This is a genomic window from Streptomyces sp. NPDC052301 (genome assembly GCF_044593395.1).
Classification (GTDB): Bacteria; Actinomycetota; Actinomycetes; order Streptomycetales; family Streptomycetaceae; genus Streptomyces.
In genome coordinates this window covers 164,348-220,241 of sequence record NZ_JBIUBE010000009.1, presented here as the reverse complement: position 1 = coordinate 220,241, position 55,894 = coordinate 164,348, and the positions used below count along the sequence as shown (strand labels likewise).

48 protein-coding genes and 2 pseudogenes (1 of these 50 only partly in view) are annotated in these 55,894 nt (G+C 72.6%); 18 read left to right on the top strand and 32 right to left on the bottom strand.

Annotated elements, in window-relative coordinates:
* The 4 genes from ACIHEJ_RS26065 to ACIHEJ_RS26050 all read left to right on the top strand — a co-directional run.
* A protein-coding gene (locus ACIHEJ_RS26065; protein ID WP_400139045.1) for a VOC family protein crosses the window boundary here: on the top strand, positions 1–224 show its 3' portion. It extends 187 nt beyond the left edge of the window; 224 of the gene's 411 nt are visible here — the last part of the coding sequence; its start codon lies off the left edge, out of view; its stop codon occupies positions 222–224.
* Positions 225–307: 83 nt separating this feature from the next.
* Positions 308–715 (top strand): hypothetical protein, encoded by a 408-nt coding sequence (locus tag ACIHEJ_RS26060; protein ID WP_400139044.1) that lies wholly within the window; start codon positions 308–310, stop codon positions 713–715.
* 41 nt (positions 716–756) lie between these two features.
* Positions 757–1,278: a thiol-disulfide oxidoreductase DCC family protein gene (locus ACIHEJ_RS26055; RefSeq protein WP_400139161.1), complete on the top strand. Its 522-nt coding sequence runs from the start codon at positions 757–759 to the stop codon at positions 1,276–1,278.
* An 11-nt stretch (positions 1,279–1,289) separates the two neighbouring features.
* Positions 1,290–2,042: a TetR/AcrR family transcriptional regulator gene (locus ACIHEJ_RS26050; protein ID WP_400139043.1), complete on the top strand. Its 753-nt coding sequence runs from the start codon at positions 1,290–1,292 to the stop codon at positions 2,040–2,042.
* Here the strand turns inward: ACIHEJ_RS26050 and ACIHEJ_RS26045 are convergent, their stop codons facing one another.
* Together ACIHEJ_RS26045 and ACIHEJ_RS26040 are read right to left on the bottom strand one after the other, a co-directional pair.
* Positions 2,043–3,587, bottom strand: a complete 1,545-nt coding sequence (locus tag ACIHEJ_RS26045; protein ID WP_400139042.1) for an ABC transporter substrate-binding protein — start codon at positions 3,585–3,587, stop codon at positions 2,043–2,045.
* A 306-nt stretch (positions 3,588–3,893) separates the two neighbouring features.
* Positions 3,894–4,133 carry an SCO4848 family membrane protein gene (locus ACIHEJ_RS26040; protein ID WP_366014912.1) on the bottom strand — a complete coding sequence of 80 codons (240 nt, stop codon included), beginning with the start codon at positions 4,131–4,133 and terminating at the stop codon, positions 3,894–3,896.
* A gap of 91 nt (positions 4,134–4,224) precedes the next feature.
* Here ACIHEJ_RS26040 and ACIHEJ_RS26035 point away from each other — a divergent pair, with 91 nt between their 5' ends.
* Positions 4,225–5,478, top strand: a complete 1,254-nt coding sequence (locus ACIHEJ_RS26035; RefSeq protein WP_400139041.1) for a D-alanyl-D-alanine carboxypeptidase family protein — start codon at positions 4,225–4,227, stop codon at positions 5,476–5,478.
* Here the strand turns inward: ACIHEJ_RS26035 and ACIHEJ_RS26030 are convergent.
* The gene (locus ACIHEJ_RS26030) at positions 5,426–6,346 is read right to left on the bottom strand and encodes a YihY/virulence factor BrkB family protein (protein WP_400139040.1); all 921 of its coding nucleotides are present in this window, start codon (positions 6,344–6,346) and stop codon (positions 5,426–5,428) included. The two genes, ACIHEJ_RS26035 and ACIHEJ_RS26030, sit on opposite strands and share 53 nt — an antisense overlap.
* Before the next feature lie 85 nt (positions 6,347–6,431).
* Here ACIHEJ_RS26030 and ACIHEJ_RS26025 point away from each other — a divergent pair, with 85 nt between their 5' ends.
* Positions 6,432–7,187 carry an SDR family NAD(P)-dependent oxidoreductase gene (locus ACIHEJ_RS26025; RefSeq protein WP_400139039.1) on the top strand — a complete coding sequence of 252 codons (756 nt, stop codon included), beginning with the start codon at positions 6,432–6,434 and terminating at the stop codon, positions 7,185–7,187.
* A 100-nt stretch (positions 7,188–7,287) separates the two neighbouring features.
* Here ACIHEJ_RS26025 and ACIHEJ_RS26020 read toward each other — a convergent pair whose 3' ends face one another.
* The 3 genes from ACIHEJ_RS26020 to ACIHEJ_RS26010 form a co-directional block, all read right to left on the bottom strand.
* Positions 7,288–7,872 carry a 2'-5' RNA ligase family protein gene (locus ACIHEJ_RS26020; protein ID WP_400139038.1) on the bottom strand — a complete coding sequence of 195 codons (585 nt, stop codon included), beginning with the start codon at positions 7,870–7,872 and terminating at the stop codon, positions 7,288–7,290.
* 136 nt (positions 7,873–8,008) lie between these two features.
* Complete coding sequence (gene trpS, locus ACIHEJ_RS26015; RefSeq protein ID WP_400139037.1) at positions 8,009–9,022, bottom strand: tryptophan--tRNA ligase; 1,014 nt, start codon at positions 9,020–9,022, stop codon at positions 8,009–8,011.
* Between the two features lie 315 nt (positions 9,023–9,337).
* Positions 9,338–10,792, bottom strand: a complete 1,455-nt coding sequence (locus ACIHEJ_RS26010; protein WP_400139036.1) for a glycine hydroxymethyltransferase — start codon at positions 10,790–10,792, stop codon at positions 9,338–9,340.
* Between the two features lie 225 nt (positions 10,793–11,017).
* Between ACIHEJ_RS26010 and rocD the strand changes: the two genes are divergently transcribed.
* On the top strand, positions 11,018–12,226 hold the full coding sequence (gene rocD, locus ACIHEJ_RS26005; RefSeq protein WP_400139035.1) for an ornithine--oxo-acid transaminase: 1,209 nt from the start codon (positions 11,018–11,020) through the stop codon (positions 12,224–12,226).
* A gap of 291 nt (positions 12,227–12,517) precedes the next feature.
* On the opposite strand, the gene ACIHEJ_RS26000 is transcribed toward rocD, so the two are convergent.
* Entirely contained in the window at positions 12,518–13,015 is a 498-nt protein-coding gene (locus ACIHEJ_RS26000; RefSeq protein WP_400139034.1) for a nuclear transport factor 2 family protein, read from the bottom strand.
* Between the two features lie 50 nt (positions 13,016–13,065).
* Between ACIHEJ_RS26000 and ACIHEJ_RS25995 the strand changes: the two genes are divergently transcribed.
* The gene (locus ACIHEJ_RS25995; RefSeq protein WP_400139033.1) at positions 13,066–13,707 is read left to right on the top strand and encodes a TetR/AcrR family transcriptional regulator; all 642 of its coding nucleotides are present in this window, start codon (positions 13,066–13,068) and stop codon (positions 13,705–13,707) included.
* Here the strand turns inward: ACIHEJ_RS25995 and ACIHEJ_RS25990 are convergent.
* Both ACIHEJ_RS25990 and ACIHEJ_RS25985 read right to left on the bottom strand, forming a co-directional pair.
* Positions 13,664–14,848, bottom strand: coding sequence for a glutathionylspermidine synthase family protein (locus ACIHEJ_RS25990; protein ID WP_400139032.1), 1,185 nt, complete (start codon positions 14,846–14,848; stop codon positions 13,664–13,666). The two genes, ACIHEJ_RS25995 and ACIHEJ_RS25990, sit on opposite strands and share 44 nt — an antisense overlap.
* 22 nt (positions 14,849–14,870) lie before the next feature.
* Positions 14,871–15,215 (bottom strand): hypothetical protein, encoded by a 345-nt coding sequence (locus ACIHEJ_RS25985; protein ID WP_400139031.1) that lies wholly within the window; start codon positions 15,213–15,215, stop codon positions 14,871–14,873.
* A gap of 119 nt (positions 15,216–15,334) precedes the next feature.
* Between ACIHEJ_RS25985 and ACIHEJ_RS25980 the strand changes: the two genes are divergently transcribed.
* A complete protein-coding gene (locus ACIHEJ_RS25980; RefSeq protein WP_400139160.1) occupies positions 15,335–16,159 on the top strand; it encodes a DMT family transporter in 825 nt (274 codons plus the stop codon).
* A 566-nt stretch (positions 16,160–16,725) separates the two neighbouring features.
* On the opposite strand, the pseudogene ACIHEJ_RS25975 reads toward ACIHEJ_RS25980, so the two are convergent.
* Positions 16,726–18,121 (bottom strand): annotated as a pseudogene (locus ACIHEJ_RS25975) (PLP-dependent aminotransferase family protein).
* A 47-nt stretch (positions 18,122–18,168) separates the two neighbouring features.
* On the opposite strand from ACIHEJ_RS25975, the gene ACIHEJ_RS25970 reads away from it, so the two are divergent.
* Genes ACIHEJ_RS25970 through ACIHEJ_RS25960 form a run of 3 tightly spaced genes read left to right on the top strand, consistent with a single transcriptional unit; the run spans position 18,169 to position 19,852 of the window.
* The gene (locus tag ACIHEJ_RS25970) at positions 18,169–18,669 is read left to right on the top strand and encodes a carboxymuconolactone decarboxylase family protein (protein WP_400139030.1); all 501 of its coding nucleotides are present in this window, start codon (positions 18,169–18,171) and stop codon (positions 18,667–18,669) included.
* Positions 18,666–19,109: a carboxymuconolactone decarboxylase family protein gene (locus tag ACIHEJ_RS25965; protein WP_400139029.1), complete on the top strand. Its 444-nt coding sequence runs from the start codon at positions 18,666–18,668 to the stop codon at positions 19,107–19,109. The genes ACIHEJ_RS25970 and ACIHEJ_RS25965 overlap by 4 nt, the downstream gene beginning before the upstream one ends.
* Complete coding sequence (locus ACIHEJ_RS25960; protein ID WP_400139028.1) at positions 19,106–19,852, top strand: isocitrate lyase/phosphoenolpyruvate mutase family protein; 747 nt, start codon at positions 19,106–19,108, stop codon at positions 19,850–19,852. The genes ACIHEJ_RS25965 and ACIHEJ_RS25960 overlap by 4 nt, the downstream gene beginning before the upstream one ends.
* An 83-nt stretch (positions 19,853–19,935) precedes the next feature.
* On the opposite strand, the gene ACIHEJ_RS25955 is transcribed toward ACIHEJ_RS25960, so the two are convergent.
* The 7 genes from ACIHEJ_RS25955 to ACIHEJ_RS25925 all read right to left on the bottom strand — a co-directional run bounded on the left by ACIHEJ_RS25955 (position 19,936) and on the right by ACIHEJ_RS25925 (position 29,486).
* Positions 19,936–21,012, bottom strand: a complete 1,077-nt coding sequence (locus ACIHEJ_RS25955; RefSeq protein ID WP_400139027.1) for a hypothetical protein — start codon at positions 21,010–21,012, stop codon at positions 19,936–19,938.
* 272 nt (positions 21,013–21,284) lie between these two features.
* Positions 21,285–22,232, bottom strand: a complete 948-nt coding sequence (locus tag ACIHEJ_RS25950) for an ABC transporter substrate-binding protein (protein ID WP_400139159.1) — start codon at positions 22,230–22,232, stop codon at positions 21,285–21,287.
* Between the two features lie 22 nt (positions 22,233–22,254).
* Positions 22,255–24,201, bottom strand: coding sequence for an ABC transporter permease (locus ACIHEJ_RS25945; RefSeq protein ID WP_400139026.1), 1,947 nt, complete (start codon positions 24,199–24,201; stop codon positions 22,255–22,257).
* Positions 24,201–25,322 carry a glycine betaine/L-proline ABC transporter ATP-binding protein gene (locus ACIHEJ_RS25940; RefSeq protein WP_400139025.1) on the bottom strand — a complete coding sequence of 374 codons (1,122 nt, stop codon included), beginning with the start codon at positions 25,320–25,322 and terminating at the stop codon, positions 24,201–24,203. Before ACIHEJ_RS25940 ends, ACIHEJ_RS25945 begins: the two co-directional genes overlap by 1 nt.
* Positions 25,319–26,851 (bottom strand): GMC family oxidoreductase, encoded by a 1,533-nt coding sequence (locus ACIHEJ_RS25935; protein WP_400139024.1) that lies wholly within the window; start codon positions 26,849–26,851, stop codon positions 25,319–25,321. Before ACIHEJ_RS25935 ends, ACIHEJ_RS25940 begins: the two co-directional genes overlap by 4 nt.
* 46 nt (positions 26,852–26,897) lie before the next feature.
* Positions 26,898–28,418, bottom strand: a complete 1,521-nt coding sequence (locus tag ACIHEJ_RS25930) for an aldehyde dehydrogenase family protein (protein WP_400139023.1) — start codon at positions 28,416–28,418, stop codon at positions 26,898–26,900.
* Positions 28,419–28,580: 162 nt separating this feature from the next.
* Complete coding sequence (locus ACIHEJ_RS25925; protein WP_400139022.1) at positions 28,581–29,486, bottom strand: LysR family transcriptional regulator; 906 nt, start codon at positions 29,484–29,486, stop codon at positions 28,581–28,583.
* 112 nt (positions 29,487–29,598) lie between these two features.
* Here ACIHEJ_RS25925 and ACIHEJ_RS25920 point away from each other — a divergent pair, with 112 nt between their 5' ends.
* Positions 29,599–31,047 carry an MFS transporter gene (locus ACIHEJ_RS25920; RefSeq protein WP_400139021.1) on the top strand — a complete coding sequence of 483 codons (1,449 nt, stop codon included), beginning with the start codon at positions 29,599–29,601 and terminating at the stop codon, positions 31,045–31,047.
* Positions 31,048–31,119: 72 nt separating this feature from the next.
* Here the strand turns inward: ACIHEJ_RS25920 and ACIHEJ_RS25915 are convergent, their stop codons facing one another.
* From ACIHEJ_RS25915 to ACIHEJ_RS25895, 5 genes are all read right to left on the bottom strand, one after another.
* Positions 31,120–32,109, bottom strand: a complete 990-nt coding sequence (locus tag ACIHEJ_RS25915; RefSeq protein ID WP_400139020.1) for a malate dehydrogenase — start codon at positions 32,107–32,109, stop codon at positions 31,120–31,122.
* Between the two features lie 317 nt (positions 32,110–32,426).
* Entirely contained in the window at positions 32,427–33,749 is a 1,323-nt protein-coding gene (locus ACIHEJ_RS25910) for a DUF2690 domain-containing protein (protein WP_400139019.1), read from the bottom strand.
* A gap of 390 nt (positions 33,750–34,139) precedes the next feature.
* Positions 34,140–34,754, bottom strand: coding sequence for a LuxR C-terminal-related transcriptional regulator (locus ACIHEJ_RS25905; protein ID WP_400139158.1), 615 nt, complete (start codon positions 34,752–34,754; stop codon positions 34,140–34,142).
* Positions 34,755–35,068: 314 nt separating this feature from the next.
* On the bottom strand, positions 35,069–35,542 hold the full coding sequence (locus ACIHEJ_RS25900; protein WP_400139018.1) for a DUF3017 domain-containing protein: 474 nt from the start codon (positions 35,540–35,542) through the stop codon (positions 35,069–35,071).
* Positions 35,532–36,386: a bifunctional methylenetetrahydrofolate dehydrogenase/methenyltetrahydrofolate cyclohydrolase gene (locus tag ACIHEJ_RS25895; protein ID WP_400139017.1), complete on the bottom strand. Its 855-nt coding sequence runs from the start codon at positions 36,384–36,386 to the stop codon at positions 35,532–35,534. Before ACIHEJ_RS25895 ends, ACIHEJ_RS25900 begins: the two co-directional genes overlap by 11 nt.
* A 263-nt stretch (positions 36,387–36,649) precedes the next feature.
* Here ACIHEJ_RS25895 and ACIHEJ_RS25890 point away from each other — a divergent pair, with 263 nt between their 5' ends.
* Together ACIHEJ_RS25890 and ACIHEJ_RS25885 are read left to right on the top strand one after the other, a co-directional pair.
* A complete protein-coding gene (locus ACIHEJ_RS25890) occupies positions 36,650–37,186 on the top strand; it encodes a hypothetical protein (RefSeq protein WP_400139016.1) in 537 nt (178 codons plus the stop codon).
* A gap of 166 nt (positions 37,187–37,352) precedes the next feature.
* A pseudogene (locus ACIHEJ_RS25885) lies at positions 37,353–37,454 on the top strand (FHA domain-containing protein); the annotation flags it as partial.
* A gap of 201 nt (positions 37,455–37,655) precedes the next feature.
* Here ACIHEJ_RS25885 and purH read toward each other — a convergent pair.
* Positions 37,656–39,224 carry a bifunctional phosphoribosylaminoimidazolecarboxamide formyltransferase/IMP cyclohydrolase gene (gene purH / locus ACIHEJ_RS25880; protein WP_400139015.1) on the bottom strand — a complete coding sequence of 523 codons (1,569 nt, stop codon included), beginning with the start codon at positions 39,222–39,224 and terminating at the stop codon, positions 37,656–37,658.
* Positions 39,221–39,850, bottom strand: coding sequence for a phosphoribosylglycinamide formyltransferase (gene purN, locus ACIHEJ_RS25875; protein ID WP_400139014.1), 630 nt, complete (start codon positions 39,848–39,850; stop codon positions 39,221–39,223). Before purN ends, purH begins: the two co-directional genes overlap by 4 nt.
* A gap of 267 nt (positions 39,851–40,117) precedes the next feature.
* Between purN and ACIHEJ_RS25870 the strand changes: the two genes are divergently transcribed.
* Positions 40,118–41,020 (top strand): hypothetical protein, encoded by a 903-nt coding sequence (locus tag ACIHEJ_RS25870; protein ID WP_400139013.1) that lies wholly within the window; start codon positions 40,118–40,120, stop codon positions 41,018–41,020.
* A 40-nt stretch (positions 41,021–41,060) separates the two neighbouring features.
* On the opposite strand, the gene ACIHEJ_RS25865 is transcribed toward ACIHEJ_RS25870, so the two are convergent.
* Positions 41,061–43,082 (bottom strand): DUF6350 family protein, encoded by a 2,022-nt coding sequence (locus tag ACIHEJ_RS25865; protein WP_400139157.1) that lies wholly within the window; start codon positions 43,080–43,082, stop codon positions 41,061–41,063.
* 113 nt (positions 43,083–43,195) lie between these two features.
* Here ACIHEJ_RS25865 and ACIHEJ_RS25860 point away from each other — a divergent pair, with 113 nt between their 5' ends.
* Complete coding sequence (locus tag ACIHEJ_RS25860; protein WP_400139012.1) at positions 43,196–44,275, top strand: sigma factor-like helix-turn-helix DNA-binding protein; 1,080 nt, start codon at positions 43,196–43,198, stop codon at positions 44,273–44,275.
* 78 nt (positions 44,276–44,353) lie between these two features.
* Here ACIHEJ_RS25860 and sucD read toward each other — a convergent pair whose 3' ends face one another.
* From sucD to ACIHEJ_RS25825, 7 genes are all read right to left on the bottom strand, one after another.
* Complete coding sequence (gene sucD, locus ACIHEJ_RS25855) at positions 44,354–45,238, bottom strand: succinate--CoA ligase subunit alpha (protein ID WP_366014874.1); 885 nt, start codon at positions 45,236–45,238, stop codon at positions 44,354–44,356.
* Between the two features lie 27 nt (positions 45,239–45,265).
* Positions 45,266–46,447, bottom strand: coding sequence for an ADP-forming succinate--CoA ligase subunit beta (gene sucC / locus ACIHEJ_RS25850; RefSeq protein WP_400139011.1), 1,182 nt, complete (start codon positions 46,445–46,447; stop codon positions 45,266–45,268).
* A gap of 432 nt (positions 46,448–46,879) precedes the next feature.
* Entirely contained in the window at positions 46,880–48,226 is a 1,347-nt protein-coding gene (locus tag ACIHEJ_RS25845; protein WP_400139010.1) for a hypothetical protein, read from the bottom strand.
* Positions 48,227–48,365: 139 nt separating this feature from the next.
* Positions 48,366–49,235 (bottom strand): hypothetical protein, encoded by an 870-nt coding sequence (locus tag ACIHEJ_RS25840; RefSeq protein WP_400139009.1) that lies wholly within the window; start codon positions 49,233–49,235, stop codon positions 48,366–48,368.
* Positions 49,236–49,369: 134 nt separating this feature from the next.
* Entirely contained in the window at positions 49,370–50,572 is a 1,203-nt protein-coding gene (locus ACIHEJ_RS25835; protein ID WP_400139008.1) for a VWA domain-containing protein, read from the bottom strand.
* Positions 50,569–53,109 carry a DUF5682 family protein gene (locus ACIHEJ_RS25830; RefSeq protein ID WP_400139007.1) on the bottom strand — a complete coding sequence of 847 codons (2,541 nt, stop codon included), beginning with the start codon at positions 53,107–53,109 and terminating at the stop codon, positions 50,569–50,571. Before ACIHEJ_RS25830 ends, ACIHEJ_RS25835 begins: the two co-directional genes overlap by 4 nt.
* Positions 53,106–54,251, bottom strand: a complete 1,146-nt coding sequence (locus tag ACIHEJ_RS25825) for an AAA family ATPase (RefSeq protein WP_400139006.1) — start codon at positions 54,249–54,251, stop codon at positions 53,106–53,108. Before ACIHEJ_RS25825 ends, ACIHEJ_RS25830 begins: the two co-directional genes overlap by 4 nt.
* 132 nt (positions 54,252–54,383) lie before the next feature.
* On the opposite strand from ACIHEJ_RS25825, the gene ACIHEJ_RS25820 reads away from it, so the two are divergent.
* Positions 54,384–55,742 (top strand): SWIM zinc finger family protein, encoded by a 1,359-nt coding sequence (locus ACIHEJ_RS25820; protein ID WP_400139005.1) that lies wholly within the window; start codon positions 54,384–54,386, stop codon positions 55,740–55,742.
* Positions 55,743–55,894 lie beyond the last annotated feature (152 nt).

The window sequence follows — 55,894 nt, the reverse complement described above, 5'->3', positions numbered from 1 at the left end:
AGGAGCTGCGGCACCGGACCCCTCCGTGGCCCTCGCCGCGCGTCTGGCTGGAGGTGCCGGACGCACGGGTGGCGGCGCGGGAGCTGGCCGCGGCAGGCATCCCGCCCCTGGACGAGGTGTTCCAGGTGGCCACGGGGTGGGCCGTGGAGATCGCCGACCCGTGGGGGAACGTCCTGGGGTTCACGGACTACAGCAAGCGCCCGGAGCTCGGCCGCAGGAGCTGAACCCCCTTGACTTGAACACGTTCAAAAATGGGTCTACAGTCATCCGTGTCAGCGTTTTGAACGCGTTCAAGAAGGGGTGGGGCATGGACCGCACCGTCATCGCCTACGTCGTCTACCTGGTCGTCAGCATCGGGCTGACCGTCTGGGTGGCCCGCACGCTCAGCCGCAACGGCCGGATCTTCCTGGCCGACGTGCTGCACGGCAACGAGAAGCTCGCGGACGCCGTCAACCACCTCCTGGTCGTGGGCTTCTACCTGGTCAACCTCGGCTTCGTGGCGCTGTACCTGAGCGGCGACGAGACGATCGAGGACACCCGCGGCATCTTCGAGGCCCTGTCGACCAAGCTGGGCGTGGTCCTGCTGGTGCTCGGCGCGATGCACCTGGGCAACGTCTATGTGCTCAACCGGATCCGCCGACGGGGGATCATGGAGCGGGAGCAGGTGCCCCCGGTCGCCCCGCAGGGGTGGATCGCGCCGACGGTGGGGGCGTGACCACCGTGACCGGCGAGGCCACCGCGCCCGGTGAGGCGATCGTGGCCGGCAGGACCACCGCGAAGGACCGGGGCGTCACGGGGGTCGTCCCGGTCCGCGGGCTGACCGTCCTCTACGACGCCGAGTGCGGCCTCTGCACCCACCTGCGCACCTGGCTGGCGCGCCAGCCGAAGCTGGTGCCCCTGGAGCTGGTCCCGGCGGCCTCGGCCCAGGCACACGCCCGCTTCCCCGGGCTCGATCACGACGCCACCCTCGACGAGGTCACCGTCGTCGGCGACTCCGGGCAGGTCTACCAGGGTTCGCGCGCCTGGATCGTCGTCCTGTGGGCCCTGCGCGAGCACCGCCCCCTCGCCCACCGGCTGAGCACCCCGGCCGGCGCCAAGCTGGCCCGCGGCGCGGTGCTGGCGGCGGCGAAGTGGCGCGGCGCGCAGCAGACGTGGGGCGGACAGCACACCTACCGACGGCAGGACATCAACAGGGGCGGCGGGTGGGCGTACCACCCGCAGACGGGCTGGACCTACGCACCGCCCTCCTGCGCCGACGGCGGCTGCGCCACTCGTTAGGCTCTTCTACCGTGCCCGCGAACAACGACGGCCCCGAGCCGGCCGCCCCCCAGAGCAGCAAGTCCGAGCAGACCCGCGCGCTGATCCTGGAGACCGCCATGCGGTTGTTCCAGGAGCGCGGGTACGACAAGACGACCATGCGGGCCATCGCCAAGGAGGCCGGGGTCTCCGTCGGCAACGCCTACTACTACTTCGAGGGCAAGGAACACCTGATCCAGGGCTTCTACGACCGGATCGCCGCCGAGCACCAGGCGGCGGTCCGGGAGATCCTGGACCGGGAGACCGACCTGGAGGCCCGGCTCGCGGGCGTGCTCACCACATGGCTGGACATCGCCCGGCCGTACCACGAGTTCGCCGTCCAGTTCTTCAAGAACGCCGCCGACCCCGACAGCCCGCTCAGCCCCTTCTCCCCGGAGAGCGAGCACGCGCGCGAGCAGGCGATCAGCGTGCACCGCGAGGTCCTGGCCGGTTCCAAGTCCAAGGTCGCCCCCGAACTGCGCGACATCCTGCCGGAGTTGATGTGGCTCTCGCAGATGGGCCTGGTCCTGTACTGGGTGTTCGACCGCACGGAGGGCCGTGAGCGCAGCTATCGCCTCGCCAAGCGCGGGGCACGTCTCACCGCGCGAGGCGTGGCCCTGGCCCGCTTCCGTGTCCTGCGCCCCCTGGTCCTGGAGATCCACGAACTGTTCACGGACTTCCTGCCGGGCATGACCAAGGCGCTGCCGAACCCGGCGACCAAGGGCCGGGGCGAGAACAGCGGCTGATCAGATCCACTGCAGGCGCCACAGGCGGAAGACGCCCGTGCCGTCCGTCAGGTACTGGCCGCCGCCCACGTCCTCGATGCTGACCACGTACTCCTTGCGCTGCCACAGCGGGATCAGCGGGACGTCCTGGGCGACGTCCGCCTGGATGCCCTTGAAGTCGTTCGCGGCCCGGCTGCGGTCGGGGAACTGCTGGCTGTCCAGGATGAGATGGTCGACCAGCTTGTTGCTGTACCCGGTGCTCATGGTGGAGTCGCTGCCGACGAGCGCGGCCCCGAAGGTGTCCGGGTCCGGATAGTCGGCCACCCAGCCGACCGCCCACGCGTCCATCTTCCCGGCGGCCCAGCGCTTCTGGAAGTCGGTCCACTCGTATCCCTTGACGTCCACCTGGAACAGGCCGCCCGCCTCCAGCTGCTTCTTCAGCGCCGCGGCCTCCTCCGCGCCCGCACCCCGGCCGATGCCGTAGCCGAAGGTGAACCGCACCGGCAGGGTCACCCCCGCCTGGGTCAGCAGCGCGCGCGCCTTCGCGACGCTCTGCTCCGGGTAGGTGTCGAAGAACGACGTGGTGTGGCCGGTGATACCGGTCGGGATCAGCGAGTACAGCGGGTCGACCGTGCCCTCGTAGACCCTCGCCGCCAGCTCCTCGCGGTTGACCAGCCAGGCCATCGCCCGGCGCACCCGCACATCGTGCAGCGGGGAGCCGGCGCGCGTGTTGAGGTACAGGTTGCGGGTCTCGGCGCTGTCGGACTCGGTGACGCGCTGCCCGGGGTCGCTCGGGTTCAGCTGGGAGAGCATGTGCGGCGGCAGCGTACGCGTGGCCACGTCGACCTGCTTCGCCTTCCAGGCGCTGTCCAGCTTCGCGGAGTCGGTGTAATAGCGCAGCTCGACCGGCCGGCCGGTGCCGCCGAGATAGCCCTTGTAGTGCCCGTTCGGCGTGAGATCGGCCTTCTGGTCCTTGGTGTACGAACTCAGGCCGTACGGCCCGGTGCCGTCGACCTCTGACCCGGTGCGCAGGGCGTCGGCCGGGTACTTGTCCTTGTCCACGATGGACCCGGCGCCCGTGGCGACCTTCAGCGGGAAGGTGGCGTCCGCGGACGACAGGTGGAAGGTGACCGTGGTCGCGTCGTCCGCCGTCACCGAGGCGAGCGTGGAGAACAGGGACGCCGGGCCGACATCGGAGTTGATCTTCCTGACGCGGTCGAAGGAGTACTTCACGTCCTCGGCCGTCATCGTGCGCCCGCTCGGGAAGGTGATCCCGGACCGCAGCGTGCACCGGTACGTGCGCAGCCCGCTGCCCTGGAACGCACAGCTCTTCGCCGCGTCCGGGACCGGTTCGACCCCGTCCGGCTCGAACGTCAGCAGCGACTGGAAGACGTTGCTGAACAGGGCCCAGGAACCGGCGTCGTAGGCACCCGCCGGGTCGAGGTCCGTGACGGCGTCCGTCGTACCGACCGTGATCGTCTTGTTCTTGTCCCCCTGCGACGGCAACAGTTGCCAGCCGCCGATTCCCACGACCGCCAGCACCAGCAGCGTCACGAGAATGCGCATGCGAACAGATCGCATGGTGGTGCCCTCCCCAGGCCCCTCGATGCCCTACCCCTGGCCCGCACGATCTCGCCACTCCCCTAAGTGGCGCGGCTCACCTAATCACACCTGTTTCACCGGAGGGAAGGGCTTTCTGACCAGTTGTGCAAGAACTTACCGAGGCGTCGTCTCCCCCGGATTTCACAGGCTCTTCACAGGCGTGGGTGCGGTTCCGGGCACACGTGCGTACCCCCTCCACGCGCGCGTGGCGACGGTTCGCCGGCCCTCGGGTGTGGGGCTACGGCGTGGGGGGCGGAGGGGGCGCAGTGGCTATGACGTTCGGCGCAGTGCGCGCAGGCCGCGCAACCCGATGACCCCGATGACCGTCCCCAATACGAAGGAGACGACCGCCAGCAGCAGGTGCACCCAGAAGTACGCGGTCGGGTGACCGTCGTCGAAGGCGAGCCCGCTGCCGTCCTTGATCAAGTTCTTGACGAAAGTGACCCAGATGACCCAGGACCACACTCCGAAAGCGAGCAGGAACCAGGAGACCGGGCGGCTGAGCTTCATGGGACCAGTATCGCCGTCGGCCGCCCGGTCCCGCGCCGGGGGTGGGGTGGGTCACGGGACTTCACGGTCCGCTCCCGGTACGTTTCCGACCGTGCCCGCTCCCAAGAAGACCGCCCGGCGAGCCCTGCTGGTCACCTCCGCCACCCTGCTGTCCCTCTCCGCCGCCGCGCCCGCCGCCCTCGCCGCCCCCACGCCCTCCACCAGCCCGACGGCCACACCCCCGGCGAAGATGTCGTCCGTGGGCGGCGCCCGGCTCGGCCGGGCCGGCACCCAGGTCAACCTCGCCCCGGGCGTGCCCGTGCTGCCCAAGGACCTCACCGCGCTGTCCTGGATCGTCTCCGACGCCGAGTCGGGCCAGGTGCTCGCGGCACACAACGCGCACTGGCGGCTGCCCCCGGCGAGCACGCTGAAGATGCTGTTCGCCGACACCCTGCTGCCCAGGTTCCCCAAGACCATGGAGCACAAGGTGGCGCCGACCGACCTCGCGGGCATGGGCACCGGCTCCAGCGTGGTCGGGATAAAGGCGGGGCACAGCTACACCGTCCACGACCTGTGGCTCGGGGTCTTCCTGCGCTCCGGGAACGACGCCGTGCACGTCCTGGCCGCGATGAACGAGGGTGTCGACCGGACCGTCGAGGACATGCAGGACCACGCCGACGAACTGCAGGCCCTGGACACCGAGGTGGTCTCCCCCGACGGCTACGACGCGCCGGGACAGCTGTCCTCGGCGTACGACCTGACGCTGTTCGCCCGCTCCGGGCTGCAGAAGAAGGACTTCCGCGACTACTGCTCCACCGTGAGCGCCAAGTTCGGCTCCACCGAGATCCGGAACACCAACCGGCTGCTGAGCGGGGACACCGACGTCCCCGTCTACCAGGGCATCGCCGGCGTGAAGAACGGCAACACCACCCAGGCGGGCGCCACCTTCACCGGTGTCGCCGAGCGGGGCGGCAAGGTGCTGCTCGTCACGGTGATGAACCCGCAGAAGCACGAGCACAACGAGGTCTACAAGGAGACCGCGAAGCTGTTCGACTGGGGCTTCCAGGCGGCCGGCAAGGTGACGCCGGTGGGCGAGCTGGTGCCGCCGAAGAGCGCCGCGTCGTCCACCGCGCGGCCGAGCGCCGGCGCGTCCCCCGGAACGGCCTCCTCGGGGCAGGCCTCTTCCGGGACCGGCGGGTCCGGCTCCAAGCCGATGGCGAGCGCCACGACCGGCTCCGGCAGCCGCGGAATCGGCACCGCCCTGGCCATCGCGGGCGGGCTGCTGGTGCTGCTCGGGGGCGGGGTGTTCCTCGTCAACCGCCGGTGGCCGCTGCCGGACCTGATGCGCCGTCGGACACGTCCCTGACGTCCGCGAGCTCGACCTCTTTGCTCTGCGTCGCCGTCCAGGAGGCGCAGAACAGGACCAGTTTCGTGGTGAAGTTGATCCACAGCAGCAGGGCCACGGGGACGCCGAAAGCGCCGTACATGCTCTTCGCCGCGACCCCCTGGATGTAGCCGCTGAGCAACAGCTTCAGCAGTTCGAAGCCGATCGCGCCGAGCAGCGCGGCCACCAGCAGCCGGCGGCGCGGCGGCTCCACCCCGGGCAGCAGGGTCAGGACGTAGAGCAGGACCAGGAAGTCGGCCAGCACGGCGACCGAGAACGCCGCGAGCCGCAGGAGCGCGCTGCCCCAGCCGTGCTCGGCCAGTCCGAGCCGGTCCGAGACCACGCCGACGGCGGCCGAGGCGAGCGTGGACGCGGCGAGCGTGACCAGCAGGGCACCGCCGAGGCCGAGCAGGATGCCGGCGTCCTTCGCCTTGGCCAGCACCGGGTTCTGCTGCTGGTCCGGCAGCTCCCACACCGCGCGCAGACAGTCCCGCACCTGCCCGACCCAGCCGATGCCCGTGAACAGCAGCACGGCGCCCGCGATGACGCCGACGGTGCCGGCGTTGTCGACGAGCGAGGTGAGGTCCAGCTGGTCGGAGACCACACCCGGGAACTGCTCGGCGATCTTCAGCTCGACGGCCTTCTGCCGGTCCGCGCCGAGCGTGGCGGCGCTGATCGCGGCGGCCACGGTGAGCAGCGGGAAGAGCGCGATGAAGCTGACGAACGTCATCGCGGCGGCCAGCCGAGTCCACTTCACCCTGTCCAGCCGCTCGTAGCACCGCCACGCGTGGGTCGTCATCAGCCGGGTGACGATCGGGCCGATGCCGGGCAGTCTCTTCAGCCAGTCCATGATCGGTCCCTGCCCGCTCCGGGACGGCGTCAACACCGCGTTTCTTCGCCCTGACGCCCATATCCGGGCGATACGGTCAGCTGTCATGAAGGATGCCACCGAACTCCCCCGGTCCCTGCTCGTCCTCGGCGGCACGTCCGAGATCGCGCTGGCCACCGCTCGCCGGCTGATCGCCCGCCGCACCCGCACCGTGTGGCTCGCGGGCCGCCCCTCCCCCGCGCTGGACCGGGCCGCCGACCACCTGCGCTCCCTCGGGGCCGACACCCGCACCGTCGCCTTCGACGCCCTCGACCCGGCGTCCCACGAGACCGTCCTCGGCAAGGTCTTCACCGAGGGCGCCATCGACATGGTGCTGCTCGCCTTCGGCGTCCTCGGGGACCAGGCCCACGACGAGCGCGACCCGCTCCGCGCCGTCCACGTCGCCCAGACCAACTACACCGGGGCCGTCTCCGCCGGGCTGGTCGCCGCCGGCGCCCTGCAGAACCAGGGCCACGGCTCGCTGGTCGTCCTCTCCGCCACCGCCGCCGAACGCGCCCGCCGCGCCGACTTCATCTACGGCTCCAGCAAGGCCGGCCTCGACACCTTCGCCCAGGGCCTCGGCGATGCCCTGCACGGCACCGGCGTCCACGTCATGGTCGTACGGCCCGGCTTCGTCCGCACGACGGCGACGGCCGGCCGCGAGCCGTCCGGCCCCACCACCACCCCCGAGGCGGTCGCCACAGCCATCGAACTGGGCCTGCGCCGCCGGGCGGAAACGGTCTGGGTCCCCGGCCCGCTCCGACTGCTGACGACGGCACTGCGGCATCTGCCTCGGGGGTTGTTCCGGAGGCTGGGGATGTGAGGGTGGGATCCGTGTGAGGGGTGGGGAGCCGCAACGGCGAGGGGCAGCCGGTGCATCGGGGGGTCGCGGGAGCAGCCGACACCGGAGCAGCCGGGTCGTGTCAGCGGCTTGCGATCGTCCCGCGTTCGACGTCCGCGTGGGCCGCCTGCGGGGGCACCACCGAGCCCCCGAACGTGTACTCCCGCAGCTTGCGCCACACCCCGTCCGCGCCCTGCTCGTAGAGGGCGAAGCCGGTGCACGACCACTGGGCGTCGAAGCAGGCCAGCTCCTCGAAGGCGCGGTCCATCGCCGCGTCGTCGATGCCGTGGGCCACCGTGACATGCGGGTGGTACGGGAACTGCAGCTCACGCGCGACCGGCCCGGAGGCGTCCCGGAGCCGCTGCTGCAGCCTGGTGCACTCCTCGGCGCCCTGTACGACGCGGACGTAGACCACCGGTGACAGGGGGCGGAAGGTGTCCGTGCCGGACAGCCGCATCGGGAACGGCCGGCCCGCCCCGGCGACCCGGCTGAGGTGCGCCTCCACGGCCGGCAGCTCGGACTCCGCCACCTCGGTCGGCGGCAGCAGGGTGACGTGCGTGGGGATGCCGTGAGCCGCGGCGTCGCCGAAGCCCGCGCGCCGCTCCTGGAGCAGGCTGCCGTGAGGCTCCGGGACCGCGATCGACACGCCGATCGTTACGGTCCCCACGTCGTCTCCTGTCGTCGCGTCTGTTGTGTTCTCAGTCGTCCGCTATCGACTGTACGGCCACGGCTGTCCTGTGGGCAGGCGCAGCGGAAGTGATGTGCAGCGCTCCGCCCCGTGGACGTGTGTGCGGTCGTACGCCTCAGTGCTTCGCGGGGAGGAAGCCGACCCGCTCGTACGCCAGCGCGAGCGTCTGAGCGGCGACGGCGCGCGCCTTCTCCGCGCCCTTGGCGAGGATGTTGTCGAGCGTCTCGGAGTCGTCCAGGTACTGCTGCGTGCGCTCCCGGAACGGCGTCACGAACTCGACCATGACCTCGGCGAGGTCCGTCTTGAGGGCGCCGTACATCTTGCCCTCGTAGTCCTGCTCCAGCTCCTCGACCGACCTGCCGGTCAGCGTGGAGTAGATGGTCAGCAGGTTCGACACGCCCGGCTTGCTCGCCACGTCGTAGCGGATCACGGTGTCGGTGTCGGTGACGGCGCTCTTGACCTTCTTGGCCGTGGTCTTCGGCTCGTCGAGCAGGTTGATCAGGCCCTTCGGCGTGGACGCCGACTTGCTCATCTTGATCGACGGGTCCTGCAGGTCGTAGATCTTCGCCGTCTCCTTGAGGATGTACGGCGACGGGATCCGGAAGGTGTCGCCGAAGCGCGCGTTGAACCGCTCGGCGAGGTCACGGGTCAGCTCGATGTGCTGGCGCTGGTCCTCGCCGACCGGCACCTCGTGGGCCTGGTACAGGAGGATGTCCGCGACCTGGAGGACCGGGTACGTGAAGAGGCCGACGGAGGCCCGGTCGGCGCCCTGCTTGGCGGCCTTGTCCTTGAACTGGGTCATCCGGCTCGCCTCGCCGAAGCCGGTGAGGCAGTTCATGACCCACGCCAGCTGGGCGTGCTCGGGGACATGGCTCTGCACGAAGAGGGTGCAGCGGTCCGGGTCCAGACCGGCGGCGAGCAGCTGGGCGGCGGCGAGGCGACTGTTGGCGCGCAGCTCCTTCGGGTCCTGCGGGACCGTGATCGCGTGCAGGTCGACGACCATGTAGAACGCATCGTGGGTCTCCTGCAGAGCCACCCACTGACGGACGGCGCCGAGGTAGTTGCCGAGGTGGAACGAGCCTGCGGTGGGCTGGATTCCGGAGAGCACACGGGGTCGGTCGTTGGCCATGTTCACCATTCTCTCAGAGCCGGGGGGCCGACCCGGAACTGGTCGGAAACAGCTGGGACCCGATTCGTCCAGCGTCGGGTGAATGGCAGATCTGTTCCACTGGTCCACGCCTCCGTGCCGCGCTCCTGCGAATTTCTCGGCGGGGAGGGTGGAACGGTACTGCCAATCTCCATGAGGTGTGCGGGAGGTGGGAACCTCGGCGGCTCGGGCCGGGCGGGGGGCTGATACGCCGCGCGGCGGCTCGGCGCAGTGCCGGGCCGCCGCGGGAGGAGCCTCGTCAGGAGCTGATCGGTCTCTGAGCCCCGTCGGGGAGGGTCAGCCGAGGTCGACCTCCGGGTAGAGCGGGAAGCCGGCCACGAGGTCGGTCGCCCGGTGGGAGATCTCGTCGGCGATCTTCGGGTCGAGGACGTGGGCCGCCTTGGAGGGGGCGCCGGACTTGGTGGTGCCGGACTCGGTGGTGGTGAGGACGCGGTCGATGAGGCCGGCGACCTCGTCCATCTCTGCGGTGCCCAGGCCGCGGGTGGTCAGGGCGGGGGTGCCGATCCGGATGCCGGAGGTGTACCAGGCGCCGTTGGGGTCGGCCGGGATGGCGTTGCGGTTGGTGACGATGCCGGAGTCCAGCAGGGCGGCCTCGGCCTGACGGCCGGTGAGGCCGTAGGAGGTGGCGACATCGATCAGGTTGAGATGGTTGTCGGTGCCGCCGGTGACCAGGGTGGCGCCGCGGCGCATGAGGCCCTCGGCGAGGGCGCGGGAGTTGTCGACGATGCGCTGGGCGTAGTCCTGGAAGGCGGGCTGCCGGGCCTCGGCCAGGGCGACGGCCTTGGCGGCCATGACGTGCGGGAGGGGGCCGCCGAGGACCATCGGGCATCCGCGGTCGACCTGGTCCTTGAGGGAGTCGTCGCACAGGACCATGCCGCCGCGCGGGCCGCGCAGCGACTTGTGGGTGGTCGTGGTGACGATCTGGGCGTGCGGGACCGGGTCGAAGTCGCCGGTGAGGACCTTGCCGGCGACGAGACCCGCGAAGTGGGCCATGTCGACCATGAGGGTCGCGCCGACCTCGTCGGCGATCTCGCGCATGATCCGGAAGTTCACCAGACGGGGGTACGCGGAGTAGCCGGCGACGATGATCAGCGGCTTGAACTCGCGGGCCTGGGCGCGCAGGGCCTCGTAGTCGATGAGGCCGGTGGCGGGGTCGGTGCCGTAGGAGCGCTGGTCGAACATCTTGCCGGAGATGTTCGGGCGGAAGCCGTGGGTGAGGTGGCCGCCGGCGTCCAGGGACATGCCGAGCATGCGCTGGTTGCCGAAGGCCTGGCGCAGCTCGGCCCAGTCGGCCTCGGAGAGGTCGTTGACCTGGCGGGCGCCGGTCTTCTCCAGGAAGGGGACCTCGACGCGGTCGGCGAGGACGGCCCAGAAGGCGACGAGGTTGGCGTCGATGCCGGAGTGCGGCTGGACGTAGGCGTGGCGGGCACCGAAGAGCTCGCGGGCGTGCTCGGCGGCCAGGGACTCCACCGTGTCGACGTTGCGGCAGCCGGCGTAGAAGCGGCGGCCGACGGTGCCCTCGGCGTACTTGTCGCTGAACCAGTTGCCCATGGCCAGCAGGGTGGCCGGGGAGGCGTAGTTCTCGGAGGCGATCAGCTTGAGCATCTTGCGCTGGTCGGTGACCTCCTGGCCGATGGCGTCGGCGACGCGCGGCTCGACGGCGCGGATGACGTCGAGGGCGGCACGGAAGGCGGTGGACTCCGTGGAAAGGTGGGCGGAATTCTCAGGCATCGGGGACCTCCGGACGTGGCGTACGGCGTGCTCGGTTCGGCCCAGGCGCACGGCACTCTTTCCCGCTCGGGCCGCTCCCTGATGGTCCGTCCCATCCCTGCGCGCCAGTCACGGCCCGCTCGTCAGCCTACCGGGCGCGCCGGGCGCGGCAGATCCCGCGTCCACCATGCGAGCGAGAGTAGGAAGGAGGTCACCGTCGAGTCCGCTTCGCTTCCGGGAGAGGCCGTGACCACTGCTGAGGACCTCATTGCCGCCGCCGACGCGCACTGTGCGCCGACCTATCGTCCGCTGCCCGTGGTCGTGGCCACGGCCGAGGGGGCGTGGATGACGGATGTGGAGGGGCGCCGCTATCTGGATCTGCTGGCCGGGTATTCGGCGCTGAACTTCGGGCACGGCAACCGGCGGCTGGTGGCGGCGGCGCGGGCGCAGCTGGAGCGGGTGACGCTGACGTCCCGGGCCTTTCACCACGACCGGTTCGCCGCGTTCTGCACGGAGCTGGCCGAGCTGTGCGGCATGGAGATGGTGCTGCCGGTGAACACCGGGGTGGAGGCGGTGGAGAGCGCGGTGAAGACGGCCCGGAAGTGGGGGTACCGGGTGAAGGGGGTGCCGGCGGAGATGGCGAAGATCGTCGTCGCGGGCGGCAACTTCCACGGGCGGACGACGACCGTGATCAGCTTCTCGACGGATCCGGAGACGCGGGCGGACTTCGGCCCGTACACGCCGGGGTTCGAGATCGTGCCGTACGGGGATCTGACCGCGATGCGGGCGGCGTTGACGGAGAACACGGTCGCGGTGCTGCTGGAGCCGATCCAGGGCGAGTCCGGGGTGATCGTGCCTCCGCCGGGTTATCTGGCGGGGGTGCGGGAGCTGACCCGCGAGCGGAACGTCCTGTTCGTGGCCGATGAGATCCAGTCGGGGCTCGGGCGGACGGGGCGGACCTTCGCGTGTGAGCACGAGGGGGTGGTGCCGGACGTGTATGTGCTGGGGAAGGCGCTGGGTGGCGGGATCCTGCCGGTGTCGGCGGTGGTGTCGAGCGCGGAGGTGCTCGGGGTGTTCCGGCCGGGTGAGCACGGGTCGACGTTCGGCGGGAATCCGCTGGCCTGTGCGGTGGCGCTGGAGGTGATCGCGATGCTGCGGACGGGCGAGTTCCAGGAGCGGGCGGCACAGCTGGGTGAGCGGATGCTTCGTGCGCTGGAGGCTCTGCTCGGCACGGGCGCGGTGACGGCGGTGCGGGGGCGTGGGCTGTGGGCGGGGGTGGATGTGGCCCGCACGGTCGGTACGGGCAGGGAGGTGTCGGAGCGGCTGATGGACCGGGGGGTGCTGGTGAAGGACACCCATGGCCACACCGTCCGGGTCGCTCCCCCGTTGGTGATCGGCGAGGAGGATCTGGACTGGGGGCTGGAGCAACTGCGGGCGGTGCTGGCGGATGCTTAGCCGCCCCGGCGGGTGAGCCGTCTCCCGCCGGTCGCCGACCTGCTACGTGAGCCGCCCTCCAGCCCCTCGCCGCTCCGCCCCGCCGACGACCCGGCGCCATCGCCCGCTCCGCGGCGTCGGCCGGCCGCTCCTCCTCGCCCAGCTGCCCGCCGGCCCCCGGCCCGTCGGCCGCACCGCCCGTCGGACGCGCGGGTCCGCTTCCACCTCGCCCGTCGTCCGCTCCGGCCCGGCGGGCGTCCCGTGCCCCTCGTCCGTTCCCGGGCGCCGGGTCCCGCCGGCGGGCGGCGGGCGTCACCGGAGGGGGATGTCGGTGCCGTGCTGGTCGGTGGGGCGCGGGCCGAAGATGCGGCGGTCGGCCGGGGTGATGGGGACGTCGTTGATGCTCGCCTCACGGCGTCGCATCAGGCCGTGCTCGTCGAACTCCCAGAGTTCGTTGCCGTAGGAGCGCCACCACTGGCCGTCGCGGTCGTGGCACTCGTACTGGAAGCGGACGGCGATGCGGTTGCCGTGGAAGTCCCAGAGGCTCTTGCGCAGCGCGTAGTCCTGCTCACGCTGCCACTTCTCGGTCAGGAAGGCGACGATCTCCTCGCGGCCCTGGAGGAACCGGTCCCGGTTCCGCCAGGTGGAGTCCGGGGTGTAGGCGAGCGCCACACGGTGGGGATCGCGGGTGTTCCAGGCGTCCTCGGCCGCCTGGACCTTCTGGCGGGCGGTCTCCTCGGTGAACGGCGGGTAGGGCGGGCGGTCTTCGGGCACTCTGGCCTCCTCAGGTTGAGAACGAGCGTTCTCCATCACTGGGGCTAAGGTAGAGAACGATCGTTCTCATCGTCAAGGAGACCCGGATGCCGGCCCCGATCACCGAGGAACAGAACCGCCTGGACCGCGAGGCGCTGCTGGACGCGGCGGAGGCGCTGTTCTACGCGCGCGGCATCCAGGCCGTCGGGATGGACCAGGTGCGCGCGGCGTCCGGGCTGCCGCTGAAGCGGATCTACCGCCTCTTCGCGACGAAGGAAGACCTCGTGGTCGCCGTGCTCGAACGGCGCGACCGGCGCTGGCGGGCGAGCCTCGCCGCCCGCGTGGACCCCATACCGGACCCCCGCGAGCGGGTGCTCGCGGTCTTCGACTGGCTCGCCGAGTGGTTCGCGGAGCCCGGCTTCCGCGGCTGCGCCTGGATCAACGCCCACGGTGAACTCGGCTCGTCGTCCGAGCCGGTCCTGGCCGAGGTCCGGTCCCACAAGCAGGCGTTCCGCGACCAGCTCACGGCGTGGGTGCGGGCCACCGGGGCGCCGGTGGCCGAGCCGGTGTTCCTGCTCGCCGAGGGGGCCATCGTCACCGCCGGCATCAGCGGCGACCCTGCTCCCGCCCGGCAGGCACGCGCGGCCGTCGCGGCGCTGCTCGGCGGCCGGCCGCGGCACCCGGACGGCGACGACACCCCAGAGGTCAGAGGATCACGTGGGGCAGGAAGCGGGCGTACTCGTCGGTGATCAGGCCCGAGGACTCACGGATGCCGAGGCCGGCGGCCTCGTCCCGCACCACCCAGGCACCGAGGACGACGTGGTTGCCGTCGAAGGCGGGCAGCGGGGCGAGCTGCTGGTAGCAGCAGGGCTCGTCCCGGGGCACGGCGGGCGCTCCCGGCCGGTGCACGGTGACGCCCTCGCCCTCGCGGCCCAGCAGGGGCTTGGCGACGTAGCCCGGGCCGGAGGCCAGTTCCCGGGGGCCGTCGAGGTAGGCGGGGAGCAGGCTGGGGTGGCCGGGATACAGCTCCCAGAGGATCGCCAGCAGCGCCTTGTTGCTGAGCAGCATCTTCCAGGCGGGCTCGATCCACAGGGTGCTGCCGGTGCCGCCGCCGTTGTCCAGGGTGTCCAGGACGTGTCCGCCGAAGGCGTCGGTGGTGAGCCACTCCCAGGGGTACAGCTTGAAGATGCCGCGGATGAAGCGGAGCTGGTTGTCGACGAAGCGGCCGGAGAGGGTGTCCCAGCCGATCTCCTCCATGGAGAGCCAGTCGGTGTCCAGCCCGGCCTGCTCGGCGGTCTCCTTCAGATAGGCGACCGTCATCAGGTCCTCGCCGAGTTCGTCGACGGAGGAGTGCGCGAAGTGCAGCGGACTGCCGGGAGGGAGCAGCGCGGCCTGTACCCGCCAGGCCTCGACCAGGCGTTCGTGCAGGGAGTTCCACTGGTCGGCACCGGGGAAGCGGTCCTCCATCCAGAACCACTGCGGGGAGGCGGCCTCCACCAGCGAGGTCGGGGTGTCGGCGTTGTACTCCAGCAGCTTGGCCGGACCGGTGCCGTCGTAACGGAGGTCGAAACGGCCGTAGACCGAGGGGAGTTCGGCGCGGCGGTGCCAGGCCTCGGTGACCGCGGCGGCCACCCGCGGGTCGGTGATGCCGAGGTCGGCGAGGCGGCCCTCGGCGACGAGGTGCCCGGCGGCGGCGAGGCACATGCGGTGCAGTTCCTCGACGGTCTCCTCCAGCGCCTCGACCTCGTCCAGGGAGAAGACGTAGTAGGCGCTCTCGTCCCAGTAGGGGCGCAGCGAGCCGTCGGGGTGGCGGGTGAGCGGGTAGATGAGTCCCTGTTCCTCGACGGTCCGCTGCCAGTCGGGCCGGGGAGTTGTGGTGCGGCGTTCCATGTGGGGTGTCCGGCGCGTTCCGTCAGCCGCCGGAGCTGCCGTGGCCGCCGCCGAAGCCGCCGCGGTGGACTCCGCCGCTGCCGCCGGAGGAACCGCCGGAGCCCTTGCGGGGCTTGGTGAAGGAGCCGCCGTCCACCCACGAGCCCTTCTTCTTGCCGCCGTAGTACCAGCTGCCGTCGACGGACGCCTTGGTGGACTTGCAGTTCTTGTCCGAGACGACCTTGTAGCCCTTGGCGTGGTTGTAGCTGTCGCGGTCGACGCAGCGCTTGTCCGGGTCGGAGGAGCAGGCGGTGAGGGCGGCGGCCAGCAGGCCCATGCCGCCCAGGACGACCGTGCCCGAGCGAAGTTGTCGTCGTACCTGTGCCATGGTGGTGTCTCCCCCGTCGGATGCGGTGTTCGGCGGTCAGCCTAGAGATCGGTGTGAGTACCCGCGCAAGGGGGCCCACGAACTCCCGTTCCCCTAGAGTCGCTTTCGTGTTCTTTGGAATGGTGTGCGCCCTGGGGGCGGCGGTCTGCTTCGGCACCGCGACGGTGTTGCAGGCGATGGCCGCGCGGGCGGCCGGTACGGGTGGTGGGGGCGAGGCGGCACTGCTGCTCCGGGCGCTCAGGCAGTGGCGGTACATGGCCGGGCTGGCGCTGGACGGGCTCGGTTTCCTGTTCCAGATCGTGGCGCTGCGGTCGCTGCCGATCTACGCGGTGAGTGCCGCGCTGGCGGCGAGTCTGGCGGTGACGGCGGTGGTGGCGGCACGCCTGCTGCGGGTGCGGCTGAGCGGCACGGAGTGGACCGCGGTGGCGGTGGTGTGCGCCGGTCTCGCGATGCTGGGGCTGGCATCCGGGCCGGAGGGCGAGGAGGGCGGCTCGGACTCGTTGCGGTGGGTGATGCTCGCCGTGGCGGTCGGGATCCTGCTGCTCGCCTTCGCGGCCGGGCGGCTGTCGGGGCCGGCGCGGGCGCTGGTGCTGGGACTCGGGGCCGGGCTCGGATTCGGGGTGGTGGAGGTGTCGGTCCGGCTGATCGACGGCCTGGCGCCGGCGGACCTGTTCGCCAACCCGGCGGCCTACGCGCTGCTGATCGGCGGCGGCGCCGCGTTCATGCTGCTCACCTCGGCCCTCCAGCGGGGCTCGGTGACGACGGCCACCGCCGGGATGGTGATCGGCGAGACGATCGGACCGGCGGCGGTGGGAGTGGTCTGGCTGGGGGACCGTACCCGGGAGGGGCTGGCCTGGCTGGCGGTGCTGGGGTTCGCGGTGGCGGTGGTGGGTGCCCTGGCGCTGGCCCGCTTCGGGGAGGCACCGGTGGCCGAAGACAGCTGAGGCCGCCGACCGGCTCCGCCGCCGCGGCGATGCCACTCCGGTTCGCTCGGGACGGGCGAAGGAGTCGGGATGCCTGATCGATGCCACCTCGGCCGATCCGTCGAATTCCCTGCCGAGCAGTCCGAGGACCCGGAAGCTGCCGGTCAACTCGGCGACGGTCCCCGCGGTTCGCAGGATCCGGGTTCCGCAGCCCCGTAAAGCCGGCCGAAACGGCCGGAAGCCGCACACCGCCGAGCCGCCCCGCAGCCAGGGCGCCCGCCACTGCGCATGCGACTCACCAACGGCCCGACCACGTCGGGACCGTGCGCATACCGGTGACGAGAAGCGGTGGGTTCACCGGGCGCCCGGAAGCGGCGGAATCCGACACCGCGGACCGCGCGGACGCACCCGCCTGCAGGCCCTGGCGCGGGACGCTTTCGCCGCATCCGCGGACAGCCCTCCCGACCCACCCGGGCGGCCACGCCTGCGCGAGGCAGCTCACCGTGCACTGCGATGACCCTCACGTCGGTGGACGCCGGGCAGCTCTCCTCCACGCGGCCTCCGGCGAGGGAGTCGGTGTCGGCCGCTCACGGCAGCACCCGGCACAGCGCCTCCAGCGCCCCCGACCACGCGCTGTCCGGTGGCGTGCCGTATCCCACCACCAGCGCGTCCGGTGACCCGGTGACGGCCTGCGGATGCCGGTGGAAGGACAGGCCGTGCAGGGCCAGCCCCTGCCAGGCCGCCGCCTGGACCACCGGCTGCTCCGTGCCCGGCGGCAGCCGCAGCACCGCGTGCAGCCCGGCCGCGATCCCCGTCACCCGTACCTCGGGCGCCCGGTCGGCCACGGCCGCGGCGAGGGCGTCGCGGCGGCGCCGGTAGCGCAGGCGGGAGGAGCGGACGTACCGGTCGTACGCGCCGGAGGTCAGGAACTCGGCGAGGGTCAGCTGCTCCAGCACGCCCACGGTGTCGATGCGCCCCTTGGCCGCGGCCGCCTCCTGCGCCAGCTCCGGCGGCAGCGCCATCCAGCCCAGCCGCAGTCCGGGCGCGAGGGACTTGCTGGCGGTGCCCAGGTAGACCACCCGGTCGGGGTCGAGGCCCTGGAGGGCACCGACGGGCTGGCGGTCGTAGCGGAACTCCCCGTCGTAGTCGTCCTCCAGGACCAGTCCACCGGTGCGCCGGGCCCAGTCCACGACGGCGGCCCGCCGGTCGGGGTGCAGGGCGGTGCCCAGGGGGAACTGGTGGGCGGGCGTCAGCAGAACGGCACCCTCGGTGGTCAACGGGCCCGGGTCGGTGCCGAGTTCGTCGTACGGCAGTGCGGGCGTGGCCAGTCCCGCGGCGCGCAGCAGCTCCCAGGCGGGCGGAAGCCCGTACGACTCCACCGCCACCGCCCGGGCCCCCCGCGCCCGCAGCACCGTGCCGAGGACGCGCAACGCGTGCGAGAAGCCCGCCGTGATCACGAGGTTGTCCGGGCCGGTGCGCACCCCCCGGGCGCGGGCCAGGTAGCCGGCGAGGGCCGTGCGCAGTTCGGGGCGGCCGCGCGGGTCGCCGTAGCCGAGGGCGTCGTGCGGGGCGGTGGCCAGGGCGCGGCGGGCGGCCTTGAGCCACTCCGTGCGCGGGAAGGCGGCGAGGTCCGGAGTGCCCGGGATCAGGTTGTGGGCGGGGCGGCCGGGTTCCCGGAGACCGGGCCCGGCCGCCGCGGGGGGGCGGCGGCACCACGGCCCGCTGCGCCACTCGCGTCCCGGAGCCCTGCCGGGCGGTCAGCCAGCCCTCCGCGACCAGGTCGGCGTAGGCCTCGGCGACCGTGTTGCGGGCGATGCCGAGGTCGGCGGCGAGGGAGCGGGAGGAGGGCAGCCGGGTGCCGGAGGCGAGGCGGCCGGTGCGCACGGCGTCCCGCAGCGCGTCGGTCAGGCCCCGGCGCACCCCGGCGGTGCCGGACCGTTCCAGATGCAGGTCGACGCCCAAAGTGGCCCATGGATTCGCCATGGAAATGGACCATACTCCTGGGCTGCCCGGCTCCTAGGGTCGACGTCATGAGCACCGCAGAACACACCGTCGAGTACGCCGCCGAACGCGCCCCGCGGCTGCGCTGGGCCCAGCACGCGCCCGAGGTCTACAAGGCCATGATCCGGCTGGACGCCGCCGCCGGGCAGGGGCTGGACCCGAAGCTGTACGAGCTGGTGAAGATCCGCGCCTCGCAGCTCAACCACTGCGCCTTCTGCCTGGACATGCACACCAAGGACGCGCTCGCGGCCGGCGAGAGCGTGGAGCGGATCGTGCAGCTGAGCGCGTGGGAGGAGTCACGGCACTTCTACACCGGGAAGGAACTGGCGGCGATCGAGCTGACCGAGGCGGTCACCGTCCTGACCGACGGCTTCGTGCCGGACGAGGTGTACGACCGCGCGGCCGGGCACTTCGATGAAGCCGAACTGTCCCAGCTGATCGCCGCGATCGCGGTGATCAACGCCTGGAACCGGTTCGGCGTGGCCACCCGGATGGCCCCGGGCCACTACCGGCCGGGGCAGCACCGGTGAGCCGTACCCAGGTACTGGACCGGGAGGTCGGGCGGGCGATGTCCGCGCTGAGCGCGGCTGCCAAGAAGGGGCTGGGGGATCCGGTCCTCGCCGAGCTGGTCATGATCCGTGCCTCGCAGCTCAACCACTGCGCCTTCTGCCTGGACATGCATCTGCGGGCGGCCCGCGAGAACGGCGTGCCGGAGAGCCGCCTGCAGCTGCTGAACGCCTGGGAGGAGGCCGAGGACCTCTACAGCGAGCGGGAGCGGGCCGCTCTGGCGCTGACCGAGGCGGTGACCGTTCCGACGGACGGTTTCGTACCGGACGAGGTGTACGACGCCGCCGCCGGGCACTTCGGGGAGGCCGAGCTGGCCCACCTCGTCGCCCTGATCACCGTCATCAACGGCTGGAACCGGATCATGGTCAGCCATCGCGTCCCACCGGGGGGTCACCGGCCGTGAGCAAGATCGATGTCTTCCGCGCGCTGCATCTCCGGCGCGCCCAGGGCGATCCGCTCGTGCTTCCCGGCCCGTGGGACGCGGCCAGCGCGCGGGCCTTCGTGGCGGCCGGGTACCCGGCGCTGGCCACGCCGAGCGCGGGTGTGGCCGCCTCCCTCGGGTACGAGGACGGGCAGACCCCGGTCGACGAGATGTTCGCGGCCGTCGCCCGGATCGCGCGGACGGTGGACGTGCCGGTGTCGGCGGACGTCGAGGGAGGGTACGGGCTCGCTCCGGCGGAGCTGGTGGAGCGGCTGCTGGAGGCGGGGGTCGTGGGGTGCAACCTCGAGGACTCCGAGGCCGGTGTCCTCAAGGACCCGCAGCGGCAGGCCGAGTTCCTCGCCGAGGTGCGCTCGACGGCCGCCGGCCGGCTGTTCGTCAACGCCCGCGTCGATGTCTTCCTCCACGGCGACGGTGACCCCGAACGGGCCATCGAGCGAGCCGCGTTGTACGTGGCGGCGGGCGCCGACTGCGTCTATCCGATCCTGGCCCCCACGGACCTCATGCCACTGCTGCGGTCCGGGATCGAGGGTCCGCTGAACGCGCTGGCCCGGCCGGACGGGGACGGCCCCTCGCCCGCCGCGCTCGGGGAACTCGGGGCCACCCGGGTCACGTTCGGACCAGGTCTGCAGCGGCGGGCCACGGCGGCGCTACGGGAGATCGCCGCCGGCCTCCATGGGCCGGTCCCGCCCGGTTCAGCGGGCTGACCACGGCGGTGCGGCCGTGCCTCGCGGCCCGCAGGGCACCGTCCGGCCGGCGCCACAGGGTCCGCCGGACGGTGCCCGTCCGCTCATCCGACGCAGCCGGGCACCACCGACGGGCTGCAGTTGGTCGGGATGTTGTCCTTGATGACGGAGTGCTTGTTCACCACGGTGCTGCCGGGGCCGTTGAACACGCCTCCGGGAGGGCCGCCCGCCGTGTTCCTTGTCACGCGGCTGAGGTTGAGGACCAGGGTGGAGCCGGGATTGACGTTGTAGACACCGCCCGCCTGGCGCCCGGCCGAGTTGTTCTTGATGGTGCTGCCGTTGAACGTGGCTTTGCCGCCGCCCGCGTTCGTGACGCCCCCTCCGTGGTCCCGGGCGGCGTTGTCGGCGATCGTGCTGCCGTTGACGGTCATCTGCGAGTCGTTCCACAGGCCACCGCCGTCACCGGCGTCGACGTGGTTGTGGGTGACGGAGCTGTCCTCGATCGTGACCGAGCCGTCGTTGAGCACCCCTCCGCCGAAGAAGCTGCGGGCCCCGTTGTCGTAGATTTTGGTGCCGGTGACGGCGGCGGTGCCGCCGGACTCGACGGCCAGGCCACCGCCGAACAGTGCGGCCGTGTTGCCGGCGAGCCGGGATGCCTTGAGCTCCACGGTCCCCCGGTCGTCGATGCCCCCGCCGTCGCCGGCGGCGGTGTTGTCCTTGACCGTGACGGACTTCGCGCGCAGTGTTCCGCCGCGCTGGACGAGGATGCCTCCGCCGTCGCCGGTCACGTCGCCCTTCTCGACCGTGAGATCCCGGAGCACCGCTGTCCCGCCGACCGCCACGTCGAGGAGGCGGAAGTGGGCCGCGCTGCCCGGGTCGCGCCGCAGGACGGCGCCGTTGCCCACGAAGGTGATCGGGACGGTGATGGCGGGAGTCGCGTCCTGACCGGTGTAGGGCGTCTTGAAGTCGTAGACACAGTGCCGGGCGAGCACGATCGTGCCCTTGCCGGCGGCGTTGGCCTTGACGATCGCGGCGTTGAGGGCCGCCGTGCCGCAGCGCACGTGCGTGTCGGCGTGGGCGACGGCGGTGCCGGCGACCGAGGTGAGTCCCGCCACGAGACAGACGGCCAGGGACCGGGCGGTACTCCTGGTGCGGGCGGGCGCAGGACGAGGATGACGCATGAAGGCCTCCTTGGTGCCGCTTCTGGGGCCCTGGACACCCATCACGTCCTGTACGCGCTCCGGGGGACCTGACGGGGGATCGTCGTGGGCGCATGGTCCATGCCCGCTGGCCTTCCGTTCCTCGCGCGGTAGCGCCCAGATCCACCCGCATGGCGTGGCCGGTCACACCCCTGCCGGGGGGACGAAGGGATCCGGCCTGCCGCGGGCCGCCCCCCGTGCCGGGGCACGGATGCCCGTACCCCGGCGTCGCCACGCTCAGCGGCCCCGCGGCCTCAGGACAGCCACTTCTCCCACACCGCACGGTGGCCGTCCACCCACTTCTTCGCCGCGTCCTGGGGCGACATCTTCCGGTCGGCGATCATCAGGGAGACCTCGTTCTGGTCCTCGGTCGTCCAGGTGAACTTCTTCAGGAAGGCCGCCGCCTTGCCGCCCGACCTCGCGAAGTCGGCGTTGAGGTACTTCTGCAGCGGGGTGTGCGGGTAGGAGCAGGTGATCTTCGCCGCGTCCGCGTCGCAGCCGTCCTTGTACGGCGGCAGCTTCACCTCCGTCATGGGCACCTTCTCGAACAGCCACTGGGGCGAGTACCAGTAGGTCAGGAAGGGCTTCTTCTCCTTGGCGAACTGCTTCATCTGGGTGATCTGCGCCGCCTCGGAACCGGCGAAGACGACCTGGTAGTTCAGCTTCAGGTTCTTCACCAGGGCCTTGTCGTTGGTGACGTACGACGGGGAGCCGTCCATCAGCTGGCCCTTGCCGCCGCTCTCCGCGGTGCGGAACAGCGAGGCGTACTTGTTCAGGTTCTTCCAGTTCGTGATGTCCGGGTGCTGCTTGACGAGGTACGTCGGCACGAACCAGCCGATGTGCCCGGTCACGCCGAGGTCGCCGGCGTGCGCGATCGTCTTCTTGTCCTCGACGTACCGCTTCTCCTGGTCCGGGTGGCCCCAGTCCTCCAGGAGCGCGTCGACCCGGCCCTGGCTGAGCGCGTCCCAGGCGGGCACCTCGTCGACCTGGACGGTGTCGACGCGGTAGCCGAGCTTGTGCTCCAGCAGGTACTGGGCGACGGCCACGTTGGACTGTGCGCCCACCCAGGACTGCACGGACAGGGTGACGGTCTTCGAGCCCTGCGCGTTGGCGAACGGCGATGCCTGTTTGGTCATGTCGGCGGCGCCGCAGCCGGTGAGCAGCGTCAGCGAGCCCGCCGCGGCGACCGCGGCCGTCGTCATGGCTGAGTTACGGAATCGCATGTCAGGCTCCCTTCTTCGAACGGCGCTGCGTCGGCTGGGTCACCCGGTCGAGCATCAGGCCCAGGCAGACGATGGCGGCACCGGCGACGAGGCCGGTCGCCAGGTCGCCCTGGGCGAGGCCGAAGGCGACGTTGTAGCCGAGGGCGCCACCGCCGACCAGGCCACCGATGATGACGACGGCGAGGACCAGGACCACGCCCTGGTTGACGGCGAGCAGCAGGGACCGCTTGGCGAGCGGGAGCTGCACCTGCCACAGCTGCTGGCGACCGGTCGCGCCGAGCGAACGCGCCGACTCCAGCGCGGCCGCGTCGACCTGGCGCAGGCCCTGCGCGGTGATCCGGACGACGGCCGGGAGGGCGTAGACGACGGCCGCGGCGACGGCGGGGGCGCGGCCCACGCCGAACAGGGCGACGACCGGGATCAGGTACACGAACTGCGGCATCGTCTGGAAGACGTCCAGGACGGGACGCAGGGCGCGTTCCACGCGGTCGCTGCGGGCGGCGGCGATGCCGATCGCGAAGCCGAGGACGAGGGTGACGGCGACGGCGGCCAGCACCTGCGAGAGGGTGTCGAGCGACGGCTCCCAGACTCCCAGCACGCCGATGGCGGCCATGGCGAGGACCGCGGTCAGCGCGGTGCGCCAGGTGCCGATCAGCCAGGCCAGAGCGGCGACGGTCAGCAGCACCGACCACCAGGGCAGCCACTGCAGGCCGCTGCGGACCGGGTCCAGGATCCAGGTGGTGAAGTGGCCCGCCCAGTCGGCGGTGCCGCCGACGACCGGGACGCCGGAGTACAGGTGGGCGGTCATCCAGTCGACGGCGCGGTTGACCGGTTCGGCGATGTTCAGGGTCCAGCCGGTGGGCCAGTCGAGGCCGCCGAGGAGGCGGGTGGCCAGGGCGATCGCCACGGTGACGGCGAGGGCGTACGGCCAGCCGATCGTCCGGGGGCGGTCGCTCGCCGGGGTGCCGGATCCGGCGGCTCCGGTGACGCGGTCCAGGACGATCGCGAGCAGCACGATCGGGATGCCGGCCGCGAGGGCCTGGCCGACGTCGACCGAGGCGAGGGCCTGGTAGACGCGGTCGCCGAGGCCGCCGGCGCCGATCACGGACGCGATGACCGCCATGGACAGCGCCATCATGATCGTCTGGTTGAGGCCGAGCAGGAGTTCCTTGCGGGCCAGCGGGATGCGGGCGGTGAGCAGCCGCTGGCGGCGGGTCGCGCCGAGCGACTCCACGGCCTCCAGGACTTCGGGGTCGGCGCCGCGCAGTCCGAGCGCGGTGAGGCGGGCCATCGGCGGGGCGGCGTAGACGACGGTGGCGAGGACGGCCGCGGGGACGCCGATGCCGAAGACCAGGACGACGGGGAGGAGGTACGCGAAGGCCGGGAGCACCTGCATGGTGTCCAGCACCGGGCGCAGGGCGCGGTCGAGGCGGTCGGAGAGGCCGGCGCCGAGGCCGAGGACCGCGCCGACGGCGACGGAGGCGAGGACCGCCGCGACCATGAGCGCGAGGGTCTGCATGGTCGGCACCCACATGCCGAGGGCGCCGCAGGCCAGGAAGGCGATCGTCGTGCCGGCGGCCAGGCGCACTCCGGCGACGCGCCAGGCGACGAGGGCACCGAACGCGGTGACGCCGGTCCAGCCCGCGGCGAGGAGGGTGAGGTAGACGGCGCGGACGGAGAGGACGACGGCGTTGCTGACGTAGCCGAAGAAGTACAGGAACAGGGGGTGGCTGTCCCGGTTGTCGATGACCCAGTTGCTGGCCGTGGTGAGGGGTTTGTCGAGGTGGACGGTCAGCTCGTGGGGCCAGGACCCGCTGCCGAAGCGGCCGTTGAGGAACGGCAGGAGGACGGCGGTGAAGAGGGCGAGCAGGAGGAGCTTGCCGGCGGCCCGGCTCTTGAGGATGCGCGGTTTGCCGGTACCGGAGGTCGGGAGACTGAGCGTGGTCATCAGACGGCCTCCGGGGTGGTACTGGCCTGGGAGGGGATGGCCTGGGCGCGCGGGGCCCGGGTGGCCACGCCGGCCACCACGTCCAGCAGCTGTTCGTGGTCGACGATGCCCAGGCACTTGCCCTCGTCCATGACGCGCGCCGGTTCTCCCGCCCGTGCCACGGCCTCGATCGCCTCGGCGACCGTGGCCTGCGGCCGGACCGCGGGGCCGCCCGCCGCCTCCTCGGCGGACGCCGGACGCATCGCCGTACGGCAGGTCATCACCTGTTCGCGCGGGACGTCGCGGACGAACTCGCGGACGTAGTCGTCGGCCGGGGAGCCCACGATCTCCTCCGGGGTGCCCAGCTGGACGACCTTGCCGTCGCGCATCAGGGCGATGCGGTCGCCGAGCTTCAGGGCCTCGGACAGGTCGTGGGTGATGAAGACCATCGTGCGGCCCTCCTCGTGGTGCAGGCGTACCACCTCTTCCTGCATGTCCCGCCGGATGAGCGGGTCCAGGGCGCTGAAGGGCTCGTCGAAGAGCAGGACCTCGGGGTCGACGGCGAGGGCGCGGGCCAGGCCGACGCGCTGGCGCTGGCCGCCGGACAGCTGGCCCGGGCGGCGCTTCTCCAGGCCTTCCAGGCCGACCTTGGCGACGACCTCGGCGGCCCGCTCGCGGCGCTCGGCCTTGCCGACGCCCTGGATCTCCAGGCCGTAGGCCACGTTGTCGAGGACGGTGCGGTGCGGGAGCAGGCCGAAGTGCTGGAAGACCATCGCGGCGCGGTGGCGGCGCAGTTCGCGCAGGCGGCCCTTGTCCATCGCGCGGACGTCCTCGCCGTCGATGGAGATGGTGCCGGCGGTGGGTTCGATGAGGCGGGTGAGGCAGCGGACCAGGGTGGACTTGCCGGAGCCGGAGAGGCCCATGACGACGAAGACCTCGCCCTTGCGGACGTCGAAGGAGACGTCACGGACGGCGGCCGTGCAGCCGGTGCGGGAGCGGAGTTCGGCGGGGTCGAGGGCGGCCAGTTCCGGGTCGGCCGGGATGCGCTCGGCCTTCGGGCCGAACACCTTCCACAGGCCGGAGACCGAGAAGACCGGCGCGTCGGTGGTGGGGGGCTTGCGCGTGGGCACGGTGGGAGTCATCGGGCGTCACTTCCGATCAGGTCGACGGCCTTCTCCCCGACCATGAGCACCCCGATCATCGGGTTCACGGCGGTCATGGTGGGGAAGACGGACGCGTCGGCGATGCGAATTCCTTCGAGGCCGCGGATCTTCAGCTCGGGGTCGACCACGGCGAGTTCGTCGTCGGCGGCGCCCATCTTGCAGGTGCCGGCGGGGTGGTACACGGTGTGCGCGACCTTGCGGGCGTACTCGCTCAGCTCGGCGTCGCCGGTGATCTCCGGGCCGGGGCAGACCTCGCGCTTGAGCCAGCCGGCCAGCGGTTCGGACTTGGCGATCTCACGGGCGATGCGGATGCCGTCGACCAGGGTCCGGCCGTCGTAGTCGTCCTCGTCGGTGAAGTAGCGGAAGTCGAGGGCGGGCTTGACGGAGGGGTCCGCGCTGGTCAGGTAGAGGCGGCCGCGGGACTTCGGCTTGGGGATGTTCGGGGTCATCGACACGCCGTACTGCGGGCGCTCGTAGCCGAGGCGCTCGGGGTTGTCGGTGAAGGGGATCTGGTAGAAGTGGAACATCAGGTCCGGGCCCGCGTGGTCGGGGTCGCGGCGCACGAAGAGGCCCGCGTCGGAGTCCATCGCGGAGTTCTCCGGGATCGGCCCGTGGGTCTCCCAGACGATCACCGACTCGGGGTGGTCGAGCAGGTTCTCGCCGACGCCCGGCAGGTCGACGACGACCGGGATGCCGAGCGCTTCCAGGTCCGCGCGGGGGCCGATGCCCGAGTGCAGCAGCAGGCGCGGGGAGTCGACGGCGCCCGCGCACAGGACGACCTCGCTCCGGGCGCGTATCAGCAGTTCCTCGCCGTCCTTGGTGCGGACGTGGACGCCCTCGGCGTGGGTGCCGTTCAGCTCCAGCCTGTGCGCCCAGGTCTCCAGCAGGACGGTGAGGTTGGGGCGCTCGTCCATGACCGGGTGCAGATAGGCCACGGACGCGGAGGAGCGCTTGTTGTTCTCGGGGTGGTAGGCGAGGTCGAAGAAACCGACGCCCTCGGTGAACGGTTTGCGGTTGAAGCCCTCGACCCGGGGTACCCCGAGCGCCGACTGGGCGGCGTCGACGAAGTCGCGGGCGATGGCGTTCCGGTCCTTCTCGTCGACGGAGACGATGTTGTTCTTCAGGCGGGCGAAGTAGGCCTCCATGGGGACGGCGCCCCAGCCCTTGGCGCCGGCCTCCTCCCATTCGTCCCAGTCGGAGGGCAGGGGCTTGAAGGAGATGAGGGTGTTGTGGGAGGAGCAGCCGCCGAGGACGCGGGCGCGGCTGTGCCGGATGTGGGAGTTGCCGCGGGGCTGCTCCACCGTGGGGTAGTCGTAGTCGAGGTCGCCGCCGAGCAGGCCCATCCAGCGGCGCAGGGTGAGGACGTCGTCGCGGCCGACGTCGCTCGGGCCGCCCTCGATGACGGCGACGGTGACGTCGGGGTTCTCGGTGAGGCGGGAGGCGATGACGGAGCCCGCGGTGCCGCCGCCGACGACGACGTAGTCGTAGACATGGGGGGTGTGGGACATGGGGGTACTACTCCAGGGGGGTGTTTCCGGGCGGGACGGGCGGGGCTCAGCCGGCGAACCAGCGCACCGGCTTGGGCGCGAGGTTCTGGTAGACGTGCTTGGACTCGCGGTACTCGGCGAGGCCCGCGGGGCCCAGCTCGCGGCCGGTGCCGCTCTTGCCGAAGCCGCCCCACTCCGCCTGCGGGAGGTAGGGGTGGAAGTCGTTGATCCAGACGGTGCCGTGGCGCAGCCGGGCGGCGACGCGCCGGGCCCGGCCGGGGTCGGCGGTCCAGACGGCGCCGGCGAGGCCGTACTCGGTGTCGTTGGCGAGGAGGACGGCCTCGTCCTCGGTGCGGAAGGTCTCGACGGTGAGGACGGGGCCGAAGACCTCCTCGCGGACCACCTTCATCTCGCGGTGGCAGGCGTCGAGGACGGTCGGCTCGTAGAAGTAGCCGTTCTCCGGGCGGACTTCGTCGGCCGCGGGGCGCTTGCCGCCGCAGCGCAGCACCGCACCTTCCGCCAGCGCGGAGGCCACGTACGCCTCGACCTTGGCGCGCTGCTGCTCGGAGACGAGCGGGCCGCACTCGACGCCGGCCTCGGTGCCGCGTCCGAGACGGATACGGCCTGCGCGGCGGGCGAGTTCGGAGACGAAGCGCTCGCGGACGGACTCCTCGACGATGAGCCGGGAGCCGGCCGAGCAGACCTGGCCGCTGTGGATGAAGGCCGCGTTGAGGGCCTGGTCGACGGCGGTGTCGAAGCCTTCCTCGGTGGCGCAGGCGTCGGCGAAGACCACGTTGGGGTTCTTGCCGCCGAGTTCGAGGGCGACCTTCTTCACGGTGGGGGCGGCGGCCTGGGCGACCTTGGTGCCGCTGAGCAGGCCGCCGGTGAAGGAGACCAGGTCGACGTCGGGGTGCTCGGCGAGCCGGGCGCCGACGGTGTGGCCCGGGCCGGTGACGACATTGGCCACGCCGGCGGGCAGGCCGGCCTCCGCCAGCAGCTCGATGAGCGCGACGGTGGTCAGCGGGGTGATCTCACTGGGCTTGATCACGAAGGTGTTGCCGGCGGCGAGCGCCGGTGCGACCTTCCAACTCGCCTGAAGCAGCGGGTAGTTCCAGGGCGTGATCAGTGCGCAGACACCGACCGGCTCGTGTACGACGACGCTGTGGATGTCGGGTGAGCCCGCGTCCACGACCCGGCCGGGGGCCTCGGCGGCCACGAGGTCGGCGAAGTAGCGGAAGGCGTCGGCGACACAGTCGATGTCGATGCGGCCCTCCTCCACGGTCTTGCCCGCGTCCCGGCTCTCCAGCAGGCCGAGCTCCTCACGGTCGCGCACGAGGAGGCCGGCGACGCGGCGCAGCAGGGCGGCGCGTTCGGCGACGGGGGTGTGGGGCCAGGGGCCGTGGTCGAACGCCTGCCGCGCGGCGGCGATCGCGCGCTCCGCGTCCTTCTCGTCGCCCTCCGCTACCACGGCGAACGGCCGGGCGTCCGCGGGGTCGAGGATCTCGCGGGTCGCGCCGGAGATCGCGTCCAGCCACTCGCCGCCCGCGTGGATGGTCGCCGACGTCTGTCGTTCCGTTCTGTCCGCCATGATCGGTGTTGCCTTCCGTTCCTGTTCCGTGCCCCTGTGTCACAGGCGTGACCGGCTCGGGGACCGTGGCCGCCTGCCCCGGGCCGTCGCCCCGCATGCGCAATTCATGGCCGAACGTGCGCGGCGTCACTGAAAACAGGGTCGAAAACGTACGAAAGCGGGCTACATCTGGATCATTAGCTCCCTCACGCAGTCCCGCAGCCACGCATGGGCGGGGTCGGCGTCGTGCCGCGGGTGCCAGGCGAAGCCCACCTCGACCGAGGGGAGGGGGAGGGGGATGTCGAAGGTGGCCAGACCGAGGGCGTCGGCCATCGGGCGGCCGTGGGAGGTGATCAGCCCGATCAGGTCGGTCTCGCGCAGCACGAACAGCGAGGCGAGGTAGGTGCCGACGCTGCCCACCACCCGCCGGGTCAGGCCGAGGGCGGCGAGCGCGTCGTCGACGGGGCCGCGCTGCCTGCCGCGCCGGGAGACGATCAGGTGGCCCGCCTCCCCGGCGAACCGCTCGGCGGTCAACTCCCCCTGGAGCAGCGGGTGCCCGGCCCGTACGACGCCCACCATGCGCTCCTCGTACACCGTCTCCACATGCACCTCGGGCGCGACCGTGTCGATCACCCCGACCTCCAGGTCGGCGGTGCCCTGGCGCAGGAACGGGGCGTCCACATGGCTCTCGGACAGGAAACGCAGGCGGATGCCGGGAGCCTCGCGGGCGGCGCGGGCGAAGAGGGCCGATCCGTGGGTGGCGGCGGTGGCGTCGTGCCCGATGATCGTGAAGGTGCGGGAGACCGTGCGCAGATCGGTCTCCCTGCCCGGTGCGAACAGGGCCCGGGCCCGCTCCACCACCGCGCTCACCTCGGCGCGCACGGCCAGCGCGTGCGGGGTGGGCACCATCCGGCGCCCGGCCCGCACCAGCACGGGGTCACCGATCACCTTGCGGATCCGGCCGAGGGTGCGGCTCATCGCCGGTTCGGACAGATGGAGCCGCTGGGCGGCGCCCTGGACGCTCTGCTCCTCCAGCAGGACGTCCAGCGCGACCAGCAGATTCAGATCGAGGCCCATGGATTGCGTCATGTGCAGGTATTCCTTGCGAAGGTTGCACTGGAAAGCAAGTCGCCCGCGAGCCTACGGTGAGAGCGCGCCGATGCGCATCCCACACCCACCACCGAGCTCCCCGGGAGGAGCCGTGCCCGCGCACGCCCTGAAACGACCCACCCTGCTCGCGCTGTGCGCCTGCGTTCTCGTCGCCCAGAGCATGGTGGCCGCCATCAACCTCCTCATCCCGCAGCTGGCGTCCTCGTCGCTGCACCCCTCGCACACCGAGGTCCTGTGGACGGTCGACGCCTACATCATCGTCTTCGCGGGCCTGCTCATCCCGGCCGGCGCGCTCGGTGACCGGTACGGCCGCAAGGGCGCCCTGCTCACCGGGCTCACCCTGTTCGCTGCGGGCGCCGCCACCAGCGCGCTCGCCTCCGCCCCGGCGGCCCTGATAGCCGGCCGGGGCCTGTCCGGGGCCGGGGCCGCACTGATCACCCCGGCCACCCTGTCGATCCTGATGCGGCTGTCCGCGCCCGAGCACCGGGCCCGCTCGATGGGTGCCTGGACGCTGTCGCTCGGTCTGGGCGGCGCGGCGGGCAACCTGGGCGGCGGGCTGGCCGGCCAGTTCCTCAGCTGGCGGGCGCTGTTCGCGGTCATGGTCCCGCTCGCGGCCGTCCTCGCCGTGGCCGCCGCGGTCACCGTCCCGCGCACCGAACGCTCCACCCGCAGCAACCCCGACCCGCTCGGCACCCTGCTGCTCACCGCCGGCCTGGTCGCGGTCCTGTTCGGCATCATCGAGGGCCCGACCTACGGCTGGACCTCCGCCCGCATCATCGGAGCGTTCACCGCGGGCACGCTGCTGATCGCCGCCTTCACCGGGCACGGCCTGCGCTCGTCCGCGCCGCTGTTCGACCCGCGCGTCTTCGCCTCGGCGCGCCTGCGGGCGGCCTCGCTGGGCACGGCCACCGGCTTCTTCGGCCTGTTCTCGCTCTTCTTCGTCAACTCGCAGTACCTGCAGGACGTGAAGGGCTTCGGCGCCGCCGTCACCGGAGTCGCGATCATGCCGCTGGCGGTCGGGATGGCCCTCGCGCAGAAGCTGGCCACCCGCTGGGCCGACCACCCCCGCGCGGTCATCGGCGCCGGTCTCGCCCTGATCGGCCTCGGCCTGCTGGGCGCGTCGACGGCGGACGCGGGCACCCCCTACGCGCTGTTCGTGTGCTGGCTGCTGCTCATCTCGGCGGGCGCCGGACTGTCGATGCCCGCGCTGACGCTCGGCGTCGTCACCTCGCTCCCGGCCCACCAGGCGGGCCTCGGCTCGGGCCTCGGCACGACCGCCCGGGAGACGGGCGCGGCCCTGGGCGTCGCGGTCACGGGCACGGTCCTCTCCGCCCACAGCGACCTGCTCCACGGCATGGGCCCGGCACTGCGGACGGTGGGAGTGGTGGTGCTGGCGGCGACGGCACTGGTGACCGCCGGGTACGGAAGGCGCGCCGGAGGGGCGCGGGGCCCTGCCGGAAACGCGGCCACCGCCGCGCGGGCGCGGGCAACCACCACGGCCCCGAACCCGGCCGCGAGCGCGCAGACGCAGGGCGGGTAGCCGCCCCGCACACGCCGAACGCCCGGCACCCCCGAGAGGGGCTGCCGGGCGTTCGGCGTGTCTGCGGAATCCTCAGATGAGGCCCAGCGAGCGAACCGCCTCGCGCTCCTCCACCAGCTCCTGCACGGACGCGTCGATGCGGGCGCGCGAGAACTCGTTGATGTCCAGGCCCTGGACGATCTCGTACTTGCCGTCCTTGGTGGTGACGGGGAACGAGGAGATCAGACCCTCCGGGACACCGTAGGAACCGTCCGACGGGATGCCCATGGAGGTCCAGTCGCCCTCGGCCGTGCCGTTGACCCAGGTGTACACGTGGTCGATCGCGGCGTTGGCGGCGGAGGCGGCCGACGAGGCACCGCGGGCCTCGATGATCGCGGCACCGCGCTTGGCGACGGTCGGGATGAAGTCCTCGGCCAGCCACTTCTCGTCGCTCACGACCTCGGCGGCGTTCTTGCCGGCGACCGTGGCGTGGAAGATGTCCGGGTACTGGGTGGCGGAGTGGTTGCCCCAGATGGTCAGACGCTTGATGTCCGCGACCGTGGAGCCCGTCTTCTTCGCCAGCTGGGTCAGCGCGCGGTTGTGGTCCAGGCGGGTCATCGCGGTGAAGCGCTCGGCGGGGACGTCCGGCGCGGCGGCCTGCGCGATGAGCGCGTTGGTGTTGGCCGGGTTGCCGACGACGAGGACCTTGATGTCGTCCGCGGCGTGGTCGTTGATGGCCTTGCCCTGCGGCTTGAAGATGCCGCCGTTGGCCTCCAGCAGGTCGCCGCGCTCCATGCCCTTGGTGCGCGGACGGGCGCCCACCAGCAGCGCCACGTTGGCGCCGTCGAAGGCCACGTTCGGGTCGTCCGTGATGTCGATGCCCTGCAGCAGCGGGAAGGCGCAGTCGTCCAGCTCCATGGCCGTGCCCTCGGCGGCCTTCAGGGCCGGGGTGATCTCGAGGAGGCGCAGGCGGACCGGAACGTCCGCGCCGAGCAGCTGGCCGGAGGCGATGCGGAAGAGCAGGGCGTAACCGATCTGGCCGGCCGCGCCGGTGACGGTGACGTTCACGGGAGTGCGGGTCATGGCGTTCTCCGTATGACAGCTGGCGGTGGGGCGTCCCTGCCCCGGGCGAATGATCGATCTCTTGGCGTCAAGAGATCGATCCAGCGGTCAGGCTATCGCGCATCCGGCATGCCGGACGTCCGGGGCCCTGTGGCCCGTCCCACAGAGTGACACGAAAAGAGAGGCGGCCGCCCGTCCGGGAGAGGGAAGACGGAGACGGCCGCCGGTGGGGGGTACCGGCTCACCGGACTCCCGTGGGGGTAACGTTCGCGTGCCCAGGATGCGGCCCGCCATGCACGCCGTCTCCGAATCCACCCGTCCTGGTCCCCACTCCTTCACTACTTCGTGCAGCCGGTCCGTCCCGAGGCGAGAGTGGCGCAGGCCTTGGCCTCGGCCGCGTCCTTCACCGCCACCATCGGGGTGTAGGCGATGCTGTCCCCGGGGCTGGTGATGTCACCGGTCTGCCGGGCCTTCCCCGCGGACACCTCCACCTTGTCGCCCTGCGTGGCGCCGGTGATCCGGCCCCAGGCGGTGCCGCAGGCCCTGCTGTAGCGGACTTCGAGGGTGGTGGTGCCGACGGTGGCGGTCTTGGCGGTGGTCACCAGGTCGCCGCTGCAGCCCATGGCCTCGGCGTCCTTGCCGGTGCAGGCGGACCCGGCGCACTTGACCCCGGCGGGCGGGCTCGGGTCGGCGCCGGCGCTCGGGGAGGACTTCGTGGCGGCGGCCGCCTGCTTGCCGCCGTCCCGGTCGGTGAAGAAGAAGACGCCGGCGATCACGACGAGCACACCGACGAGCCCCGCGAGGAACATCGTCAGCCGCTGCCGGTTCGCACTCCCCCCGGCCGGGGACCCCGGCCGGGGGACCTGCGGCTGCCCGCCGTACGGGTTCGGGGCCGCCGCACTCCAGCCGGACCCGCTCCCGGCCCCGTCCCCGGACCCGCCCACGGCCCCCACCCCGGCACCGGCACCGGCACGGACACTGGAATCGGCACCGGCACCGGCACCCGCACCCGCACCCGACCGGACTCCGGCCCGCGACGGCCCCTGATACCCGGCGAGCCCCCAGGAGTTGCCCCCTGAGGACGCACCACGCCCGTCGTCCCCCTCACCTGCCTCAGCGGTACCGGAGTCACGCCCAGCACCAGAACGCGCAGCATCACCACCGGCAGGCCCCCGCCCCGCCCCCTCCCGGGCATCCGCGTCCGCCCCCGTCGGCTGGGCGGGGATCGTCGGGGAAACGCCCGCGGGGCCGGCGACGCCCGGGATCGCGGTGGTGCCGGAGCCCTTGCGGTCGGCGGTGTCCCCGGCCGCGTCGGCCGCTCCGAAGTCGCCCAGCGCGGCCCGCGCCTGGGAGATCCGGATCGCCTCCATGGTGCGGTCGTGCCGCATCTCCGCCCGGCTCCAGGCGCGTTCGGCCAGCTCCCACATGGTGGTCAGATGGATGGGGCTGGTCCCGGTGACCTCCGCGAGCGCGACGATCGCCCCCTTGGGCGCGAGGAGCCGCCCGCCCAGGTAACGCTCCCAGGACGTCTTGCTGTAACCCGTGCGGTCGGCCAGTGCGGCCACGCTCAGGCCACTGCGGTCCACCAGCCGCCGCAACTGGCTGGTGAACTCCTTGATCTGCGGATCCAGTTCCTCCGGCAAGGCTTTCCAACGAGGCATCGCCTTCCCCCTTTTTCCCCCGGTCGGTGCTCTTCGTCTCGCGCGGTCCCCGGCCCGGCCCCACGGTCCGGTACCCGTCCTGGCTACCCACAGGGATGCGCTGCCTAAGGGTCCCAGTTCCCGGAGCGGGGGCGCACGGGAGCATGCGGCGCGGTGATCATGCACCCGGCACCACGGGGCCTTCGTAACGTATCCCGAACTGTCCGGACATCGACACCGGACGGACACATGAGACGGCGCGCGGACACCGTAGCGGAACCGTCACTTCCGTGCCACAGCGCAAAAACAGCCATTGAACAGGCAGTTCACGGACGGAAGGCTGAAGTGCGACGGCGGCCCGTCCCTCTTCGGGGGAGGGGACGGGCCGCCGTTCCACGCGGGGCCGGGGACTCAGCCGCCCGGGGTCACCAGACCGGTCTCGTACGCCAGCACCACCGCCTGCGCCCGGCTGTCCAGGTCGAGCTTGCTCATCGCGCGGTTGAGATGGGTCTTCACGGTGGCCTCGCTGATGTGGAGGCGGTCGGCGATCTCCAGGTTGGACAGCCCGCGCGCGGTGAGTTTGAGGACCTCCACCTCGCGGGAGGTGAGCCCGTCGAGGTCGGGCGGGGGCGCGCTGTCGGCGGCCGGGGCCTGCTGCCGGGCGAAGGCCTCCACCAGGCGCCGGGTGACGCTGGGCGCGAACAGCGCGTCACCGCCGTCGACCGCGGTGACCGCCGCGAGCAGCCGCTCCGGCCCGGAGTCCTTCAGCAGGAACCCTGCGGCCGCGGCGCGCAGCGCACCGTACACGTACTCGTCGAGGTCGAAGGTGGTCAGCACGAGCACCCGGGGCGGCCGGTCGGCGGCCTGGGCGAAGATCCGCTCGGTGGCCTCGATGCCGTTGACGCCGGGCATCCGGGTGTCCATGAGGACGACGTCGGGGCGGGTCTCGGCGGCGAGCCGTACGGCGCGACCGGCAGATGGGCGAGGGCGACCAGTGCGTAGGCGCGGGCGTCGAGTTCCGGCCAGCCCTGCGACCGCGACTCCCGCCCGAGCAGAACGGCGACCACCGCCATGGCGACCGCGATCAGCGTGTCCACGGCGAGCGGGCGGGGCGTCCTCGGTCGCATCGCCGCAGGGTAACGCCCGGAACCCGGCTGAGGAGTCAACCGCGCGCGGTACCGAGGGAGTTGCACGCGACCCGGCCGCCACCACCGCGGACGGTACGGCGGTTCGACCCGTGGACGGACGCGGCGCGCCGCGGACCGCCGTGGCGTCGCCGTGCGGGGATGCGCCGGTGGCCCGCGCCCCGGGGGCGCGGGCCACCGGCGGTGCCGGGAGCGCTACTTGGCGAGTGTGAAGTGCAGGATGCCCTTCAGGAACGGGATCCGCAGCAACGGATCGGGCTGGGCCATCAAGGCCAGCAGGACGATCACGACGCCGAGGATCCCGTAGGTGACGATGTCGGTGAAGCGGGAGCGTACGGCGAGCATGCCGACGCTCGGCAATATCCACCGCATGACCGCGCCGGCCAGCAGCGCGACTCCGATCAGCAGGGTGCCGAAGCGGAACACGTCGAGCGCGGTCAGCAGCAGACCGAGCGCGACGCCACCCAGCACGACGAGCATGGGCCACTGCCGGGCGGGCGCCGGGGCGTCGCCGGGCGCGGCCCGGCCGCCGCCCTCGGGCCGCGCGGTGTCCTTCGTGAACAGCGGGAAGCGGCGGGTGGCGCGGCGCGGGCGCCCCTCGGCGTCGGGAGCGCTGATCGCGTCCCGGACGGTCGGTTCCGCGTGTCCGCGGGCGTCCTCAGCCGGCACTGCGCTCCGCCGCCTCGACCACGTTGACCAGCAGCTGCGCCCGCGTCATGGGGCCGACACCGCCGGGGTTCGGGGAGATCCAGCCGGCCACCTCGACGACGTCCGGGTGCACATCGCCGACGATCTTGCCCTCGGCGTTGCGGGAGACACCGACGTCCAGGACGGCGACGCCCGGCTTGACGTCCTCGGCGCGGATCAGGTGCGGGGAACCGGCCGCCGCGACGATGATGTCGGCCCGCTTGAGGTGGGCGGACAGGTCGCGGGTGCCGGTGTGGCACTGGGTCACGGTGGCGTTCTCGCTGCGCCGGGTGAGCAGCAGCGGCATCGGGCGGCCGATGGTGACGCCCCGGCCGACGACCACCACCTCGGCGCCCTTGATCTCCACGCCGTGCGCCCGCAGCAGGGAGAGGATGCCGTTCGGGGTGCAGGGCAGCGGCGCGGGCTCGTTGAGCACCAGCCGGCCGAGGTTCATCGGGTGCAGGCCGTCCGCGTCCTTGGCCGGGTCCATCAGCTCCAGGATGCGGTTCTCGTCGATGCCCTTGGGCAGCGGCAGCTGGACGATGTAGCCGGTGCACTCCGGGTCCTCGTTCAGCTCCCGGACGACCGCCTCGATCTCCTCCTGCGTCGCCGTGGCCGGCAGCTCACGCTGGATGGAGGCGATGCCTACCTGTGCGCAGTCGCGGTGCTTGCCGGCGACGTACTTGTGACTGCCGGGGTCGTCGCCGACCAGGATCGTGCCGAGGCCGGGCGTGACACCCCTCTCCTTCAGCGCCGCCACGCGGGCGGTCAGATCGGACTTGATCGCGGCTGCGGTGGCCTTGCCATCGAGAATCTGGGCGGTCATACCCCCATCCTCGCGGATGACCGCCCCCCGGTTCCAATCCGGGTGGCCGTCGGCCCGCCTCGTCCGTCACGAGCCGATCAACGATGTTGCACTTGCACAACACCGCGGCTCACCGGCTGGACAAGCCACTATCCGGTCAAGAACGATGAACAGCACAGTGCAGCGGGCAGCTCATCGGGGGGACGTACCGCATCTGTAGAAACCTTCCTCCGTGCGGTGCCACGCGCCGTCCCCGCACTCGATACACGGAGGAAACACCAGCCATGAGCTACGGCGACCCGAACAACCCCTACGGCGCCCCGCAGGGCCAGCAGCCCGGTTACGGCTACCCGCAGGCACCGCCCGTGCAGCAGCCGTACGGCGGCGCCGCCCCGATGACCACCATGCCGGGCAACGTCAGCGCGGCCCGCGTGATGCTCTGGGTGATCGTCGGCCTGCAGGTGATCGGCATGGGGCTTTTCGCGTTCTACGCGGCGGTCGTGAACCACGCGAAGAACGACGACACCCTGCAGAACGACTCCTCTTTCCAGCGCATCGCCGACTACTCGACCGGCATCCTGGTGGCCATGATCGTGTTCGCGCTCGCCTGGGGCGTGTTCGCGGCCGTGCTCGCGGCGAAGTTCAACACCGGCGGCAACGGCGTCCGCATCACCACCCTGGTGTTCGGCATCATCACCGCGGTGCTCGGTCTGTACCCGTTCGTCGTCGTAGGCCTCGTCCACACGGTGCTGGCCATCCTGGTCGCCTGCTTCGTCGGCGGCGCCAACGGCAAGGCCTGGTTCAACCGCGCGCGGTACTGAACCCGCCTACGCGAACCGTCCCGCTCTACGGACCAGTTCGCGCCATTTCCGCACCGAGGGCCGTGTCTCACCCGTCCGGGGGGAGACACGGCCCTGGTGTGTCCCCCCAATCCGGCCGGGGTAGCCGTTGCGACCGCGGCAGCCGGCAGGCACGGGGAGACGCACCTTGTACAGCATCATCGTCGTACCTCCGCCGACCCCGGAGGACCCGGCCCCGCGCGCCCGGATCCGGCTCGCCCCGGGTGAGCGCCTCGCCTTCGGGCGCGGGCACGGCCGGGGGTGATCGGGGCCTGCGCCGGGGTCCGCGCCGCGATCTGCACCGGTGCCGTAATGATCGCCGGCAGCTGGCTCGTCGTCTTCTGCTCACCGCTGCGGAACGTGCGTCACCTGCATGAACTCGGCGGCTGAAACGGGTTCTGGGCCGACCCGGCGTCACGCGGTGTCGGCCCAGTGTCAGCCCAGTGCCGGCTCAGTGGAAGAAGTGGCGCGTGCCCGTGAAGTACATGGTCACGCCCGCCTCCTTGGCGGCCTCGACGACCTGCTCGTCACGGATCGAGCCGCCCGGCTGGACGATCGCCCGCACGCCGGCCCCGATGAGGATCCCGGGACCGTCGGGGAAGGGGAAGAAGGCGTCGGAGGCGGCGAAGGAGCCACGCGCCCGCTCCGCACCGGCCCGCTCGACGGCGAGCTTGCAGGAGTCGACGCGGTTGACCTGGCCCATGCCGACGCCGACGGAGGCGCCGTCCTTGGCGAGCAGGATCGCGTTGGACTTCACGGCACGGCAGGCCTTCCAGGCGAAGGCCAGCTCCTTCAGCTCGTCCTCGCTCAGGGCCTCGCCGCTGGCCAGCGTCCAGTTCGCCGGGTCGTCGCCGTCGGCCTGGAGCCGGTCGGTGACCTGGAGCAGCGCACCGCCGTCGATCTGCTTGGCCTCGACCGGGTTGCCGGGCGCGCCGGGGGCCTTCAGCACCCGGATGTTCTTCTTCTTGGTGAGGGCCTCCAGGGCCCCCTCCTCGTAGTCCGGGGCGACGATGACCTCGGTGAAGATGTCCGCGACCTGCTCGGCCATCTCCTTGCTGACCGGACGGTTGACGGCGATGACACCGCCGTAAGCGGACACCGGGTCGCAGGCGTGGGCCTTGCGGTGCGCCTCGGCGACATCCGCGCCGACCGCGATGCCGCAGGGGTTCGCGTGCTTGATGATCGCGACACAGGGCTCGTCGTGGTCGTACGCGGCACGGCGCGCGGCGTCCGTGTCCGTGTAGTTGTTGTACGACATCTCCTTGCCGTGCAGCTGCTCGGCCTCGGCGAGGCCACCCGTGCCGTCGACGTACAGCGCGGCACCCTGGTGCGGGTTCTCGCCGTAGCGGAGGGTGTTCTTGCGCTCGTACGTGGCGCCGAGGAAGTCCGGGAAGCCCGACTCGTCCACGGCGGCGTAGGACGAGGCGAACCAGGAGGCGACGGCCACGTCGTAGGCGGCGGTGTGCTGGAACGCCTCGGCGGCGAGCCGCTTGCGGGCTCCGAGGTCGAACCCGCCGTCCTTGACGGCTGCGAGCACGTCGGCGTACCGCTCCGGGCTGGTGACCACGGCGACGGAGGGGTGGTTCTTGGCGGCGGCGCGGACCATGGACGGGCCGCCGATGTCGATCTGTTCCACGCACTCGTCGTCGCTCGCGCCCGAGGCGACGGTCTCGCGGAAGGGGTAGAGGTTGACGACGACGAGGTCGAACGGCTCGACACCCAGCTCGGCGAGCTGCTCGCGGTGGCTGTCCAGGCGCAGGTCGGCGAGGATGCCCGCGTGCACCCGGGGGTGCAGGGTCTTGACCCGGCCGTCCAGGCACTCGGGGAATCCGGTCAGCTCCTCGACCTTGGTGACGGGGACGCCGACGGCGGCGATGCGGCCTGCCGTGGACCCGGTGGAGACCAGCTCGACACCGGCCTCGTGCAGCCCGCGCGCGAGGTCTTCCAGGCCGGTCTTGTCGTAGACGCTGACGAGCGCCCGGCGAATGGGCCGCTTGTTGCTCTCGGCGATGGCGGTCACTGGATAACTACCTTTCGTCCCTCAATGCGATAGCCGTTGCGGGCGAGCCGCCCCACGACCTCGACGAGCAGCCTTCGCTCGACTTCCTTGATGCGCTCGTGCAGCGCGCTCTCGTCGTCCTCGTCCCGGACCTCGACCACGCCCTGGGCGATGATCGGGCCGGTGTCGACGCCGTCGTCGACGAAGTGGACGGTGCAGCCGGTGACCCTGGCGCCGTACGCGAGCGCGTCACGCACGCCGTGGGCCCCGGGAAAACTGGGCAGCAGGGCCGGGTGGGTGTTCACGAACCGCCCGCCGTACCGCGCGAGGAACTCCTTGCCCACGATCTTCATGAACCCGGCGGAGACCACCAGGTCGGGCTCGTACGCGGCCACTGCCTCGGCGAGGGCGGCGTCCCACTCCTCCCGGGAGGCATGGTCCTTGACCCTGCACACGAAGGTGGGCAGCCCGGCGCGCTCGGCCCGCGCGAGACCCTCGATGCCCTCCCGGTCGGCCCCTACGGCGACGATCCGCGCGCCGTACTCCTCGGCTCCGGTGCGCTCGATCTCGTCCAGCAGCGCCTGCAGATTGGTGCCGGATCCGGAGACCAGCACGACGAGGCGCTTGGCCACGGGCTTGGCGGCCACGATGGGGCCCTTTCTCGGGGAAGCGGTTTGTGCGGTCGTACGAATGCTTCGCGCCCCGGTATACGGGGAAGTCTACGAAGCGGTCGACCGTCAGCAACGATACCGGCACTCCGGACGGCCCCCTCGGGACGGGGGCGTGGCCGGAAGGTAGCGTTCGGGAGGAATCGAGAACGAGCGGCTCCGGGAACGCGCGCGCAGCGCGGTGCGTTGCCCGGGTGGAAGCTCACGTCGGACAGCCTTGTTCGCCTAAGGGAAGACGCTCTTTTGATGCCCGATCGCAGTCTGCGACTCCTCACGTTCCCTCCGCGCCCGGCCCAGGGAGGCGAGCGGGGCGCCGTCCTGCTGCGAGAGCGCCCGGCCTCGCCGCCCGAGGCGCACCAGGGGGGTCAGGACGCCGGCGGTCAGGGCGGTCCGGGCGCCGGTGGGCACGGCGGCGGACAGCCCGGGGGCGGCGGGCAGCCGGGTGGGGGCGGACAGCCCGGTGGGGGCGGATGGTCCCGCGGAGGCGGACAGGCCGGTGGGGGCCGGGGCGGTGAGGGGCAGGACGACAATCCCTTCGCGCCGCCGCCCGAGGGCAGCCCTGACCGGCCGTGGCAGCCCCGGCACCCCGAGGGTTCCCCCGGATCCGGCTCGGGGCCCGGCTCCCGGGGCGACTCGCCCTGGGGCGGTCGGTGGAGCGACCGCCAGCCCGGCCGCTCCCCCGGCAACTTCGGCGAGCGGCCCGGCGGCGGCCCCCAGGGTCCCGGCGACCCCAGCGGCTCCGGGATGCGCTGGGACCCGACCGACCCGGCCCAGCGCCGCGCGCGCTACGCCCTCCTGTCCGGCATGTGGGCCGTCTTCTTCGTCCTGTTCAGCTGGCCGTACGTGTCCCTGCTGCTGGGCGCGCTGGCGCTCTACTGGGGCATCAGCTCCCTGCGTGCCAAGCCGGGCACGCCGTCCCCGGGCACCCCGGCGCCCCCGCCCGGCCGGCCCCAGACGACTGCGGCCGTCGGCGGCCTGGTCACGGCGTCCCTGGCGCTGGTCCTGGTGGCCTCGACCTTCACGGTCCAGCTGGTCTACCGCGACTACTACACCTGCGTGAACGACGCCCTCACCCACGAGGCCAAGCAGTCCTGCACGCAGCTGCTGCCGCAGGAGCTGCGGGGCGTTCTGGGGACTGGGAACGACTGAGGGGCGGCGCGACAGCCCGGGGGCAGTGAGCGGCACGGGGTCAGTGAGCGGCACGGGGTCCGCCGTCGGCGGCGCCCGGTCCGGCGGCGCCCGGTCCGGTGGGGTCCGCCGGAGCGGGCATGGCGGCCGCGGTGTCCGTCGGTTCGGCGGGTGCGGCGGCAGCGGGGGCTTCTTCCGGGTCGGCGGTCTCACGTGGCACCGCCCGGCGGGTCGCGCGGGCGAGGTCGTCGTGCCACTCCGGGGTGAACGGGTCGACGGCCGGAAGGATCTCGTACCGCTCGTCCTCGTCGAGGGAGGCGGGGGTGAACCCGGGCCGGGACTCGACCTCGGCGGGAGCCGTGCCGTTGCCCGGTTTCCCGCTCCTGGCCTTCTCCGTCACGGGGTCGCCGACGTCCGCCGGGTCCTCGGCCTGCGCGGGGTCGGCTTCGGTACCCACCGGGTCCTTGCCGTCCGCCGGGGCCTCCGCCGTCTCCGCGATCCTGGGCTTCGCCGTCCCTGAGTCCTTGCCGTTCGCCGACCCGGGGTCCTGACTCCTCGCCCCTCCGGGACCCTTGGCCCCCTCCGGTTCCGTCCCCTTCCCGGAGATCATCGGCTGCCCGGTCGTCACGGCCTTCCCGGAGGTCGCCGCCGTTTTCCCGGAGGACGTCGCGGCCTTCCCCGAGGTCGCCGCCGCTCTTCCGGAGGTCGTCGCGGCGCCCGTCACCCCCTTGCACCACGTCTTCTCCGCGCCCTGGGCCGGGATCCCGGTCTCCCGGGTCCGCCGGCCCAGCAGCCGCCAGGCCCGTACGGTCAGCGCCACCGGCATCGCCGGCACCGCCGTCCAGGCCCCCGCAGCGCCGCCGGTCTGCCACCACACCGGACCGAACCGGGCCAGTGCGGCCACGCCCAGGGGGCCGCCCGCCAGCTCGGCGAGCAGGGCGAGGGCCACCGCACAGGTCGACGCCGTCAGCAGAACCACCCCGGCGGTCCGGCCCGCCGACCAGGGGGCCGGCGCCGGTTCCCCGGTCTCCGTCCGCCCGGCGGCCGCCCGGACAACGGCGCCCCTCCCCACGAACCACCCGGCCGTCACCCCGGCCGCCACCGGCACCAGCCCCGCCGCCCAGTTCAGCGGCGCCCCCGTCCCGGCGTCCGGCACCGCGGCCAGCAGCGGGAACGGCGGCAGCAGCGGCGCCGGATCGGAGGCGAGCGGGTTCACCAGATGCCCGGCACCGAGGACGAACCCGGGTCCGAGGGCGTAGGAGGCGGCCCACACCGCCGCGTTGGGGACCAGCGCGATGCCGAGCAGCAGCACCGCGAACCGCCCCGTCCAGCCCTCGGTCAGCTGCAGGAAGGACGCCCGCGCCGGCTCGCCGTGCCACACCAGTGACACCCCGACCAGCAACGCCCCACCCCCGAGGAGCACCGCCGCAGCCGCGCCGGTGGCCCGTACGGCCGTACCCCACCGGGCCGGTGCGTCGGTGCCGGTCACCGGCCCGCGCAGCACCGTCAGCACCTTCAGCAACGGCTCGTCCGGACGGCCGTACGCCGACCACACCCCGGCTCCCGCGGCACCCGCCGCGACCAGCGGCAGACACACCGTCACCCAGGGCCACTCGGGACGCAGTTCCCCTCCGCCGCAGTACAGGCCCACCGCGCAGCCGACGCCGAGGTAGCCGAGGACGACCCCCGTCCAGGCCGTGCGCGCCGGCACGGGAGGCGGGCCGTCGGCGTCGGCGGGCGCGTCCACCGCGTCCCTGGCCGCCCGGTACAGCAGCCACGCCGGCAGCGCGAGCAGCAGCAGCGGGGTCACGCCGACCGGCAGGGGGGTCCCGGTGAGCGTCTCGGTGCGCACCAGCTGGATCCCGTGCGCCAACAGCCACAGGGCTGCGGCGACATGCAACGCCTCACCCGGGCCGCTGTCCGGGTACGGCGAGCTGATCCACATCGCCAGGACGAGCACGGCGAGCGAGCCGAGCCCCAGTCCGGCCGCGACGGCGCCGCCCAGGAGGCTCGCGGCCAGGCCTGGCGAACGGTCACGCATCCGGGTGAGCAGGGGCGTCGACGACGAGCGGCGGGCGGTCATCTGGGTCACGACCCCATGCTCCCAACGACACGCGCTTTCCCGTCGTAACAGGCGAACCACCGAAGTGTCGCTAAAAATATGAATATGCTCTTTTACGAACGGAAGGGTGCACGGTGACGACGCAGAGCCCTGTCATCCCGCTGCCACCGCCGAAGGAACGCCGACGCCTGCGCGAGGCCGCTTCGCTGACGCAGGCTCAGCTCGCGGAGCGGCTCGGCGTCAGCCGGGCCACGATGCGCGCGTGGGAGTCCGGCCGCCGTGTCCCCGACGGCAGCCAGGGCCAGGAGTACGCCGGGCTCCTGGCCGCCTTCGCCGAGCCGACGGCCACTCAGGGACCGGGGCGGACGGCCGGAACGGTCCCCGCCCCCGGCCTCCCGGCACGTCCGGGCCCCGAGCCGCTGACGGCCGCTCAGAGCTTCGACGCGCTGTACGCGTTCTGCGCCCCCGCCCTCGTGCGCCAGGCCTATCTGCTCAGCGGGCGCCGGGAGCTGGCCCGCGAGGCCGTGGAGCGGGCCTTCCAGCTGGCCTGGCAGCGCTGGCCCGAGGTGGCCCGGGACCGGGATCCGGCCGGCTGGGTGCGGGCGGTGGCGTACGACTGCGCGCTGTCCCCCTGGCACCGCTTCCGTCCGCGGTACCGCAACCCCGAACCGCCACCGGCCGATCCGGCCGACCGGGTGCTGCTGCGCGCCCTGCTGAAGCTGCCGCCGACGTACCGGCGCACACTCGTGCTGTACGACGGGGTCGGGCTCGACCTGCCGGAGACGGCGGCCGAGACGGAGGCCAGCACGCCCGCCGCCGCCAGCCGGCTGACCCACGCCCGCGAGGCGCTGGCCGCGGCGGTACCGGCGCTGGCGGACCCCGCCGAACTGCATCGCCGGCTGCTCGAACTGGCCTCGGCGGAGCGGCTGGGCGCGGCCAGGCCGACGGTGGTGCGGACCGTCGGTGAACGCCGGAACGTCTTCTGGACGCGGGCCGCCATCGCGTTCACGGTGACGATCATCGGCGCCACGACGCTGACGCTCCGCACGGCCCCGAACCACTACGAGGCCCCCCTGGCCCCGGCCCAGGCGGTACGCGGGGTCCCCCCGCCCCCTGCCCTGGGCCCGTTGTCCCAGGAGGAGCAGGCGCTGCGGGCGAAACTTCGACGGGAGAAGACAGCCGGCCCGGAACGCCTGGCACCGGAGACCCGCTGACCGCCCGGCGAGCGCGAACGGCGGTAGGCCCGCCCCTCGCTTCGGGGGACGGGCCTACCGCCGTTCGGCCGAGGTGTCTCAGCCGGCCAGGATCTCCCGGGCCAGCTTCGCCGTCTCGGTCGGCGTCTTGCCGACCTTGACGCCGGCGGCCTCCAGGGCCTCCTTCTTGGCCTGTGCGGTGCCGGAGGAACCGGAGACGATGGCGCCGGCGTGGCCCATGGTCTTGCCCTCGGGCGCCGTGAAGCCCGCGACGTAGCCGACGACCGGCTTGGTCACGTTCTCCTTGATGAACGCCGCGGCACGCTCCTCCGCGTCACCACCGATCTCGCCGATCATCACGATCAGGTCGGTCTCGGGGTCGTTCTGGAACGCGGCGAGGGCGTCGATGTGCGTGGTGCCGATGATCGGGTCACCACCGATGCCGACGGCGGTCGAGAAGCCGATGTCCCGCAGCTCGTACATCATCTGGTACGTCAGCGTGCCGGACTTCGACACCAGGCCGATGCGGCCCGGCTTGGTGATGTCGCCCGGGATGATGCCGACGTTCGACTGGCCCGGGGTGATGATGCCGGGGCAGTTCGGGCCGATGATCCGGGTCTTGTTGCCCTTCTTGCCGGCGTACGCCCAGAAGGACGCCGTGTCGTGCACGGCGATGCCCTCGGTGATCACGACGGCGAGCGGGATCTCTGCGTCGATGGCCTCGACGACCGCGTCCTTGGTGAACTTCTCCGGCACGAAGATGACGGAGACGTTGGCGCCGGTCTTCTCGATGGCCTCCTTGACGGTGCCGAAGACCGGTACCTCGGTGCCGTCGAAGTCCACGGTGGCGCCGGCCTTGCGCGGGTTCACGCCGCCCACGACGTTGGTGCCGTCACCGAGCATGAGCTTGGTGTGCTTCATGCCCGTGGCGCCGGTCATGCCCTGGACGATGACCTTGCTGTCCTTGTTGAGCCAGATAGCCATGGTGTGTTGTGTCCTCGTCCTGAGTGCTTACTTGGCGGCGTGGGCCAGCTCGGCGGCCTTGTCGGCCGCGCCGTCCATGGTGTCGACGCGCTGCACCAGCGGGTGGTTGGCGTCGGTGAGGATCTGTCGGCCCAGCTCGGCGTTGTTGCCGTCGAGGCGGACGACGAGCGGCTTCGAGACGTTCTCGCCGCGGTCCTCCAGGAGCTTCAGGGCCTGCACGATGCCGTTGGCGACCTCGTCGCAGGCGGTGATGCCACCGAAGACGTTCACGAAGACGGACTTGACGTCCGGGTCGCCCAGGATGATCTCCAGGCCGTTCGCCATGACCTGGGCGGAGGCGCCACCGCCGATGTCCAGGAAGTTGGCGGGCTTGACGCCACCGTGCTTCTCACCGGCGTACGCGACGACGTCCAGGGTGCTCATGACGAGACCCGCGCCGTTGCCGATGATGCCGACCTCGCCGTCGAGCTTGACGTAGTTGAGGTTCTTCTCCTTGGCGGCGGCCTCGAGCGGGTTGGCCGCGGCCTTGTCGTGGAGCTCCTCGTACTCGGGGTGACGGAACTCGGCGTTGTCGTCGAGCGACACCTTGCCGTCGAGGGCGATGACCTCGCCGGAGGCGACCTTCGCCAGGGGGTTGACCTCGACGAGGAGGGCGTCCGACTTGATGAAGGTGTCCCACAGCTTGACGAGGACGTTCGCGACCTTGTCCGCGACCTCGGCCGGGAACTTGGCGGCGGCGACGATCTCGCGGGCCTTGGCCTCGTCCACACCGTCGATCGGGTCGATCGGCGTCTTGGCGACGGCCTCCGGACGGGTGGCCGCCACCTCCTCGATCTCCATGCCGCCCTCGACGGAGGCGATGGACAGGAAGGTGCGGTTCGCACGGTCGAGGAGGAAGGAGACGTAGTACTCCTCGAGGATCTCCGGAGCGGTCTCGGCGATCATGACCTTGTGGACAGTGTGGCCCTTGATGTCCATGCCGAGGATGTCCGTCGCCCGGGCGACGGCCTCGTCCGCGGAGGCGGCCAGCTTGACGCCACCGGCCTTGCCGCGGCCACCGACCTTCACCTGCGCCTTGACGACGGACTTGCCGCCCAGACGCTCGGTGATCGCGCGCGCCGCCTCAGGCGTGTCGATGACTTCACCGGCCAGCACCGGTACATCGTGCTTGGCGAAGAGGTCCCTCGCCTGGTACTCGAACAGGTCCACGCGCTTCCGTCCCTATCAGTGATCTCGCGGTTCGTTGGATGCGTGGGCGTGCCGCGAAGGGCAACGTGACGTCCGCTTGTCACAAGGGAGGCGCACACGGTGTCCGAGCGCGCGGCATGTCCGTCTCGCAGGTTATCCCCGCTTGCGGGAGCGCCCTAAATCGAGGGTCACACCTGAGCGGTGATACCTGTCACATGATGCCGGGTTTCATGACACGCCGTGCCGCGATCGGGGTGGGATGCGAGGCCTCACCGGGCTGGGGTTGACCCGGTGAGGCCTCTGGGAGGCCCCGGGCGGACCCGGGGCCGGGACGGTTGATCCCCACCCCAATGGGGACCACCCGCCCCGTCCGCAGGGCTCCGGCCGGACGAACCGACGGCATTCGGCCGTCCGGGTCCGGTCACCCTGCGGAGCGATGCGGGGCACTCAGCCCTACCGGCCCGACGGGAGCCCCTGGTCCGCGGTGCCGTGCCGGTGTGCGGTCTCCTGCCGGTGTGCCAAGCCCTGCTGCTGCCTGATGCCCTGCCCGGCCTCCCGCACGCCGTACGGGTCCTGGACGGTCGTGCCGTAGGACTGGCCCAGGTGCGCCGGTACGGCCGTCCGGGCGAGCCCTGCCGCGCCGGTGACCGCGTGCCCGGCCAGTGCCCCGCCGGCGCCCTGCGCGGTGTCGTCGAGGCCGTGCGCGAATCCCCCGGCCTGCTGGGCCACAGGCCCGGTGTCACCGGTGACGCGGCCCGCGAACGCCCCGGCCTCGCCCGCCACACCGTGGCCGAAGCCGGTCGCGCTCCCACCGATCCCGCCGACTCCGTCGGCCACCGGCCGCACCGTCCCGTCGGCGGTGTGGACCACCTGGTGCACGGCACCGGTGACGGTGTCCGTGACCGGCCGGACCGCACCGGTGACACCGGCCGCGAAGGGCGGCACCTGGCCGGCGACGCCCTCGGTGAAGACCCCGGCCTGCCCGGTCACCCCGTGCGCGAGCGGCGACGCGGCGCCCGCGACCCCGTCGGCGAAGCCCTGGGCAGCACCCTGAACGCCGTGCGCGAGTGCGCCCGCGTCCGAAACGGCCTGTCCGGCCACCGGCACCGCCCCGCGCACGGCGCCGGAGGCGACCGGCGGCAGCACCGCGTCGGTGGTGTCCCGGGCGACCTGGCCGGTCAGCCCGGTGGCGTAGGCGGGGACGGCACCGGCCGACGTCCGCACGTCGTCGGCGGCGCCCGCGGCCACGCCGTACGCGTCGGCCCGGGCGTCCGTGGCCGTGCCCTGCACGCCCGCCCCCGCATGCCGCACCGTGGGCCGTACGCCGCTCACCACACCGGTGGCGACCGGAACGGCCCCGTGGACGGCCGACGCGGCCACCGGCGGAACCACGGCCTCGGCCACCTCCTGCGCCTCGGGAGCGAAGGAGGACAGGGGCCCGAACAGATAGTCGATCTCACCCTCGGGCGCGGTGTGGAGAGCGGGCGCGGCGAGGGTGGCGGGGGTGGCGGGAAGGGCACTGGTGGCGTCGACGGCGGGGGTGGCGTGGACGGCGGGGGTGGCGTGGACGGCAGGGGTGGCGTCGACGGCAGGGGTGGCGTCGACGCCGTGGGTCTCGGCGTGCGCCTGGGTGGCGGGGGCGGTGCCGGTCCGAGGCGGCAGGCCGGCCTCGGCGCCCGCGTCCGGTACGGAGACGGAGGTGGCGGACAGTTCGTCCGCGCTGGCCACGGCAGAGCCGAGCGCCCACGCACCGGTGACACCGGCGGCTATAACGATCGAACGGCGCATGTTCTTGTTCATCGCGTGCGTCAATTCCTTCGAAAACGGCTGGAAAGGCTGGGGATTTCCGTCCGGAGCGCACTGAATGCCAATGGTCCGGACGGGCAGACGTGTTCCGCCCCGCGCAACGAGTCCGTGGCGGGGAGGTCTGCCCTGCTGCCTAGCCGGGGAAGACGGGGATGTCCCGGTGCCGTTCCCGGGTCTCGGGCGCGTCCGCGCGCGCTGTGGCGCCGGGCGGGAGCCGCAGGGGCGCCCGGCCAACGAAGGTGACGGCGCACGCGTCACCGTGCCGGGTTGTGCTGCCGTCGGCCGCCTGCTTGCCGAGCACGCCGTCCGGGTCTCCGGTGGGCGCGGGCCGGCCGGGGTCGCCGACGGACGTGGTCGTGCGCGGGGCGGGGGCCCATGCCGCGTGCCGGAGGACGGCAGGTGCCGCGGGGCCGAAGGCCGCGACGGCCGGCGCCGGCGCGGAGGCGACGGTGTGCGCGGAGTGCCGCCCGGCCGGGCTCTTCGCGGCGGCCGTGCCGATGTGCCGCTGCGGGCGGGGTGCCGGGCCCTTCGGGGCCGCCGCCTGGTGGCCGGGCGGGACCGACGCTTCGGTGACGTCCGGCAGGGGCAGGGAGGGTGCCGTCGGCCGTGCCTGCCCGACGGACCGGGACGCCTCGTCCACGGACCGGGACGCCTCGTCCACGGACCGGGAGGTCGTGGCCTCGAGGGCTTGGGTGGCCGTGTTCACCACGTCCCGGACCGGGGCGACGACCTGGTCCGACACCGCGCGCACCGTGCCCTTCCCCATCGCCCGCACCGGATCCACCGGATCCTCGGGCGCCGTCACCGAGGAGCGCACCGAAGTCGCCCGCACGGGCGCCTGCACCGGCGCCGGGATCCGCTCGGCCGCCTGCGCCTGCTCGCCGCAGAGGAACCCGAGCACGAACAACCCGCCGACCAGCAGGACCAGTTGCAGCGCACGCCGCGCCGCCCCCGTACGCAACGCGCGCACGGTGGCACCGAAGAGGGCTGCTGGGGAGGTCAAGGAGGGAAACGTCCTCGGATCGTCGGCACGGCAGGAGGCTCCGACGATCCTTGCACGCCCTGCCCGAGGCCGCGCAAGCCCCGTGTTACCGATGGGTAGTCATATCCCTGTTCCTGCCCCTTTCCCGCCCGGCGTCACACGGTGTCCGGTATCGGCAGTGGCCGTTTCTCGAGGGCCGCCGCCATCACCTCCGGAAACAGATCGGGCGTGCAGGCGAAGGCCGGTGCACCGAGCGCGGCGAGCGCCGCAGCGTGCTCCCGGTCGTAGGCCGGCGCCCCCTCGTCCGACAGCGCGAGCAGCGCCACGAACTGCACCCCGGACGCCTTCATCGCCGCCACCCGCTTGAGCATCTCGTCACGGATGCCGCCCTCGTAGAGGTCGCTGATCAGGACGACCACCGTCTCGGCGGGCCGGGTGATCTGCGACTGGCAGTAGGCGAGCGCCCGGTTGATGTCCGTGCCGCCGCCGAGCTGGGTACCGAAGAGGACGTCGACCGGGTCGGCCAGCTGGTCGGTGAGGTCGACCACCGCCGTGTCGAAGACGACCAGCCGGGTGCTGATCGACCGCATGGAGGCGAGCACCGCCCCGAACACCGACGCGTACACCACGGACGCCGCCATGGACCCGGACTGGTCGATGCAGAGGACCACCTCCTTCTTCACGGACCGCGCGGCACGCCCGTAGCCGATGAGCCGATCCGGTACGACCGTGCGGTACTCGGGCAGGTAGTGCTTGAGGTTGGCCGCGATGGTGCGGTTCCAGTCGATGTCGTGATGGCGCGGGCGGTTGACGCGGGCACTGCGGTCGAGGGCGCCGGTGAGGGTGGCCCGGGTACGGGTCGCGAGCCGTTTCTCCAGGTCCTCGACGACTCTGCGCACGACCGCGCGTGCCGTCTCCTTCGTCGTCTCCGGCATCGCCTTGTTGAGCGAGAGCAGCGTGCCGACCAGGTGCACGTCCGCCTCCACCGCCTCCAGCATCTCCGGCTCCAGCAGCAACGAGGAGAGGCCCAGCCGGTCGATGGCGTCGCGCTGCATGATCTGGACGACGGAGGAGGGGAAGTACGTGCGGATGTCCCCGAGCCAGCGCGCCACGGAGGGCGCCGACGCGCCGAGCCCGGCCGAACGGTCCCGCCCGGACTGGGGTCTGTCCCCCTTCCCGTAGAGCGCGGCCAACGTGCCGTCCATCGCCGCGTCCCGCCCGGACAGCGCGCATCCGGTGCCGTCGGCCTGGTCACCGCCGAGCACCAGCCGCCAGCGCCGCAACCGCTCCCGCGCCGAGTCGGACACGTCCGTCGCCGTCGGTCCGGGTGTCGCTCGGGTCGTCGGTTCGGTCGTCATGTGCCCACCCCCACGCAGCTGTTGTCGTCGTTCGTGCGCCACTCCTCGTCCAGGCCGAGCAGCAGCCGCAGCACCGGCAGCACGGCGTCGGCGCGCTCCGCGTCCGGCTCGGCGGCGAAGCCGGGGGTCACCGCCGCGTGGGCCGCTCCTGCTGCCCGGTCACCCGGCCCGCGCCGGACCAGTTCGCCGAGGGTTCTGCGCAACCCCGGCTCGTACGCCGCGAACGTCCGCCGCAGCAGCGGCAGTACGTCCGTGAACGCCTCCGCCGGCACGCCCGTCAGCCAGCTGTCCACGAGGCCGAGCAGCCGCTCGTCGTGCACGAGCAGCAGGCCGCCGCCACCACCGACGAACCCCTCGATCCAGGCGGCCGCGTCGGCGGGCGGTGTCCCCGGCGACAGCACGAGCCCCATCAGCCGCGCCGCCTCGTCCGACGCCAGCACACCGTCGTCCAACAGCAGCCGCACGGCCCGCCCCCGGAGCACCCCGGGCACGGTGTCCCGCAGGGACAGCGTCCGCAGGACGTCCCGCCAACGGTCACGCAGCCCCTGGGACACCGTCCCGGAAGCCTCGGGACCCGCGCCCGCGGCACCACTACGGCTCCCGGCAGCATCGGTGTCCGCACCGGCTCCGGCAGTCGCACCGGCTCCCGCCGTCACCTCCCCACCGGCAGCGGCAGCGGCAGCGGCAGCGGCAGCGGCCAGGCTCTCCCCCAGCAGCCCCACCGCCGTGTGCACGGCGTCCACATGGCCGCGCATCTCCTGTGCCGCGTCCGCGTCCAGCGTGGCGCAGGCCGGGGGCAGGCCGACGAAGACGCGCTCGGCGAGGCCCGCCGCGACCCCGGTCAGCGCGGCGGTGTCGGTACCGCGCACGTCGCCGTAGCGCAGGGAGCGGACCAGGGCGGGCAGGGCCTGGGCGAGGTGACCGACGTCCGTGTCGAGGGCCGCCCGGTCGGCCAGCACCCGCATGACGACGGGCAGGGCGTCCGACAGCCCGGCGAGCAGGCACTGCTCGGCGAGCGCGGTGACGTCGGCCAGGGCCCGCGCGGCGGTCGCGTCCGCCTCTGCCTTGGCCTGTGCCGCGGCGAGGACTGTCGTCCCCCACACGCCCGCCTCGGCGACCCGCACCGACAGCTCCGGCTCCCAGCGCAACCGCCAGGTCTCCCGGAACGTGCCCGTGCTCCCCCGCGACCGGGCCGGTTCGCCCCAGCCGACGCCGAGCAGCCGCAGCCGGTGCAGCAGCCTGCTGCGTCCGGCGTCGGTCTCCTTGCGCAGGTCCAGCTCCAGCTCGCGCTCCAGTGCCTCCGGTTTGAGCCGCAGCGCGCGCTGCCGCCGGGTCAGGTCGCGCTGCAACGGCACCGTGGGGGCGGACTCGGGCACCTCGCCGAGGACGTCTCCTACCACCAGCCGGTCGTGCACCAGGGCCAGGGGCACGTCCGAACCGTCGCACATCACCGCACGCACCGCGTCGGTGGTCTCGGTCAGGCCCGGCAACGGTCGGCCGCGCATCGCGGCCAGGGTCCCGGCGAGCCTGACGGCCTCGATGACGTGCGCGGAGGAGACGATCCGGTCCTCCTCGCGCAGCAGCCCCGCCACCTTGGTGAGCCACCGCTCGACCGGCCGGTCGGGGGCGCGGAACAGGTGCCCGTACCAGCCCGGCGAGTCGATGCCCGCCCCGTATCCGCTGGACCGGGCCAGTCTGCGGTGCGTCCAGGGCACCCAGGTGAGGTCCGTCTTCACCTTCGGCAAGCCCTTCAGCAGGGCCCGGTCCGCGGCCACGGTGGTCTTCTGCCGCAGCGCGGGCACGTGCCAGGCCCCGCACACCACGGCCACCGTATCCCCGAACTCCTTGCGAGCGAGGCGCAGTTGCAGCCGCATGTGGGCCTCCCGGACCGCGTCCCGGGAGTGGTCGCCGGGGCCGTACCGCTCGCGGAGCGCTCCCATGGCCTCCTCCAGGGCGGCGAACGGCGCGAACGGGTCCCGTTCGCCCGGCCCCCGGTGCTCCACGACGTCCTCCCACCACCGCTCGGGATCGTCGTATCCGGCGGTCTCGGCGAGCACGGCGAGCGGGTCGACGCGGACCAGGTCCTCGACGGCTGCCTCTTCCCCGGCAGCGGTGTCGGCACCGGAACCTGCCTCGGGCTCGGGCTCGGGCTCGGGGGCATCCTCCTTCGTGCTCTCCTTCTCCTCCCGCGCGAGCGTGTGCGTGGCCGGCAGGTCGATGAAGCGGGCGGGAACGCCGTGTTCCAAGGCCCAGCGCATGCCCACCCATTCCGGGCTGAACTCGGCGAGCGGCCAGAAGGCCGAGCGGCCGGGTTCGTCCACGGCGTGGGCGAGCAGGGCGACCGGGGGCCGCAGGCCCGGGTCGGCGGCCAGCGGGATCAGCGCGTCGGCCTCGGGCGGACCCTCGATCAGGACGGCGGCGGGGCGGGCGGCGTCCAGCGCGGCCCGTACCGCGCGCGCGGAGCCCGGTCCGTGGTGCCGCACGCCGAGCAGCAGCGGCCCGGATCCGTACGCCGGGCTCCCTCCTGAATCGGTCATGCGCTCACCTCCCGGCAGGCGCGGTAGAAGTCCGCCCAGCCGTCGCGCTCGCGGACCACCGTCTCCAGGTACTCCTGCCAGACGACCCGGTCGGCCGCCGGGTCGCGGACGACGGCACCGAGGATGCCGGCGGCGACATCGCCCGAGCGCAGCACGCCGTCGCCGAAGTGGGCGGCGAGGGCGAGGCCGTTGGTGACGACGGAGATCGCCTCCGCCGTGGACAGGGTGCCGCTGGGTGACTTCAGCTTCGTCCGGCCGTCGGCGGTGATGCCGTCGCGCAGCTCGCGGAAGACGGTCACGACCCGGCGGATCTCCTCGATGCCGTCGGGCGCGGCCGGCAGGTCGAGGGAGCGGCCGATCTGCTCGACGCGGCGGGTGACGATGTCGACCTCGGCGTCGGCGCTCTCGGGCAGCGGCAGCACCACGGTGTTGAAGCGGCGGCGCAGCGCGCTGGAGAGGTCGTTGACCCCGCGGTCGCGGTCGTTGGCGGTGGCGATGAGGTTGAAGCCGCGGACCGCCTGGACCTCCTGGCCCAGCTCGGGGACGGGGAGGGTCTTCTCGGACAGGATCGTGATCAGGGTGTCCTGGACGTCGGCCGGGATGCGGGTCAGTTCCTCGACCCGGGCGGTCATGCCCTCGGCCATGGCCCGCATGACGGGGCTGGGCACCAGAGCGTCCCGGCTCGGGCCGTGCGCGAGCAGCTGCGCGTAGTTCCAGCCGTACCGGATCGCCTCCTCCGGGGTGCCGGCCGTGCCCTGCACCAGCAGGGTCGAGTCACCGCTGACCGCGGCGGCCAGGTGCTCCGACACCCACGTCTTGGCGGTGCCGGGCACGCCGAGCAGGAGCAGGGCGCGGTCGGTGGCGAGTGTGGTGACGGCGACCTCGACGATGCGGCGCGGTCCCACGTACTTCGGCGTGATCACCGTGCCGTCCGGCAGGGTGCCGCCGAGCAGGTACGTCGCCACCGCCCACGGCGACAGCTTCCAGCGGGCCGGGCGGGGACGGTCGTCCTGCGCGGCGAGCGCGGCGAGTTCGGCCGCGAAGGCGTGCTCGGCGTGTGGCCGCAACGCCTGCGACTCCTCGCTCCCGCCCGCTTCGACGGACTTCGCTTCGACGGACATCGCTTCCACGGACACAGACATGGCTGAGGCCCCCTCCAGCTCGGCCGGTTCGAGATCTGCATCCACCGTGCACCACGCCACTGACAATCGCTCTGACCTGCACACATGCGGGCGCAGGGCCGATTGTCAGTGGCGGGTTCTACGGTCGGTGGCATGACTGAGCAGGGGGTGCGCTGGACCGCGGACCAGGTGCTGGCTCTGGCGCCTGACGCCGCGTCACGCAAGGCGGGAAGCAAGCTCGGCGCGGCTGGTCCGTGGTCCGAGACCGGCAGTCGCGCGGAGGGAACGGTGTGGGGGCTGTGCAAGGGCAGCGGCAGCAAGCCGTACCAGACGGTGGTGGACCTCGCGGGTGCGGCGGGGCCCGGGTACAAGTGCAGCTGCCCGAGCCGTAAGTTCCCGTGCAAGCACGCGCTGGGCCTGCTGCTGCTGTGGTCGAGCGGCGACGGGTCGGTGCCGGTCTCCGCGCAGCCACCGGACTGGGCGGAGCAGTGGCTCGCGGGCCGACACGAGCGCGCGGGGAACAAGCGGAGTCGGGGTGAAGGGGATTCGGCGGTCGGCTCCGCCGATCCGGAGGCGGCGCGGCGGCGGGCCGAGCGCCGGGCGGAGCGGGTCACGGCGGGGGTGACGGAGCTGGAGCAGCGCCTGGCGGATCTGCTGCGCGGCGGTCTGGCCGCGGCCGAGCAGGCGGGCTACGGCGCGTGGGACGAGACGGCGGCCCGCATGGTCGACGCGCAGGCCCCAGGACTGGCTTCGCGGGTACGGGAGTTGGCGTCGGTCCCGGCGTCCGGACCGGGCTGGCCGGCCCGGCTGCTGGAGGAGTGCGCGCTGCTGCATCTGCTCGACCAGGGCTGGGCGCACCGTGAGCGGCTCCCGGAGGCCCTGACGTCCACGGTCCGCTCCCGGCTCGGCCTGCCCGCCTCGGCGGACGGCCCGCCGGTGCGGGACCGCTGGCTGGTCCTCGCCCAGTACGACACGGCCGACCCGAAACTGACGACTCGCCGGACGTGGCTGCACGGCGCCGATTCGGGCCACACCCGGCTGCTGCTGTCCTACGGCGCGGCCGGCCGGGCTCCAGAGCTGTCCCTGCCGGTCGGCCTGGCCTTGGAGGCGGAGCTCTCGACCTATCCGGGTGCCGGTCAGTCCCGCGCGGCTCTCGGCGAGCGGTTCGCCCCGCCCGTACCGGCCGCGTTCCGCCCGCCGGGTGTGACCACGGCCGAGGCGGCGGCCCGCTACGGCGAGGCGCTGCGCGACGACCCCTGGCTGGAGGCGGTCCCGGTGACGCTTGACCGGGTGGTTCCGGTCCCGGACGGCGACACCTGGCAGCTGGCCGACGCCGACACGGACACGGCCCTGCCGCTGACCCGGGCCGCCCGCTCCCGCCCCGGCCTGTGGCGGATGGTCGCCCTGTCGGGCGGCGCCCCCGTCAAGGTCTTCGGCGAGTGCGGCCACCGCGGCTTCACCCCGCTCACGGCCTGGCCGGAGCACACGGGCGAGGCGGTGCCGCTGTGCTGACCGGCAGCCCCGGCCCGGGGAAGACCGCGGGGCACGGCCGAGGGATACGGCAGACCGCAAGGAGACGCGGCAGAGCGGCACGGGAGGCCGCACGCAGGCGCGGGAGATGCGCAGGGGCGGCTGCACGTACGCACGGGAGATGCGCACAGCAG

What these genes read in the sequence shown, in the direction of transcription:
- ACIHEJ_RS26060 (WP_400139044.1), top strand. Translation starts at nt 308, where the DNA reads ATGGACCGCACCGTCATCGCCTACGTCGTCTACCTGGTCGTCAGCATC.
- ACIHEJ_RS26045 (WP_400139042.1), bottom strand. Translation starts at nt 3,587, where the DNA reads ATGCGCATTCTCGTGACGCTGCTGGTGCTGGCGGTCGTGGGAATCGGC.
- ACIHEJ_RS26040 (WP_366014912.1), bottom strand. Translation starts at nt 4,133, where the DNA reads ATGAAGCTCAGCCGCCCGGTCTCCTGGTTCCTGCTCGCTTTCGGAGTG.
- ACIHEJ_RS26030 (WP_400139040.1), bottom strand. Translation starts at nt 6,346, where the DNA reads ATGGACTGGCTGAAGAGACTGCCCGGCATCGGCCCGATCGTCACCCGG.
- ACIHEJ_RS26025 (WP_400139039.1), top strand. Translation starts at nt 6,432, where the DNA reads ATGAAGGATGCCACCGAACTCCCCCGGTCCCTGCTCGTCCTCGGCGGC.
- trpS (WP_400139037.1), bottom strand. Translation starts at nt 9,022, where the DNA reads ATGGCCAACGACCGACCCCGTGTGCTCTCCGGAATCCAGCCCACCGCA.
- ACIHEJ_RS26010 (WP_400139036.1), bottom strand. Translation starts at nt 10,792, where the DNA reads ATGCCTGAGAATTCCGCCCACCTTTCCACGGAGTCCACCGCCTTCCGT.
- ACIHEJ_RS26000 (WP_400139034.1), bottom strand. Translation starts at nt 13,015, where the DNA reads ATGGAGAACGCTCGTTCTCAACCTGAGGAGGCCAGAGTGCCCGAAGAC.
- ACIHEJ_RS25995 (WP_400139033.1), top strand. Translation starts at nt 13,066, where the DNA reads ATGCCGGCCCCGATCACCGAGGAACAGAACCGCCTGGACCGCGAGGCG.
- ACIHEJ_RS25990 (WP_400139032.1), bottom strand. Translation starts at nt 14,848, where the DNA reads ATGGAACGCCGCACCACAACTCCCCGGCCCGACTGGCAGCGGACCGTC.
- ACIHEJ_RS25985 (WP_400139031.1), bottom strand. Translation starts at nt 15,215, where the DNA reads ATGGCACAGGTACGACGACAACTTCGCTCGGGCACGGTCGTCCTGGGC.
- ACIHEJ_RS25980 (WP_400139160.1), top strand. Translation starts at nt 15,335, where the DNA reads ATGGTGTGCGCCCTGGGGGCGGCGGTCTGCTTCGGCACCGCGACGGTG.
- ACIHEJ_RS25970 (WP_400139030.1), top strand. Translation starts at nt 18,169, where the DNA reads ATGAGCACCGCAGAACACACCGTCGAGTACGCCGCCGAACGCGCCCCG.
- ACIHEJ_RS25955 (WP_400139027.1), bottom strand. Translation starts at nt 21,012, where the DNA reads ATGCGTCATCCTCGTCCTGCGCCCGCCCGCACCAGGAGTACCGCCCGG.
- ACIHEJ_RS25950 (WP_400139159.1), bottom strand. Translation starts at nt 22,232, where the DNA reads ATGACGACGGCCGCGGTCGCCGCGGCGGGCTCGCTGACGCTGCTCACC.
- ACIHEJ_RS25945 (WP_400139026.1), bottom strand. Translation starts at nt 24,201, where the DNA reads ATGACCACGCTCAGTCTCCCGACCTCCGGTACCGGCAAACCGCGCATC.
- ACIHEJ_RS25940 (WP_400139025.1), bottom strand. Translation starts at nt 25,322, where the DNA reads ATGACTCCCACCGTGCCCACGCGCAAGCCCCCCACCACCGACGCGCCG.
- ACIHEJ_RS25935 (WP_400139024.1), bottom strand. Translation starts at nt 26,851, where the DNA reads ATGTCCCACACCCCCCATGTCTACGACTACGTCGTCGTCGGCGGCGGC.
- ACIHEJ_RS25930 (WP_400139023.1), bottom strand. Translation starts at nt 28,418, where the DNA reads ATGGCGGACAGAACGGAACGACAGACGTCGGCGACCATCCACGCGGGC.
- ACIHEJ_RS25925 (WP_400139022.1), bottom strand. Translation starts at nt 29,486, where the DNA reads ATGACGCAATCCATGGGCCTCGATCTGAATCTGCTGGTCGCGCTGGAC.
- ACIHEJ_RS25915 (WP_400139020.1), bottom strand. Translation starts at nt 32,109, where the DNA reads ATGACCCGCACTCCCGTGAACGTCACCGTCACCGGCGCGGCCGGCCAG.
- ACIHEJ_RS25910 (WP_400139019.1), bottom strand. Translation starts at nt 33,749, where the DNA reads ATGCCTCGTTGGAAAGCCTTGCCGGAGGAACTGGATCCGCAGATCAAG.
- ACIHEJ_RS25895 (WP_400139017.1), bottom strand. Translation starts at nt 36,386, where the DNA reads ATGACCGCCCAGATTCTCGATGGCAAGGCCACCGCAGCCGCGATCAAG.
- ACIHEJ_RS25890 (WP_400139016.1), top strand. Translation starts at nt 36,650, where the DNA reads ATGAGCTACGGCGACCCGAACAACCCCTACGGCGCCCCGCAGGGCCAG.
- ACIHEJ_RS25870 (WP_400139013.1), top strand. Translation starts at nt 40,118, where the DNA reads ATGCCCGATCGCAGTCTGCGACTCCTCACGTTCCCTCCGCGCCCGGCC.
- ACIHEJ_RS25865 (WP_400139157.1), bottom strand. Translation starts at nt 43,082, where the DNA reads ATGACCGCCCGCCGCTCGTCGTCGACGCCCCTGCTCACCCGGATGCGT.
- sucD (WP_366014874.1), bottom strand. Translation starts at nt 45,238, where the DNA reads ATGGCTATCTGGCTCAACAAGGACAGCAAGGTCATCGTCCAGGGCATG.
- ACIHEJ_RS25845 (WP_400139010.1), bottom strand. Translation starts at nt 48,226, where the DNA reads ATGAACAAGAACATGCGCCGTTCGATCGTTATAGCCGCCGGTGTCACC.
- ACIHEJ_RS25835 (WP_400139008.1), bottom strand. Translation starts at nt 50,572, where the DNA reads ATGACGACCGAACCGACGACCCGAGCGACACCCGGACCGACGGCGACG.
- ACIHEJ_RS25830 (WP_400139007.1), bottom strand. Translation starts at nt 53,109, where the DNA reads ATGACCGATTCAGGAGGGAGCCCGGCGTACGGATCCGGGCCGCTGCTG.
- ACIHEJ_RS25825 (WP_400139006.1), bottom strand. Translation starts at nt 54,251, where the DNA reads ATGTCTGTGTCCGTGGAAGCGATGTCCGTCGAAGCGAAGTCCGTCGAA.
- ACIHEJ_RS25820 (WP_400139005.1), top strand. Translation starts at nt 54,384, where the DNA reads ATGACTGAGCAGGGGGTGCGCTGGACCGCGGACCAGGTGCTGGCTCTG.